The organism is Mycolicibacterium sp. XJ879, from assembly GCF_053483935.1.
This window is the reverse complement of record NZ_JBEFTH010000006.1, coordinates 109,697-167,367: the sequence shown is the minus strand read 5'-3', so window position 1 is coordinate 167,367 and position 57,671 is coordinate 109,697. Positions and strand designations below refer to the sequence as shown.

The 57,671-nt window shown below is 67.1% G+C and carries 51 protein-coding genes (2 of these 51 running past the window's edge); 19 read left to right on the top strand and 32 right to left on the bottom strand.

The annotated features are described in order from the left end of the window. The 7 genes in view from ABQF13_RS15995 to ABQF13_RS15965 are tightly spaced (at most 57 nt apart) and all read right to left on the bottom strand, a layout consistent with a single transcriptional unit that may run on beyond the window. A protein-coding gene (locus ABQF13_RS15995) for an acyl-CoA dehydrogenase family protein (RefSeq protein WP_448393836.1) crosses the window boundary here: on the bottom strand, nucleotides 1–122 show its start. 796 nt of this gene lie to the left of the window's left edge; only the first 122 of its 918 coding nucleotides appear in the window; its start codon is at nucleotides 120–122; its stop codon lies beyond the left edge, outside the window. 5 nt (nucleotides 123–127) lie between these two features. Then, entirely contained in the window at nucleotides 128–1,279 is a 1,152-nt protein-coding gene (locus ABQF13_RS15990; protein ID WP_448393743.1) for an acyl-CoA dehydrogenase family protein, read from the bottom strand. After that, the gene (locus ABQF13_RS15985; protein WP_448393742.1) at nucleotides 1,269–2,426 is read right to left on the bottom strand and encodes a CaiB/BaiF CoA transferase family protein; all 1,158 of its coding nucleotides are present in this window, start codon (nucleotides 2,424–2,426) and stop codon (nucleotides 1,269–1,271) included. The genes ABQF13_RS15990 and ABQF13_RS15985 overlap by 11 nt, the downstream gene beginning before the upstream one ends. Continuing rightward, nucleotides 2,419–3,333 (bottom strand): SDR family NAD(P)-dependent oxidoreductase, encoded by a 915-nt coding sequence (locus ABQF13_RS15980; RefSeq protein WP_448393741.1) that lies wholly within the window; start codon nucleotides 3,331–3,333, stop codon nucleotides 2,419–2,421. Before ABQF13_RS15980 ends, ABQF13_RS15985 begins: the two co-directional genes overlap by 8 nt. Before the next feature lie 57 nt (nucleotides 3,334–3,390). Further along, on the bottom strand, nucleotides 3,391–5,250 hold the full coding sequence (locus ABQF13_RS15975) for a flavin-containing monooxygenase (RefSeq protein WP_448393740.1): 1,860 nt from the start codon (nucleotides 5,248–5,250) through the stop codon (nucleotides 3,391–3,393). Nucleotides 5,251–5,252: 2 nt separating this feature from the next. After that, entirely contained in the window at nucleotides 5,253–6,629 is a 1,377-nt protein-coding gene (locus ABQF13_RS15970; RefSeq protein ID WP_448393739.1) for an aromatic ring-hydroxylating oxygenase subunit alpha, read from the bottom strand. Nucleotides 6,630–6,637: 8 nt separating this feature from the next. Then, nucleotides 6,638–7,483: an SDR family NAD(P)-dependent oxidoreductase gene (locus ABQF13_RS15965; protein WP_448393738.1), complete on the bottom strand. Its 846-nt coding sequence runs from the start codon at nucleotides 7,481–7,483 to the stop codon at nucleotides 6,638–6,640. A gap of 138 nt (nucleotides 7,484–7,621) precedes the next feature. Between ABQF13_RS15965 and ABQF13_RS15960 the strand changes: the two genes are divergently transcribed. Genes ABQF13_RS15960 through ABQF13_RS15930 form a run of 7 tightly spaced genes read left to right on the top strand, consistent with a single transcriptional unit; the run spans nucleotide 7,622 to nucleotide 15,017 of the window. After that, the gene (locus ABQF13_RS15960; protein ID WP_448393737.1) at nucleotides 7,622–9,235 is read left to right on the top strand and encodes an SMP-30/gluconolactonase/LRE family protein; all 1,614 of its coding nucleotides are present in this window, start codon (nucleotides 7,622–7,624) and stop codon (nucleotides 9,233–9,235) included. Next, nucleotides 9,232–9,981: a GntR family transcriptional regulator gene (locus tag ABQF13_RS15955; protein ID WP_448393736.1), complete on the top strand. Its 750-nt coding sequence runs from the start codon at nucleotides 9,232–9,234 to the stop codon at nucleotides 9,979–9,981. Before ABQF13_RS15960 ends, ABQF13_RS15955 begins: the two co-directional genes overlap by 4 nt. Further along, a complete protein-coding gene (locus ABQF13_RS15950) occupies nucleotides 9,978–11,552 on the top strand; it encodes an AMP-binding protein (RefSeq protein WP_448393735.1) in 1,575 nt (524 codons plus the stop codon). The genes ABQF13_RS15955 and ABQF13_RS15950 overlap by 4 nt, the downstream gene beginning before the upstream one ends. Beyond that, nucleotides 11,543–12,316, top strand: coding sequence for an SDR family NAD(P)-dependent oxidoreductase (locus ABQF13_RS15945; RefSeq protein ID WP_448393734.1), 774 nt, complete (start codon nucleotides 11,543–11,545; stop codon nucleotides 12,314–12,316). The genes ABQF13_RS15950 and ABQF13_RS15945 overlap by 10 nt, the downstream gene beginning before the upstream one ends. Beyond that, a complete protein-coding gene (locus ABQF13_RS15940; RefSeq protein ID WP_448393733.1) occupies nucleotides 12,313–13,764 on the top strand; it encodes an acyl-CoA synthetase in 1,452 nt (483 codons plus the stop codon). The genes ABQF13_RS15945 and ABQF13_RS15940 overlap by 4 nt, the downstream gene beginning before the upstream one ends. Nucleotides 13,765–13,773: 9 nt before the next feature. Then, the gene (locus tag ABQF13_RS15935; RefSeq protein ID WP_448393732.1) at nucleotides 13,774–14,442 is read left to right on the top strand and encodes an NAD(P)H-binding protein; all 669 of its coding nucleotides are present in this window, start codon (nucleotides 13,774–13,776) and stop codon (nucleotides 14,440–14,442) included. Continuing rightward, the gene (locus ABQF13_RS15930) at nucleotides 14,439–15,017 is read left to right on the top strand and encodes an isomerase (RefSeq protein ID WP_448393731.1); all 579 of its coding nucleotides are present in this window, start codon (nucleotides 14,439–14,441) and stop codon (nucleotides 15,015–15,017) included. The genes ABQF13_RS15935 and ABQF13_RS15930 overlap by 4 nt, the downstream gene beginning before the upstream one ends. Nucleotides 15,018–15,135: 118 nt before the next feature. On the opposite strand, the gene ABQF13_RS15925 is transcribed toward ABQF13_RS15930, so the two are convergent. The 6 genes from ABQF13_RS15925 to ABQF13_RS15900 form a co-directional block, all read right to left on the bottom strand. Then, nucleotides 15,136–15,585 carry a type II toxin-antitoxin system Rv0910 family toxin gene (locus ABQF13_RS15925; RefSeq protein WP_448393730.1) on the bottom strand — a complete coding sequence of 150 codons (450 nt, stop codon included), beginning with the start codon at nucleotides 15,583–15,585 and terminating at the stop codon, nucleotides 15,136–15,138. Nucleotides 15,586–15,588: 3 nt separating this feature from the next. Then, a complete protein-coding gene (locus ABQF13_RS15920) occupies nucleotides 15,589–15,777 on the bottom strand; it encodes an antitoxin (RefSeq protein WP_448393729.1) in 189 nt (62 codons plus the stop codon). A gap of 10 nt (nucleotides 15,778–15,787) precedes the next feature. Next, nucleotides 15,788–18,181 carry a cation-translocating P-type ATPase gene (locus ABQF13_RS15915; protein WP_448393728.1) on the bottom strand — a complete coding sequence of 798 codons (2,394 nt, stop codon included), beginning with the start codon at nucleotides 18,179–18,181 and terminating at the stop codon, nucleotides 15,788–15,790. Next, nucleotides 18,178–19,758, bottom strand: coding sequence for a serine hydrolase (locus ABQF13_RS15910; protein WP_448393727.1), 1,581 nt, complete (start codon nucleotides 19,756–19,758; stop codon nucleotides 18,178–18,180). Before ABQF13_RS15910 ends, ABQF13_RS15915 begins: the two co-directional genes overlap by 4 nt. Nucleotides 19,759–19,901: 143 nt before the next feature. Then, nucleotides 19,902–21,017: an MBL fold metallo-hydrolase gene (locus tag ABQF13_RS15905; RefSeq protein WP_448393726.1), complete on the bottom strand. Its 1,116-nt coding sequence runs from the start codon at nucleotides 21,015–21,017 to the stop codon at nucleotides 19,902–19,904. After that, the gene (locus ABQF13_RS15900; RefSeq protein ID WP_448393725.1) at nucleotides 21,018–21,752 is read right to left on the bottom strand and encodes an enoyl-CoA hydratase; all 735 of its coding nucleotides are present in this window, start codon (nucleotides 21,750–21,752) and stop codon (nucleotides 21,018–21,020) included. It abuts the gene before it with no gap. Between the two features lie 221 nt (nucleotides 21,753–21,973). Here ABQF13_RS15900 and ABQF13_RS15895 point away from each other — a divergent pair, with 221 nt between their 5' ends. Beyond that, nucleotides 21,974–22,612 carry a response regulator transcription factor gene (locus ABQF13_RS15895; RefSeq protein WP_448393724.1) on the top strand — a complete coding sequence of 213 codons (639 nt, stop codon included), beginning with the start codon at nucleotides 21,974–21,976 and terminating at the stop codon, nucleotides 22,610–22,612. Here the strand turns inward: ABQF13_RS15895 and ABQF13_RS15890 are convergent. From ABQF13_RS15890 to ABQF13_RS15860, 7 genes are read right to left on the bottom strand one after another with little or no spacing between them, the layout of a single operon-like run. Continuing rightward, nucleotides 22,601–23,806 carry a sensor histidine kinase gene (locus ABQF13_RS15890; RefSeq protein ID WP_448393723.1) on the bottom strand — a complete coding sequence of 402 codons (1,206 nt, stop codon included), beginning with the start codon at nucleotides 23,804–23,806 and terminating at the stop codon, nucleotides 22,601–22,603. The two genes, ABQF13_RS15895 and ABQF13_RS15890, sit on opposite strands and share 12 nt — an antisense overlap. A gap of 59 nt (nucleotides 23,807–23,865) precedes the next feature. Further along, complete coding sequence (locus tag ABQF13_RS15885) at nucleotides 23,866–25,119, bottom strand: hypothetical protein (RefSeq protein WP_448393722.1); 1,254 nt, start codon at nucleotides 25,117–25,119, stop codon at nucleotides 23,866–23,868. Next, nucleotides 25,116–26,393: an ATP-grasp domain-containing protein gene (locus tag ABQF13_RS15880; RefSeq protein WP_448393721.1), complete on the bottom strand. Its 1,278-nt coding sequence runs from the start codon at nucleotides 26,391–26,393 to the stop codon at nucleotides 25,116–25,118. Before ABQF13_RS15880 ends, ABQF13_RS15885 begins: the two co-directional genes overlap by 4 nt. 23 nt (nucleotides 26,394–26,416) lie before the next feature. Then, nucleotides 26,417–27,181 (bottom strand): SDR family NAD(P)-dependent oxidoreductase, encoded by a 765-nt coding sequence (locus ABQF13_RS15875; RefSeq protein WP_448393720.1) that lies wholly within the window; start codon nucleotides 27,179–27,181, stop codon nucleotides 26,417–26,419. Then, entirely contained in the window at nucleotides 27,178–28,197 is a 1,020-nt protein-coding gene (locus tag ABQF13_RS15870; RefSeq protein ID WP_448393719.1) for an alpha-ketoacid dehydrogenase subunit beta, read from the bottom strand. The genes ABQF13_RS15875 and ABQF13_RS15870 overlap by 4 nt, the downstream gene beginning before the upstream one ends. Then, complete coding sequence (locus tag ABQF13_RS15865) at nucleotides 28,194–29,189, bottom strand: thiamine pyrophosphate-dependent dehydrogenase E1 component subunit alpha (protein WP_448393718.1); 996 nt, start codon at nucleotides 29,187–29,189, stop codon at nucleotides 28,194–28,196. Before ABQF13_RS15865 ends, ABQF13_RS15870 begins: the two co-directional genes overlap by 4 nt. Then, nucleotides 29,186–30,376 (bottom strand): MFS transporter, encoded by a 1,191-nt coding sequence (locus tag ABQF13_RS15860; protein WP_448393835.1) that lies wholly within the window; start codon nucleotides 30,374–30,376, stop codon nucleotides 29,186–29,188. The genes ABQF13_RS15865 and ABQF13_RS15860 overlap by 4 nt, the downstream gene beginning before the upstream one ends. 168 nt (nucleotides 30,377–30,544) lie before the next feature. Here ABQF13_RS15860 and ABQF13_RS15855 point away from each other — a divergent pair, with 168 nt between their 5' ends. After that, entirely contained in the window at nucleotides 30,545–32,014 is a 1,470-nt protein-coding gene (locus ABQF13_RS15855) for a carboxyl transferase domain-containing protein (RefSeq protein WP_448393717.1), read from the top strand. Nucleotides 32,015–32,037: 23 nt separating this feature from the next. Here ABQF13_RS15855 and ABQF13_RS15850 read toward each other — a convergent pair whose 3' ends face one another. Continuing rightward, entirely contained in the window at nucleotides 32,038–32,286 is a 249-nt protein-coding gene (locus ABQF13_RS15850; protein WP_448393716.1) for a hypothetical protein, read from the bottom strand. Nucleotides 32,287–32,365: 79 nt separating this feature from the next. Here ABQF13_RS15850 and ABQF13_RS15845 point away from each other — a divergent pair, with 79 nt between their 5' ends. Further along, nucleotides 32,366–33,808 (top strand): Nramp family divalent metal transporter, encoded by a 1,443-nt coding sequence (locus tag ABQF13_RS15845; protein ID WP_448393715.1) that lies wholly within the window; start codon nucleotides 32,366–32,368, stop codon nucleotides 33,806–33,808. A gap of 68 nt (nucleotides 33,809–33,876) precedes the next feature. Further along, the gene (locus tag ABQF13_RS15840) at nucleotides 33,877–35,013 is read left to right on the top strand and encodes an epoxide hydrolase family protein (protein ID WP_448393714.1); all 1,137 of its coding nucleotides are present in this window, start codon (nucleotides 33,877–33,879) and stop codon (nucleotides 35,011–35,013) included. A gap of 10 nt (nucleotides 35,014–35,023) precedes the next feature. Here ABQF13_RS15840 and ABQF13_RS15835 read toward each other — a convergent pair whose 3' ends face one another. The 3 genes from ABQF13_RS15835 to ABQF13_RS15825 form a co-directional block, all read right to left on the bottom strand. Beyond that, complete coding sequence (locus ABQF13_RS15835; protein ID WP_448393713.1) at nucleotides 35,024–36,865, bottom strand: ABC transporter ATP-binding protein; 1,842 nt, start codon at nucleotides 36,863–36,865, stop codon at nucleotides 35,024–35,026. Further along, nucleotides 36,862–38,781, bottom strand: a complete 1,920-nt coding sequence (locus tag ABQF13_RS15830) for an ABC transporter ATP-binding protein (RefSeq protein ID WP_448393712.1) — start codon at nucleotides 38,779–38,781, stop codon at nucleotides 36,862–36,864. Before ABQF13_RS15830 ends, ABQF13_RS15835 begins: the two co-directional genes overlap by 4 nt. Nucleotides 38,782–38,883: 102 nt before the next feature. Continuing rightward, nucleotides 38,884–40,776, bottom strand: coding sequence for an ABC transporter ATP-binding protein (locus tag ABQF13_RS15825; RefSeq protein ID WP_448393711.1), 1,893 nt, complete (start codon nucleotides 40,774–40,776; stop codon nucleotides 38,884–38,886). A 131-nt stretch (nucleotides 40,777–40,907) separates the two neighbouring features. On the opposite strand from ABQF13_RS15825, the gene prrA reads away from it, so the two are divergent. After that, the gene (gene prrA, locus ABQF13_RS15820; RefSeq protein ID WP_448393710.1) at nucleotides 40,908–41,609 is read left to right on the top strand and encodes a two-component system response regulator PrrA; all 702 of its coding nucleotides are present in this window, start codon (nucleotides 40,908–40,910) and stop codon (nucleotides 41,607–41,609) included. A gap of 1 nt (nucleotide 41,610) precedes the next feature. After that, a complete protein-coding gene (locus ABQF13_RS15815; protein WP_448393709.1) occupies nucleotides 41,611–42,954 on the top strand; it encodes a HAMP domain-containing sensor histidine kinase in 1,344 nt (447 codons plus the stop codon). 4 nt (nucleotides 42,955–42,958) lie between these two features. On the opposite strand, the gene ABQF13_RS15810 is transcribed toward ABQF13_RS15815, so the two are convergent. Further along, the gene (locus ABQF13_RS15810) at nucleotides 42,959–43,384 is read right to left on the bottom strand and encodes an FKBP-type peptidyl-prolyl cis-trans isomerase (RefSeq protein WP_448393708.1); all 426 of its coding nucleotides are present in this window, start codon (nucleotides 43,382–43,384) and stop codon (nucleotides 42,959–42,961) included. On the opposite strand from ABQF13_RS15810, the gene ABQF13_RS15805 reads away from it, so the two are divergent. Beyond that, nucleotides 43,365–43,613 carry a DUF2630 family protein gene (locus tag ABQF13_RS15805; protein WP_448393707.1) on the top strand — a complete coding sequence of 83 codons (249 nt, stop codon included), beginning with the start codon at nucleotides 43,365–43,367 and terminating at the stop codon, nucleotides 43,611–43,613. The genes ABQF13_RS15810 and ABQF13_RS15805 overlap by 20 nt on opposite strands. 3 nt (nucleotides 43,614–43,616) lie before the next feature. Then, nucleotides 43,617–45,179 (top strand): phytoene desaturase family protein, encoded by a 1,563-nt coding sequence (locus ABQF13_RS15800; RefSeq protein WP_448393706.1) that lies wholly within the window; start codon nucleotides 43,617–43,619, stop codon nucleotides 45,177–45,179. A 31-nt stretch (nucleotides 45,180–45,210) separates the two neighbouring features. Here ABQF13_RS15800 and ABQF13_RS15795 read toward each other — a convergent pair whose 3' ends face one another. The 4 genes from ABQF13_RS15795 to pdxH form a co-directional block, all read right to left on the bottom strand. Next, entirely contained in the window at nucleotides 45,211–46,611 is a 1,401-nt protein-coding gene (locus tag ABQF13_RS15795) for a DHA2 family efflux MFS transporter permease subunit (protein WP_448393705.1), read from the bottom strand. A gap of 81 nt (nucleotides 46,612–46,692) precedes the next feature. Beyond that, nucleotides 46,693–48,000: a citrate synthase gene (locus tag ABQF13_RS15790; RefSeq protein ID WP_448393704.1), complete on the bottom strand. Its 1,308-nt coding sequence runs from the start codon at nucleotides 47,998–48,000 to the stop codon at nucleotides 46,693–46,695. A gap of 101 nt (nucleotides 48,001–48,101) precedes the next feature. After that, nucleotides 48,102–48,761 (bottom strand): TetR family transcriptional regulator, encoded by a 660-nt coding sequence (locus ABQF13_RS15785; protein WP_448393703.1) that lies wholly within the window; start codon nucleotides 48,759–48,761, stop codon nucleotides 48,102–48,104. 96 nt (nucleotides 48,762–48,857) lie between these two features. Further along, on the bottom strand, nucleotides 48,858–49,508 hold the full coding sequence (gene pdxH, locus ABQF13_RS15780) for a pyridoxamine 5'-phosphate oxidase (RefSeq protein WP_448393834.1): 651 nt from the start codon (nucleotides 49,506–49,508) through the stop codon (nucleotides 48,858–48,860). Nucleotides 49,509–49,624: 116 nt separating this feature from the next. On the opposite strand from pdxH, the gene ABQF13_RS15775 reads away from it, so the two are divergent. From ABQF13_RS15775 to ABQF13_RS15760, 4 genes are all read left to right on the top strand, one after another. Then, a complete protein-coding gene (locus tag ABQF13_RS15775) occupies nucleotides 49,625–50,755 on the top strand; it encodes a citrate synthase 2 (RefSeq protein WP_448393702.1) in 1,131 nt (376 codons plus the stop codon). Further along, nucleotides 50,752–51,360 (top strand): maleylpyruvate isomerase N-terminal domain-containing protein, encoded by a 609-nt coding sequence (locus tag ABQF13_RS15770; protein WP_448393701.1) that lies wholly within the window; start codon nucleotides 50,752–50,754, stop codon nucleotides 51,358–51,360. Before ABQF13_RS15775 ends, ABQF13_RS15770 begins: the two co-directional genes overlap by 4 nt. 75 nt (nucleotides 51,361–51,435) lie before the next feature. After that, complete coding sequence (locus ABQF13_RS15765) at nucleotides 51,436–52,251, top strand: glycoside hydrolase family 16 protein (protein ID WP_448393833.1); 816 nt, start codon at nucleotides 51,436–51,438, stop codon at nucleotides 52,249–52,251. A 122-nt stretch (nucleotides 52,252–52,373) separates the two neighbouring features. Continuing rightward, on the top strand, nucleotides 52,374–52,829 hold the full coding sequence (locus ABQF13_RS15760; RefSeq protein WP_448393700.1) for a VOC family protein: 456 nt from the start codon (nucleotides 52,374–52,376) through the stop codon (nucleotides 52,827–52,829). A gap of 6 nt (nucleotides 52,830–52,835) precedes the next feature. Here the strand turns inward: ABQF13_RS15760 and ABQF13_RS15755 are convergent, their stop codons facing one another. The 3 genes from ABQF13_RS15755 to ABQF13_RS15745 form a co-directional block, all read right to left on the bottom strand. Further along, the gene (locus ABQF13_RS15755; RefSeq protein ID WP_448393699.1) at nucleotides 52,836–55,541 is read right to left on the bottom strand and encodes a family 1 glycosylhydrolase; all 2,706 of its coding nucleotides are present in this window, start codon (nucleotides 55,539–55,541) and stop codon (nucleotides 52,836–52,838) included. Between the two features lie 137 nt (nucleotides 55,542–55,678). Next, the gene (locus tag ABQF13_RS15750) at nucleotides 55,679–57,358 is read right to left on the bottom strand and encodes a 4Fe-4S binding protein (RefSeq protein ID WP_448393698.1); all 1,680 of its coding nucleotides are present in this window, start codon (nucleotides 57,356–57,358) and stop codon (nucleotides 55,679–55,681) included. Nucleotides 57,359–57,380: 22 nt separating this feature from the next. Beyond that, nucleotides 57,381–57,671, bottom strand: the 3' end of a protein-coding gene (locus tag ABQF13_RS15745) for an AurF N-oxygenase family protein (protein ID WP_448393697.1). 738 nt of this gene lie beyond the right edge of the window; the window shows 291 of its 1,029 coding nt (coding positions 739–1,029); its start codon lies off the right edge, out of view — the gene reads right to left on this strand; it ends in the stop codon at nucleotides 57,381–57,383.

Sequence of the window (57,671 nt, the reverse complement as noted above, 5' to 3'; positions counted from 1 at the left end):
GGTTCGCGGCGGGCCGGATCGGCTTCGGCCTGCTGCACCAGCAGGTCACCACCTGCGGCCTCGAAGGCCCGCAGCGCTTGACGCCCGTACTCGGCGGCGTCGTCGGACAGATCCAGGATCATATCGCTCATTTGGCGGCCGCCAACAATGCGCGCGACAGCAGGATACGTTGCATCTCAATGCTTCCCGATGACACCGTGGATGCCTGCGAGTAATGCCAGTGGTCCTCGACCTCGCCGCGGAACCACCTCGCGCGGGGGGCGTCGCGGGGTACCTCGGCCGCGATGTCCATCAGTACCTCGGCGCTGTCCTGGTCGAGTCGGGTCACCGCGATCCGGTACGCCGCGGCGTCGCCGGGTTGGATGCGTCCGCTGCTCTGCAGCGACACCACGCGATAGGCCATCAGCCGTGCGCGCCGGCAGTGCGTCAGCATCCTGATCCATCGGCTCCGCAACTCCGCGGAGAGTTCGTCCCAACGCTCGCCGAGCACGGCCGGCGCGGCGGCCAGCAACCGTTCGCACCGTGCGTAGCGGGCGATGCCGACTCGTTCGAAAGCCATCACGTCCTGCACCACCGACCAGCCCTGGTCGACGGTGCCAAGTACCTCGGCGTCGGTGACCCGCAGATCGTCGAAGAACACCTCATTGAGGTGATGCGGACCCAGCATGGTGCGGATCGGCCGAACCTGAATCGCCGGATCGTCCATCGGCACCAGGAAGATCGTCAAACCCTGTTGCTTCTTTTCACCTTTGGCGGTCCGCGCGAGCAGAAAGCACCACTGCGCCATCGTGGCGTAGGACGTCCAGATCTTCTGCCCGTTGACCAGCCAGCCGTCACCGTCACGACGGGCGCTGGTGCGCAGCGACGCCAGATCCGAACCCGCCTCCGGCTCCGAAAAGCCCTGACACCAGATCACCTCGCCGCGTGCGATCGGCGGCAGATGCGTGCGCTGCTGCTGTTCGGTGCCGTGCCGCATGATGATGGGACCGACCCAGTTCACGCCCATGTACTGCGCCCCCCGGGGTTCGTGGTGTGCCCACATCTCCTCGCGCACCACGGTCTGCTCCCACACCGAGGCCGCACCACCGCCGAACTCCTTGGGCCAGGCCAGACACAGCAGTTCACGCTCGGCCAACACCTCGCAGAACCGCTGCGCGACCGCCAGATCCGCCGGGTCGTCGGTGAATGCGCCCAAGTAGTGTTCGGGCACGTTGTCCTTGACCAACGTCCGAAGTTCCGAGCGCAGCGCCGCCGCCTGCTCGCCCATGTCAAATCGCACGGTCGGCACCTGCCACACCCATTTCGCCGAGCACCTCCGCGGTGTCGGCGCCCAACTCCGGCGCCGGGCCTGCGACCCCCCCGGGTGTGCGCGAAAACCACGTTGGCACACCGGGAAACCGCACCGGCCCGTGCGGTGTGTCGACGGTCTCGAACAGACCCACCGCGTTGAGGTGCGGGTCGTCGAACAACGCGGCGGGCGAGTTCAACGGCGCAGCCGGGATCTCCAGCTCACCGAACAACGCCAGCCACTCCGCGGTGGTGCGTTCCTTCATCGTCTCGGCCAGCAACCCGTACACGCTGTCGATGTCACGGGCCCGCATCTCCAGGGTCGCGTGGGATTCGTTTACCCAGGCGGGTTTCACGGCGTTGACGAATGCGTTCCAATGCTTGTCGTTGTAGATCAGCGCGGCGATGTAGCCGTCGCTGGTGCGGTAGGGCCTGCGGTTGGGCGCCACGGTGCGCGGATACACCGCCGGCCCAAGGGGCGGGTCGAACATGGCGCCATTGGCATGTTCGACCAGCATGAAGGCCGCCATCGTCTCGAACATGGCGACCTCGACCTCCTGGCCCTCGCCGGTGCGTTCGCGGTGAAACAGCGCCATGGTCGTCGCGTAGAGCGCCGTCAGGCCGGCCACCTTGTCGGCCATGATGGTGCCGACATAGTCGGCCTCGCCGGTGAGTTGTTGCTGAACGAAGGGGATTCCGCACTCTGCCTGGATGGTGTCGTCGTAGGCGGGACGGTCACGTTCCGGGCCGCGCCTGCCGTATCCGTAGCAGTTGGTGTAGACGACGGCGGGGTTGATCGCGGCGACGTCCTGATACCCGAACCCCAGCTTGGCGATCGCCTTGGACCGCATGGAGTGGATGAACACGTCGGCGGTTTCGATGAGGGTACGCATCGCGGCCTGACCCGCGTCGGTCTGCAGGTCGATGACGACGCTGCGCTTGCCGCGGTTGACGTTGACGAACACCCCGCTCATTCCCGGCACTGGACCCACCGAGATGTAGCGGGTGTTATCGCCCTGTGGCGATTCGACTTTGATGACATCGGCGCCCATGTCGGCCATGATCTGGGTGCAGTAGGGGCCCATCACCATCGCGGTGAGGTCGACGACGCGAATGCCGTTGAGTGGACCGCTAGCCATGTAGCGCTCCCTGGTTGGCCATCGCGAAGCTGTACCGGATGTGATCGCCGTGCCCGTCGGGGACCACCGGGAAGACGACCGGATCCGAGGTGTCACGGATGGTCGCGATGTGCCCGGCCACCTCTTCCATCGACCACGACGGCCGATACACACCGGGCGTTTCGGCGACGAACGCTCTGGCCACCCGGCCGGCCAACGCGATAAAGGTTTCGCCAGTGACCGAACAGGTTTCGTGTGCGAGCCAGCCCACGGTCGGGGCCACCAGGTCCGCACCCATCGGCGGATAGGCCGATGTGTCAACGCCTTCGGCCATGCGGGTGACGGCGGCGGGCACGATCACGTTGCTGATGACGCCGTCGGCAGCGCCTTCCATCGCCGCGACGTTGGACAGCCCGATCACCCCGGCCTTGGCGACGGCGTAGTTGGCGACCTGGTGGTTGCCGTACAGGCCGCCGATCGAGGAGGTCAGCACGATCCGCCCGTAGCCGGCGTCGCACATGGCCGGAAACGCGGGCCGCACCACATGGAATGCGCCGCGCAGGTGCACGTCGACCACGGCGTCGAAGTCCTCGTAGCTCATCTCCTTCAACGAAGCGCGACGGACGTTTCCGGCGTTGTGGATCAGGATGTCGATGCGGCCGTACCGGTCGAGCGCGGTGCCGACGATGGCCTCACCGCCGGCCGCGGTGGCGACGGAGTCGGTGTTGGCCACGGCTTCGCCGCCGGCCGACACGATTTCACGCACCACCTCGTCGGCGGGCCCGGTGTCGGACCCGTCACCGGTGAGGGCGCCGCCGGCGTCGTTGACCACGACTTTTGCGCCGCGCGCCGCCAACAGCAATGCATACGCGCGCCCCAGCCCGCGTCCGGCCCCGGTGATGACGGCGACCCGGTCGTCGAATCTCAACTCAACCTCCGATTTGTGTGCGAAAAGGAGCGCTCACCGCGCCTGAACGCACACAAATCACTGGTTTCCGAGGACGAGGCCATCGAGGTCACCCTTGTCGCGCCATTCCTTGAGCAGGTCGCCGAAGGCGTAGAAGCCGGGACCGTACGGGTCGCCGAGGTGAGAGCGCAGCCCCTCGCCTTCCTCAACTCCTGGGCCACCGCCTTCGTTGTTGTAATAGCCCGGTGTGCAGGACGCGTCGAACGCCGAATTGTCCACGGCCGTCTCGCGCACGGTGGAACACCACTGGTCTTGGGCCTCCTGGGTCGGCTCCACCGTGGTGGCGCCGCGGTTCAACGCCTCGGCGATGACATAGGCGATGTGCTCACCCTGCAGTTCGTAGTTCGACGCGATATTGGCCGAGATGCCGACCTGGGTGAAGCCGGTGTAGAACTGGTTGGGAAAGCCGCGGCTGGTCATCCCGTGCAGGGTCTTGTAGCCGTCGCGCCAGTAGTCGTAGAGCGAACGCCCGTCGCGGCCCTCGATCGTGTCCATCGAGTAGCGCCTGCTGATGTCGGTGGTGATCTCGAAGCCGCTGGCGTAGATGATGCAGTCGACCTCGTACTCTTGCCCGCCCGCGACGACGCCCTTCTCGGTGATCCGTTCCACGCCTTTAGAATCCGACACATCGACCAGCGTGACATTGGGCCGGTTGAACGTCGGCAGGTACTCGTCGTTGGACAGCGGCCGCTTGCACAGGAAGCGGTAGTAGGGCTTGAGCGCCTCGGCGGTGTCCTGGTCCTCGACGATCTCGGCGATGCGGCGGCGCAGCCGCTCCATGATCTTGTAGTCCTCTTCCTCACGGATCGCCATGAACTGCTCCGACGTCAACGTCGAAGGATCGTCCAGCGCCATCACCCGGGCGGCGGTGTTGCGGCCCAGCTCGGTCCAGAAGTCACACACCAGATCCGGCTGGCCCAGCGCCATACCTTCGAATGTCCAGGAGTGGAAGTTGCGCTGACGTTCCTTCTGCCAGCCCGGTTTCAGCGTTTTCACCCAGTCGGGGTCGGTCGGCGCGTTGTTGCGTTCGTCGACCGTGGAGGGCGTGCGCTGGAACACATACAGGTGTTCGCAGTCCTTGGCGAGGAACGGGACGATCTGAATGGCGGTGGCGCCGGTGCCGATGACCGCAACCCGCTTGTCGGCCAGCTTGTACAGGTTGCCGGTGGCGTCGCCGCCGGTGTAGTTGTAGTCCCACCGCGACGAGTGGAAGCTGTGGCCTTTGAAGTCCTTGATCCCTGGGATGCCAGGCAGTTTCGGCCGGTGAAACGGACCCGAGGCCATCACGACGAACCGGGCACGGATGTCGTCGTCGCGGTTGGTACTGATCCGCCACCGGTGGATTTCGTCGTCCCAGCGCAGGTTGCGCACCTGGGTGGAGAAGATCGCCCCGTCGTAGAGCCCGAAGTGCTTGCCGATGTTTCGGCAATGCTCGTAGATCTCGGTGCCGTCGGCGAACTTCTTTGACGGCATGAAGTCAAGCTCTTCGAGCATCGGGATGTAGCAATAGGATTCGTTGTCGCATTGGATTCCTGGATACCGGTTCCAGTACCAGACCCCGCCGAAATCGCCGCCGAGTTCGATGATGCGGACATCGTCGACACCGGCCTTCTTCAGGTACGCCGCCGACAGCAGACCGCCGAAGCCGCCACCGAGCACCGCGACGTCGATGTCCTCGGTGATCGGATCACGGGGTGCAACAGGGGTATACGGGTCGGTTTCGTAATAGCCGGCGAAGTCGTCGGTCAGCTCGACGTACTGCTTGGAGCCTTCGGGTCGCAGCCGCTTGGCGCGCTCTTGGGCGTACTTTTCGCGCAGCGCGTCGATATCGATGTCGTCGGGGGTCTGCGTCGGCCCGCAGGTGTCGGACAGTGTCATGCCTAGAGCTCCTGTGGTTCGCCGGTGCCCATGTATCGGGACAGTTGGTAGTGGAGGTTGACGGTGCTGCGTTCGCGGTACGGGTTGGGTCTGGTGCCGGGGAAGCCGAGCGATTTCATGCCCTGCTGCACCGCGGCCATATTGGAGAAGTCCTGGGGCAGCACCGACAGCCAGTTCGGGCTGTCCTTGGGGGTGTACTCCCACTGCGTCTGTGGCTCTTGGTTTTTTGGGAACAGCTCCAGCGTCGCCACTTCGAAGATGCACTTGTTCGGGTCGTAGCTGGGGTGCGGTCGTGCGCTGTAGCACAGCGCGGTCGTCAGGCCCTGTCCGACCTGGAAGTTCGGGAAGACCTGCCAGGCCGTGCCCGCCTGCCCGAGAATGTCGGCCGGGATGGTCGGCCAGATCACGCCGCGGGCTTCGTCGTCACGTCTGGCCGACGCCAGCCAGTGCTCGAGGACCTTATCGGGAGGGGTGCCTTCTGGCAGTTCGTCGACCAGCCTCTTGGCCGCGTTCACCAGCGTCTCGGTGGTGGTGGCGTTGGTCTGCTCCCACGTGTACATCTGCATCTCGGCGGTGGATACGCGCGGGTCGTCGCCGGTACCCAGCCGGATCTTGGACTTGGTGGCCTCCATGTCCTTTGGCGCGTCGTAGCCGATGTTGCTGTGCTTGCCCTGCGCCTTGGCCCAGCCCTTGAACTCGCCGAACTTGTTGAACTCCGGGTGGGTGGTGAACACGTGGTAGGTCTCGTTGAAGGCCTCCAGCGCGACCTTCCAGTTGCAGTCGAAGTACAGCCATTTGCGCCACTTGTAGCGCATGTTCTCCAAGCCGAACGGATCGAGGATCTTGGCCGCGGGGAACAGGTAGTCGGCGAGCGGTTCGCAGTCGGGGTCCATGTTGATGAACAGCCAGCCGCCCCAGGTGTCGACGTGGACGGGCGCCAGGTGGGTGTTCTCGGGCGTGAGCACGCCCTTCCAGTCGTCCTGTTCGCGGAGGTGGGTGCACGTGCCGTCGAGACCGTATGTCCAGCCGTGGAATCCGCACACAAACGACTTGTGGGCTCGGCCGCAGGCACTCTTGGCGCCCTCTGGGGTGTCGACGAGCCGGCGACCGCGGTGCATGCACACGTTGTGGTGCGCGGCAAAATCACCGCCCGAGTTGCCGGTCCCCGTGCGCACGATGAGGATCGAGTCGTCGAGGATGTCATAGGTGAGGTAGCTGCCCACTTCGGCGAGGTCCTCGACCCGGCCGACCTGCTGCCACACCTTGCGCCACAGCTTGTCACGCTCGGCGCGGGCGTACTCCTCGGAGACGTAGGCCTCGACGCCGATGGTCATCGGCTCGGAGAGTTCTTCGGCGACTTGGGCTTCCAGATCGGTCATTGGTTCTCCTAAAACCGCTTGATCTCGGTGCGGAAGGTTTCATCCTTGAGGAACAGCGACGTGTTGTCGGCGTCCAGGTGCGTCCACTTGAGGTTGAGCCCGCCATCGACTAGCAACGTCTGCCCGGTGATGTAGCTGGACAGATCGGAAAGCAGGAACAGGACCGCGCCGGCCTGTTCCTCCGGCCGGCCGCGGCGGCCCATCGCGATCGCGCGGCGGTCGCGGTCGGGGTCGTCGTCGACATAGGTGCGCGACGCTGCGGTCTCGGTCACCCCCGGTGCCACCGCGTTGACGCGGATGCCGTCCAGCGCCAACTCGACGGCCATCGTGCGCGTCATCGCGGCGACCGCGGCTTTGGCGGTGCCGTAGGCGATGTGAAACGGCGCGGTGTTCACGCCGCTGATCGACGACAACGACACGATCGACCCCGGGTTGCCTTGCTGTCGGATTTCGGCCGCGACGGCCTGGCTCATGAAGAACGCCGTCTCGAGGTTCGCGGCGAACAGCTCGCGCCAGTCGTCGCGGGTCACCCGGGTGGCCGGCATCCAGGTGGCCGGTGCGGCACCGCCCGCGATGTTCACCAGGCCGTACAGGTCGCCCTCGACGGAACGCACCTGTGCCATGACCGTGCTGATCCCGTCGTCGGTGGAGGCATCGGCGGCCACCGGCAGCACCGGCAGGCCTTGGGCGGCCAGCGGTGCGACGTGCTCGTCGAGGTTTTCCTTGGACCGGCTGACCGCCACCACGGTGGCGCCGGCCTGCGCGGCCATGCGCGTCACGGTGGTGCCGATACCGCCGCCGCCGGCCCCCGACACCACGACAACGCGGCCGTCCAGCCTCAGAAGCTCGCTCACACTAATTGTCCGGACAACATATGATGCTCTGCATATTGCAGAACACTATTCCGCAGCGCTAATCGGTCCGTCAAGGGTCGGTGGGCAGCTGGTCCCGCCTATTGTCTGGACCAATTGAGCTTGATACGGTGCGATTTCATGACGCAATCCGCGACGGGATCACCTCCGCAGGCCCGCTACACCGGGCCCAACCCCACCGTCGCGGAGGGCTGGCGACTGCAGCGCCTCACCGCGCCGAGCCGGCTGTTCGGCGCCAACGGTCTGCGCACCGGACCCGACGGACGCGTATACGTCGCTCAGGTCACCGGGAGCCAGATCAGCGCACTGGATCTGGGCACCGGCCAGATATCCACCGTGAGCGCCAAGGGCGGTGACATCGTCGCGCCCGACGATGTCGCGTTCGACGCGAGCGGGAACCTGTACGCCACCGAGGTGATGGACGGACGCGTCAGCGTGCGCGATCCGCGCGGCCAGACCCGGGTGTTGCGCGACGACCTGCCCAGCGCGAACGGCATCACCGTGCATCAGGACCGGCTGTTCATCAACGAATGCCGCGACGGCGGACGGTTGATGGAGCTCGACCGCGGCACCGGTGAGGCGCGGGTTCTGCTGGAAGGCCTTCCCTCCCCCAACGCCATGGAGGTCGGCCCCGACGGCCTGCTGTACTACCCGCTGATGACGGCCAATGAGATCTGGCGTATCGACCCCAACGGTGGTGAGCAGCAACGCGTTACCGCTGACCTCGGGGTTCCCGACGCGGTGAAGTTCGACCCACAGGGTCATATCGTTTCCACCCAGGTGGCCAGCGGGCAGGTGCTGCGCATCGACCCGCGCACGGGTGACAAGACGCTGATGACACAGCTCACGCCCGGCCTGGACAACCTCACGCTTATCGGTGACCGGATCCTGGTCTCCAACTTCACCGGTGAGATCACCGAGGTCCTCGGCTCCGGGGAGACCCGCGCGGTGCTGCCCGGTGGCCTGAACTGGCCGCTAGATCTGGCGGTCGGCGCCGACGGCACCCTCTATGTCGCCGACGGCACCTATTTCTATGCGGTCGGTGCCGACGGCTCGGTGCGCACCGTCGGAATGCTGTTCAGCCCAGGCTATCCAGGCTTCCTACGCGGGTTGGCGCCCGCGGGTCCGGATGCGTTCGTGGTCGCCACGTCGGGCGGGCAGATCGGACGGTACCGGCCCGGCGACGGCGAAACCGATTATCTGGCCGACGGATTCGATCAGCTCTACGGGGTGGCAATCGGACCCGACGATGCGATCGTCTTCGCCGAACTGGGCACCGGCCGGGTGCACGCGTTGCGGTCGGGCGGCACCGAGGTGTTGGCGTCGGGTCTGCTGGATCCGGTGGGCGTGGCGTTCGACGTCGACGGCCACCCGCTGGTCGCCGAATCCGGTGCCGGCCGGGTGGTGCGGCTGAGCGGTTCGACCGAGACCGTTGTGGACGGGCTGCAACGACCGCAGGGCATCCACGTGGCCGACAGCACCCTCTATGTCGTCGACGCCGGGGCCAAAGAGGTCCTCGCGTTCGACCTCGCCACCAAGGCACGCACCACGATCGCGTCGGGGCTGCCGGTCGGTCCGCCCCCGGGCGTCGAGCCCAAGCCACTCAAGGGCATGCCGCCGTTCTCCGGCCCACAGGGGCCGTTCGCCGGAATCACAATGGGATCCGACGGCACGTTGTACGTCTCGGCCGACGGTGATGGCAGCGTGTTGGCGTTGCGCCGGAACGGGACATGACGGTCAATTCGACCGACCACCGGTACCTTCAGGTGGCGCGCACCCTGCGAAAGGAAATCGTCGACGGGGTGTATCCGGTGGGGTCGCAACTGCCCACCGAACAACAGCTGTGCGAACGGTTCGAGGTCAGCCGCTACACAGTTCGTGAGGCGTTGCGCCGACTGCGTGACGACAACCTGGTCGCCTCCCGGCCCCGCGCCGGCACACTCGTCGTACCGCGGCCCGCGGCGAATTCCTACGCCCAGGACGTGATGTCGATCAACGACCTGCTGGCGTTCGCCGCGGGCGCGCAGCTGGTCATCGAGTCCAACGCGTTGGTCACCGTCGACGACGACCTGGCAGCCAAAACGGGTCTGGTGTCTGGTTCGCAGTGGCTGGCCGTACGGGGATACCGGCAGGCCGACGAGGGCGGCGCACCGGTCTGTGTTGCCGAGTACTACGTCAACCGCGCGTTCGCCGCGATCGGCCGGCTGCTGCGACGCCATTCCGACCCGATCTTCCCGCTGATCGAAGACCTCTTCGGGGTGAGCATCGTCGAGGTGCACCAAGAGATCTCGGCGATCGTGGCCGGCCAGGACATGGCCGACGCGCTGCGGATCGAGCAGGGCAGCGCCGCGCTGCAGATGCGCCGCGAATACAAGACGTCGGACGGTGAGGTCGCCCAGGTGACCATCAACACCCATCCGTCGTCGCGCTACCGGCACACGATGACCATGCGCCGCATCAAGGGCCAGGCCGCGCCGTGAGACTCGAGGAGGCCCGCGCGGCCGACGCCTACCGGCGTGGGCTGTGGGTGCACGAGACGCTGGCCGACTCACTTCGCGACGCCGCCCGGACCACGCCGCACCGAACGGTGTTGGTGGACCGCGCTGTTCGGCTCGACTGCGAAACCCTGCACGCGCAGGCCACCGCGCTGGCGCACGCGCTCACCACGCGCATGCCCGCGGGCAGCGTGGTGTCGTTCATGCTGCCGAACTGGCATGAGGCAGCCGTCGTCTACCTCGGCGCGACGTTGGCCGGCATGGTGGTGAACCCGATCCTGCCCTCGCTGCGCGACCGGGAACTGCAGTTCATTCTGTCCGACGCCGACACCCGCGCCGTGTTCGTGCCGTCCGTCTTCGGCAGCCATGACTACGGCGCCATGCTCGAACGTGTCACCGCCGCGATGTCGGCCCCGCCGGAGGTGGTGGTGCTGCGGTCCACGGGTGCCGTCCGCGGGCACACGCCCTACGAGTTGCTGCTGGCCGAACCGGGCACGGCGGTGTTACCGGTGCTCAACCCCGACACCGTGCGCATGATCCTCTACACCTCCGGCACCACCGGCCGACCCAAAGGGGTGCTGCACACCCACAACTCGATCCACGCTCTGATCCGCCAGATCGGCGAGCACTGGGACGTCGAGGCCGGCGACAGATTCCTGGTGCCGTCCCCGATCGCGCACATCGGCGGGTCGATTTACGCGTTCGAGTGCCCGCTGCTGCTCGGCAGCACGGCGGTGCTGATGGACCGGTGGAACCCCGACGAGGCCGTGTCGTTGATGCGTGACGAGCGCATCACCCACATGGCCGGCGCCACGCCCTTCCTAGACGGGCTGCTCACCGCCGCCGAACGGGCGGACACGCACCTGCCTGACCTGAAGGTGTTCATCTGCGGAGGCGCGTCGGTGCCGCCGTCGTTGATCCATCGGGCCACCGACTCCTTCGAAACCGCTGCCGTATCACGGGTTTACGGATCCACCGAGGTGCCGGTCACCACGGTCGGCTCGTTGCAAAGCGTGGGGCACGCAGCAGACACCGACGGCCGCGCCGGCATCGCCGACATCAAGCTGGTGGACGGAGAAATCCGGGCGCGCGGCCCGCAGATGCTCGTGGGCTACCTGCATTCCGACGATGAGGTCACCGCCTTCGACGACGAAGGTTACTTCCGCACAGGCGATCTGGGCCGCTGGGTCGACGACGACTATCTGCTGGTCACCGGCCGAGCCAAGGACATCATCATCCGCAACGGGGAGAACATCTCCCCCAAGGAAGTCGAGGATCTGCTCGCCACCCATCCCGGCATCGCCGAGATCGCCGTTGTCGGCCTGCCCGACGAGCGCACCGGCGAGCGGGCGTGCGCGGTGATCGTCGCTTCCGAGCAGCAACCACCCGACCTCGGCGCGATACGCGACTTGCTGCTGGGCGAAGGGCTCGCCAAGTTCAAAGTTCCGGAACAGGTTGTCGTTTGGGGCAGCCTGCCCAAGAACGACGCAGGCAAGATTCTCAAACATCAGATTCAGGCGACGCTGACGAGCGAAGGTGAACCGAAATGCAGGTAGCGATCGTGACGGGCGCAAGTAGCGGCATCGGCTTCGGGTGCGCGACCAAACTCGCCGAGGCTGGTATGGCGGTGGTCGGGGCCGGACGCGACGAGTCCAGACTCGCCGAACTGGAGACGGCGATCGGCGATCCCGACCGGGTGGCCACCGTCGCCGTCGATTTGACCGCCGACGACGGCCCGCAACGGATCGTGCAGACCGCCTTGGACCGGTGGGGCCGTATCGACTTCCTGGTCAACAACGCCGGGGTGGGCAGCCCCAAGCCGCTGCACGAAACCGACGACGAAACACTGGACTATTTCCTGGGTTTGATGCTGCGTGCTCCGTTCCGGTTGGCCCGCGATGTGGTCGTGCACATGCAGGCGGGTTCGGCGATCGTCAACGTGACGTCGACGTTCGCCGTCGTCGGCGGCCTGCGCGGCGGCGCGTATTCGGCGGCCAAGGGCGGACTGACGGCGTTGACCACCCACATCGCCTGCCAGTACGGGCCCCAAGGCATCCGGTGCAACGCCGTCGCGCCCGGTGTGACGCTGACGCCGATGGTGGCCAGCCGCCTCGAGGACGACCGGTTCCGCAAGATCAACACCGAGATGACCCCGTTCCCGCGCCTGGGAGAGGTCGACGACGTGGCTAGCACCGTGGCGTTCCTGTGTTCGGACGGTGCGGGTTTCATCAACGGGCAGACGATCGTGGTGGACGGCGGCTGGAGTTCGACCAAGTACCTGTCGGACTTCGCGTTGAACTCCGAATGGGTGCCCCGGTGAACCTGTTCGCGCTGCTGGACCAGGCCGCTAGCCGGCTTGGCGCGCGTGGTGCGGTGTATTGCGGTGAGCGCCGGCTACATACGTGGGCCGAGTTGCGGGATCGCGCGCTGCGTCTTGCCGCAACCCTTGGCCCCCCGGGCACCCGCATCGCAGTCGCGGCCGAGAACCGGCCGGAGATCATCGAGCTGATGTTCGCCGTCTGGGCGGCGCAATGTGTGTATGTGCCGCTGAACTACAAGCTGCACCCGCGCGAGATGCAACAGATCCTCGACGACTCAGGTGCAGCGCTGGCTTTCGCGTCCCCGACGATCGCCGAGGGCCTTGCCGGCACCGAGATCATCGGCAGCCCGGCATATTCGGAGCGGCTCGCCGCGGCACCCGTCGTCGCCCCAGCTGATACCGACCCTGAGGCGCTGGCGTGGTTGTTCTACACCAGCGGAACTACCGGCCGGTCCAAGGGTGCCATGCTCTCGCACCGCAACCTGATGGCGATGACCGTCTCTCACCTGGCCGACTTCGACTCCCCCGATGAGAACTGCAGCCTGGTGCACGGTGCGCCGATGTCGCACGGGTCGGGGCTGTACATCCCGCCGTACGTGCTGCGCGGTGCCCGGCAGGTGCTGCCCGAATCCGCCTCGTTCGAACCGCAAGAGTTCCTCGACCTGTGTGAGCACCATCCCGGCTGCAGCGCGTTTCTCGCGCCCACCATGGTGCAGCGAGTGGTGCAGACCGGCCGCGCCTGCCCGCACAACCTGTGCACGGTGGTCTACGGCGGCGGCCCGATGTACGTCGACAGCCTCAAGAAGGCGATGGCCGCGTTCGGCCCGGTCTTCGTCCAGCTCTACGGCCAGGGTGAGGCGCCGATGACGATCACCGGCCTGCGCCGCGCCGACCACATCGGCGCCGACGACGCGATCCTGGGCTCGGTCGGCTACGCGCGCTCCGGCGTCGACGTCGCGGTGCTGCGCAGCGACGGCAGCCCGGCCACCACCGGCGAGATCGGCGAAATCGTCTGCCGCGGAGACGTGGTCATGTCGGGCTACTGGAACAACCCCGACGCCACCGCGGCCGCCCTGCACAACGGTTGGCTGCGCACCGGGGACATGGGCTCGTTCGACGAACGGGGCTACCTCACGCTGCGGGACCGCTCCAAGGACGTCGTGATCAGCGGAGGCAGCAACATCTATCCGCGCGAGGTGGAGGAGGCGCTGCTCGAGCATCCGGGAGTCACCGAAGCCGGCGTCGTCGGAGCACCTGACGAGGAATGGGGCGAGGTCGTGGTCGCGTTCATCGTCGGGTCGGTGTCGAGCGCTGAGCTCGACGCGCATCTGCTCGAGCGCATCGCCCGGTTCAAGCGGCCCAAACGCTACGAGTTCATCGACGAGTTGCCGAAGAACAGCTACGGCAAGGTGCTCAAGCGGGAGCTGCGGGCCCGGCTGGCCACCTAGGATCGACGTATGCGTGTCATCATCGCGGGCGGCCACGGCAAGATCGCCAGGATCCTGGAACAGATGCTGGCGCGTCGCGGCGACTCGGTCGCCGGCATCATCCGCAACCCGGACCACACCGGGGCCCTGGAGGAGGTCGGCGCCCAACCGGTGGTACTGGACCTGGAGCAGGCGTCCGTCGATGACGTCGCAGCGCATCTCGACGGCGCCGACGCGGTGGTCTTCGCCGCGGGCGCAGGTCCCGGCAGCGGAGCGGCCCGTAAGGACACCGTCGACCGGGCCGCTGCGGTCCTGTTGGCGGACGCCGCCGAAGCTGCCAAAGTTCGTCGCTACGTGATGATTTCGGCGATGGGCGCCGATGTCGAGGCACCCGACGAGGCCGGTGATCCGGTGTTCGTGGCCTACCTGCGCGCCAAGGGTGCGGCCGACGACGATGTGCGCGGACGCGCGGGCCTGGACGCCACGATCGTGCGGCCCGGTCTGCTGACCGACGACCCCGGCACCGCTACGGTGACGGCCGCCGAGAAGACCGGGCGTGACAGCGTTCCGCGCGAGGATGTCGCCGCGGTGCTGTTGGCGGTGCTCGATACCCCGGGTACAGCCGGCCGGACTTTCGAAGTGATCTCGGGTGATACCCCGATCCGCGACGCCGTCGAGCGCATCGCGGAGGGCCGGTGAGCGCGGTGGCCGACTACCGGATCGACCCGCAAATACTCGCGCGGATCGCCAAGGAGGTCGTCGGGCTGCCGCTGGAAAGCGGTGAGCTGATCACCCGTGCCACCGAGTTGCTGGCCGCCGAGTATCCGGATCTGATCGACCCGACGCCGGGCCGCTGGGTGGGAAGCCGGGCGGGCGGGATCCTCGGCAAGGTCCGCTTCCTCTACTTCAGCCCGCGCGAATACATCGTCATCTTCGGCTCCCCCACTGGCACACAAGGCTTTTCGGGCCGCTACAAGCGGGTGCAGATCCACAAGTTCCTGCTGGCGGGCCAGATCGACTCCTACGATCTGGAGTCCGACGACCTCACTGGCATGACGCTACGTCCCGGCGAGCACGCGTGTCTGGAGAAGGGGCACGCCCGCGGGCTGACCATTCATCCCGGCTCCTGGCACATCGAGTACGGCCGCGGGGCGGTGGCGACCACGCTGCCGTTCGCGATGGTCGACACGCTGCTGGTGTCGTTGGAGGTCGAGTCGGTCCGCCGGTCCACGGTTGAGTTCGCCAAGTTGGTGCGCCGCCGGTTGCGCCGCTGAGCTCGCGCGAGACCCCTCCCCTCTCACGCGAGCACTTACCCTACCAGCGCGAGCAGACATGTAATCGCCCAAAATCCGGGGTTTCAGGGGGAATTTGCGTCTGCTCGGCGGAAAAAGACTAGCCCGCGGCGAACACCGTTTTGAAGCGTTCCAGCGATTCGCGGATGTCGCCGCGCAGCGCGCCGGCCACCACCATGCCGATCGGACCGAACAGCGCGGGACCGCCGAGATGTACGTCGAACGAAACCGTCGACCCCGCGGTCGGATCGGTCGGCGAGGGTTTGACCTTGCCGATGAGCTTGACCTTCACCCCGCCCTTGCCGTCCCCGTTGAGCGTCATCGCCTCCGGCGGCCTGAAGTGGACGATGGTCCACTTGATCCGGTTGGGCATGCCCTTGACCTCGACGATGGACTCCAGGGTGGTGCCCTTCTCCAACGTGTTGGGCAGCTTGCTGCGCCACACCCGGTGGATGCTCAACCACTCCCGGTAGCGGGACAGGTCAGACGCGCACTCCCAGGCCTTCTCCGGCGGTAGCGGAACATCGACGGAGACAGACAATTTCGCCATGCGTCAATTCTGCGGGTTCTCTGGATTGCTCTTGTTGACGTACTTCTTGGCTGCGTCCTGCGCCTTGTCGACGTGCTGAGCGTATTTGCCCTGCGTCTTCTGGTCGACGACGTCACCGGCCTTATCGATGGCGGTGTCCACCTTGTCGGCGTTGCGGGCCACGAGATTCTTCACCTTGTCGAGAAATGCCATGGTGGCCACCCTACTCCGAGCGCCACAACCTGCGTCGTTCTCCCAGAACCGCGCCCTGCACCCACCAGATTGCCTCGATCGCGGCCGCCGCGATCAGCCCGATACCCAGCGCCATCGACGTCGTCCGCACGTTCGAGGGATCCAGCATGAACAGCTCGCGCGCCAACGGGATGGAGAAGATCACCACATAGGCCGCACCCGAGACCACGACCAGGGCAACCCGCCACCACTGGTAGGGCCGGGCGACCACCGCCAGCACCCACACCCCCGAAACCAGCAGTGTGATCAGCGCCGCCGTCGACGCCTGCATCTGTTCGGCCGGGGTGGCCTCGCGGCCCTGGTAGGCCGCCAGATAGGAGCTGAACGTCGCGATACCGATCACCAGCCCCGACGGCAACGCCGCCGTCATCACCCGGCGCACGAACCCGGGATGTGCGCGCTCATTGTTGGGCGCCAACGACAGGATGAACGCCGGGATGCCGATGGTGAACCACGCCGCGATCGTGACGTGGATCGGCTGGAACGGGTAGAGCAGCGGGTCGGAGCCGAAGAACCGCGACGCCAACCCCGCAAGGCCCACCAGGATCGCCAGCAGCACCGCGTACACCGTCTTGGTCAAGAACAGGTTCGAGACCCGCTCGATGTTGCCGATCACCCGCCTGCCCTCACCGACGACGTACGGCAGCGTGGCGAACTTGTTGTCCAGCAACACGATCTGCGCTACGGCCCGGGCCGCCGAGCTGCCCGAGCCCATCGCCACCCCAATGTCGGCGTCCTTGAGCGCCAGCACGTCGTTCACCCCGTCGCCGGTCATCGCCACGGTGTGACCACGCGACTGCAACGCATGCACCATCGCGCGTTTCTGCTCGGGCCGCACCCGCCCGAACGTTGTGCACCCCTCGAGGGTGTGCGCCAGCCGGTCGGGTTCTTCGGGTAACTCGCGGGCGTCCATGGTCTGGCCGCGCAGGCCCAGCGTCCCCGCCACCGCACCGACCGACACCGCGTTGTCGCCGGAGATGATCTTCACCGAAACCTTCTGCGAGCCAAAGTAATCGAGGGTTTCGCGGGCGTCGGGCCGGATGCGCTGTTCGAGCACCACCAACGCCGCGGCCGCGACGCATCCCGGGGCGTCCGGGTGGTCGACGGGCAGGTCGCTGGAGCCCAGCAGCAGCACCCGCAGGCCGTGCGCGCCGATCCCCTCGGCCTGAGCCGCCACCGGTGACTCCGGTTCGAGCAGCACATCAGGTGCACCGATCACCCAGTTGCCGTGTGCGCCATAGGATGCGCCGCTCCATTTGGTGGACGATTTGAACGGTGCGGTCGCGGTGGCGGTCCAACCGGGCGGCATCGGATATGCCTCGGCGATCGCTTGCATGCTGGCGTTGGGTCTAGGGTCATCCGCGGCGAGTTGGGCCAGGATCTCGGCGACAACACATTCGTTGAGCTGCTTGAGGTCCGCGACGCGCATCCCGTTTTCGGTCAGGGTGCCGGTCTTGTCGGCGCACACCACGTCGACGCGCGCCAACCCCTCGATGGCCGGCAGCTCGTTGACCAGGCATTGGCGTCGGCCCAGCCTAATCACGCCCACGGCGAACGCGATCGAGGTCATCAGCACCAGGCCCTCTGGCACCATCGGCACCAGGGCGCCGACCATCCGCAACACCGACTCGTTCCATCCCGCATCGGTGGTGAACAGCTGGGTGTAGATGATCAGCAGCCCAGCGGGGATCAGCAGGTAGGTGATGAACTGCAGAATCTTGTTTATCCCGGTCCGCAGTTCGGAGTTCACCAGCGTGAACTTGCTGGCCTCCTCGGCGAGCTTGGCGGCGTAGGCCTCCCGGCCGACCTTGGTGGCCCGGTACGCTCCGCTGCCCGCGACCACGAAGCTGCCCGACATCACCGAATCGCCAGCGTCTTTGGCGATCGGGTCGGCTTCGCCGGTGAGCAGGGACTCGTCGACTTCGAGGTTCGACTCCTCGACGATTTCGCCGTCGACGACGATCTGGTCACCCGGACCGAGTTCGATGATGTCGTCGAGCACCACTTCGTTCGGCGGCAACGGCTGCGATGCCGTGACACCACCGGATCGCCTGCGTACCAACGGCTTGGCCTGCCCGACGATGGCCAGCTTGTCCAGCGTCTGTTTGGCCCGCAGCTCCTGGATCATGCCGATCGCGCTGTTGGCGATGATCAACAACCCGAAGGCGCCGTTGATCACCGAACCGGTGGACAGCACGATGATCAGCAGCACGCCCAGGATCGCGTTGATGCGGGTGAACACGTTGGCGCGCACAATGTCGGACACCGAGCGCGCGGCCCTGGTCGGGACGTCGTTGGACTTACCCTCCGAAATACGCTGGGTGACCTCGTCTTCGGTGAGGCCCGCCGCGAGCACGGTGGTCACCTCGCGAACACTCCGTTGCCGGACTCGTCGTAATCCTCGATGGTGAGCTTGTCGCCGCCGAAGGTGACCGTGCTGACCGATCCCGGCGGCGAGTTCTCCGACACCCAGCTGTAGGTGAACCTGTCGCCGTCCCAATGCGACAGCGGCACATTCAGCTTCGTCCCGAGGGTGAGCCGCAGTTGACCGTCGACTTCGGTGATTCGGGCCGGTCCCCAGTAGTCGTTGTGGTAGGTGCCGACGTACGACGGCAGCGGCGCGGCGGGGGCTGGGTTCGGGGGCCGCTGCTCACCAACCAACGAGCCCTGCGGCTCGCTCATTTCGGCGAAGGCCTCGCTGTAGAGCTCGTACCAGTCCTCGCGCACCTCGCCGAACTGCACGAGGTCGGCGAACTCGGCGGTCAGCGCCTCAGGCACACCGGACGGTGAACCGTTGGTGAGCACGACGATTCCGACGTCGGCCGACGGCAGGATCACGAAGTTGGTGCCCGCGCCGAGGAGGAACGCCCCGGAGTGGCTCAGCTCCATCCGCGCCGCCGATGTCGAGCTGACGTTGAAGCCGTACCCGTAGAAGCTCGACCGCATCGCCGGCTCGGTCGCCCGACTCGACACGCTCTGCGGTGTCAGCGCCGGAAGCAGCGCCTTGGCGTCGATGATCTGCTTGTCGTCGTGGGTTCCATTGGCCAGCACCATCGCCAGCCAGCGAGTCATGTCATTGGCCGAAGCGCTGGCCCCGCCTGCCGGCGCTTCGGGGTCGGCGTCGCGGACGTAGGTGGGCTGATAGCGGCCGTCGACGTGGATGTGGCCGAGTGCGCGGTTCGCGCGGGCCTGGTAGTCGGCGAACCGGTAACTGGTCGACGACATGCCCAACGGGGTGAACAGCGCCTCGTCGGCAAGCTGCTCCCACGGCTTGCCGGCATTGGCCGCCACGGCTTCGGCGCCGGCGGTGAACCCAAAATTAGTGTAGGCGTAGGAGATCCGGAACGGGTCCAGCGGCAGCCGTACCAGCCGCTCGAGCACCTGTCTGCGGTCGTAGCCGAGGTCTTCGAGCTTGTCACCGGCGTGGTCGGGCAGCCCGGAGCGGTGCGCGAGCATATCGCCGACGGTGAGCATGCGGGTGACGGCGGGATCGGAGAGGGCAAACCACGGCAGCTCGGTGACGACGGGGGTATTCCAGTCGATCGCGCCGACGCCGACTTGGTGCGCCACCACCGTGGCCGCCAGCGGTTTGGACAGCGAGGCCAGCTGGAACACCGTGTCGGCGTCGACCCGGTTCTCGTCGGTCGTCCCGCCGGCGTCTTTGACGCCGAAACCCTTCGCGTACACGGTGTTTCCCTGGTGCACCACGGCCACCGACATTCCCGGGATGCCGGACTTGGTCATCAGGTCCTCGGCGATGCCGTCGAGCTTTGCGACGGCGTTGTCGACGCCGTTCTGCGGTAGCGGCATGGCCGGTACCAGCGGCGGCGGCACGTCGGTCTGCGCGGCAGACGGTGCGGCGGATTGGGCCGATTCGGATTCGCAGCCGACAACCAGCGTCAACAGCAACATCGCGACCACTGCCCTGACCAGTGCACTCATGACGTGAACGGTAGCCGGTGCGACCCGCCTCGGCCCGTCATACGCGCCAGCTACCCTGTCCGCCCATTTCTGCGCCACGGTCGTAGATCGGCGCGGAGCGCAGCCCTGCGGTAGAAATCTCCGAGGTACGGCGGGGAACGCCGTCAGAGCCGCCACCACGGGTCGAACGTCGATGTGCCGGGCTCGACACGTTGACCTGGCTTGGGCACCGCGATCTGGACGCGCTCGGCGTCGGCGGCTTTGAACAGCCGTTCGACGGGCTCGGCCCAGGGGTGGGGCGCCAGCCGGAACGTCGCCCAGTGGATCGGCACCAACAGGCCAGAGCCGGCCTCGGCGACGTCGAGGTGGGCGCGGACGGCCTCTTCGGGGTTCATGTGAATGTCCGGCCACGCCGGGTGGTACGCGCCGATCGGCAGCAGCGTCAGGTCGAAGGGTCCGTGGTCCACCCCGATTTCGGCGAAGCTCTTGCTGTATCCGGTGTCGCCGCCGAAGAACGCCCGGTGCCGCGGGCCGGTGATCACCCACGACGCCCACAGCGTGGTGTTGCGGGTGAACAGTCGGCCCGAGAAGTGCCGCGCGGGTGTGCACACCAGCCGCAGTTCGCCGATCTGATGGCTCTCATACCAGTCCAATTCGACGATGCGGTTGTCCGGTATCCCCCATCTGCGCAGGTGAGCGCCGACCCCCAGCGGCACGACGAACGGTGACCGCTGGGCGCGGGCGAGCCCGACGATCGTCTGGGTGTCGAGGTGGTCGTAGTGGTCGTGGCTGATCAGCACCGCGTCGACGGCGGGCAGTGCTTCCAGCGGGGCCGGCACCTCGTGCATCCGCTGCGGCCCGACGGTGTGCGATGGCGAACAGCGTTGGCTCCATACCGGGTCGGCGAGCACCCGGTAGCCGTCGATGTCGATCAGCGCCGAGGAGTGCCCGAACCAGCGCACCGCCAGCGGCGGCGCAGCGAGGTCGACGGTGGCCGGTTCGACAACCGGGATGGGGCCGCTGGGCCTGCCGGTGTCGCGAGACCCGAGGAGTTCGCGCAGCAGCAGTTGTTGCTGCTCACGGTCGAGGTTGATCGGCGAGGCGGGGTCGAGGTTGACGAACACGCCGTCGCGGTAGTTCGGGGACCGTCGGGCCACGGCTTCGATCTCGGCGGGTGAGGCGCCCAGCGCGGCGGGTGCACCGTTCAGTGCGCGCAGCACCCAGCTACCGGCCAGCAGCGAAGCCGTGCCGAAGCCGAAGCGCAGCGCCGTGCGGATCACTTAGGCTCCCTGGAACCTCGGTGGGCGTTTCTCGATGCGCGCGACCTGAGCCTCGATGACGTCCTGGCTGGCCCATGCCCGGTCGAACAGGTCCTGGTGCTCGGGCCAGGGGTCCTCGTATGCACCATCGTCGTTGAGTACCCGCTTGGCGTGCTGCAACGCCAGCGGCGCGTAGCCGGCGATCTCGGCTGCCCACTCCTGCGCATCGGCCAGCGTGCCAATGCGATTGGCCATCCCGGTGTGCAACGCGACGTCGGCGGTGAGCCGCTCGGCGCCCAGCAGCATCCCCCGCGCCCGGCCGGCGCCGACCAGCGAGGTCAACCGTCGAATACTCCAGTTGTCCAGCGCCAGACCGTATTTCGCGACCGGAAACTGGAAGTACGCCTCGGGTGCGACGACCCGCAGATCGCAGATCATCGAAAGGATCACGCCGGCGCCGATCGCGGGTCCGTTGATCGCGCCGATGACCGGGAACGGGGTCTTGTCGATGGCGAGGTTGAGCGCCTTGGCCTTGTCGGGCAGTTCATCGGCGACCCCCGATGGGTCCGACAGGTCGGCACCCGCGCTGAACACCGCACCCTGCCCGGTCAGCACGATCGCCCGGACGTCTTCGGTAGCGGCTTTCTCGATTGCTTCACGCAGGCCGTCGACGAGCTCGCCGTTCAGCGCGTTGCGGCGCTCGGCACGCCGCATCTCCAGAGTCAACACCTGGCCGTCGCGGGTAACACCAATCATGGGGCAAGCGTAGCGACCCGGCGCTGCCGCTCTCGAAGCCGACGCAATGGTCGATTCGACGGCCGACAACCAGCCAATACGTCGGTCTCGGTGCCTCGCCTGCCCCCATGCGGCCGCGGTGTCAAGATCGCGGCTGATCAGCACCGTCAGCTGGCCGGCCAAATAGCACGCAATCTGTGCAAATGCAATAAAGTCGCCGTCGCGGTGCCAAAATTGCCCTCATGAGCGGGCAGATCACCGTCGTCGTCGCCGATGACCACCCGGTGTATCGGACCGGCGTCGTGCGCGCATTGAAGGAGAGCGGCCGGGTACAGGTCCTTGCCGAGGTCAGCGACGGGCGTGGCGCGCTAGCCGCCATCCGAGAGCACCGCCCGGCGGTCGCGCTGCTCGACTACCGGATGCCGGAGCTCGACGGCCTCGACGTGGTGAATGCGGTGGCCCGTGACGATCTGCCGACCCAAGTCATCCTGCTCAGCGCATTCGATGACGCCCCACTGGTGTACAAGGCCCTGTCCGCCGGCGCCAGCGGCTACCTCACCAAGGAGTCGGACAGCGACGAAATCGTTGCGGCGATCGTCAGCTGCGCGAAGGGCGACGGATATGTTCCGACGCAGTTGGCCAGCGGGCTCGCCAACGAACTCAAGCAGCGGGCTAAGGGTGATTCGGCCTTGCTGTCGCCCCGAGAACTCGAAACTGTCCGGATGATGGCGGACGGGTTATCGGTGCCTCAGATCGCCGCCGAATTGCACCTCGCACCGACGACGGTCCGTACCCACGTGCAGAACCTATACGAGAAGTTGGGAGTGTCGGACCGCGCTGCCGCCGTCGCAGAGGCGATGCGGCGCCGACTACTGGAGTAACGGCACTTCGACCCGGACGTGGGTTCCCACGGCTGTCGGCATGAATGTCATTCTGCCGCCTGCGGCTTCGACGCGGGTGCGGTGCGATGCGAGGCCGATGTGCCCGTCGGCCAGCCGGCGGCTCAACGTCTCCGGCAAGATTCCCACCCCGTCGTCCACCACATCGAGGCGACACATGCCGTCGACAGCGCGGAGCTCGATGCGGGCCCGGGCCGCACCAGAATGTCGCTCCACGTTGGAGACCAGCTCGCGCATCACGGCGAAGACGAGTGGGTCGATCGAGGTGCGGACCGGGTAGTCAACCACCGTTGAGATGTCAATCCCGGAACGGTTCTCGGTGATCGACGCCAGTTTCTGAGTGGCTTCGGCGAGGCCGGCCTGATCGAGCACCGCCGGATGGAGCAGAAACGTCGCCTCGCGCATGCGGCCGATGACCTCACGCAGGCTGCTCAACGCGCGGTGTAAGCGGTCGTCGGTGGATGCTTTCGCCGCTTCATTGATGTCGAACCGCGCGGCCATCACCAGCTGCAGCGGTCCGTCGTGCAGGGTCTCCGAGAGCTGCCGGCGCTCACTGTCAAAGGCCGTCATGGTGTCCGCGAGCAGCGCCCGTCGTGACGCGCTGAGCCGCTCGATCTCACCCAGGTGCCGCTGCTGGGTGGCGACGACGGCAAGAACGGTACAGCACAGGAACGCGAACAGCGCGCAGACGAAAATTGTTTTGGCCCAACCGAGATCCGGCAACATCACCGGGTCGAAGACCACGACGGCGGTGAAAGCCACCACGCTGACGGCGAGGATAGCTGCGGCCCGGCGTGCCGACACCTCCAGCACCACCAGCAGCGCCAGCAAGACCATCACCGCCAAGGGCGTGTATCCACCGTCCGACAGCAGCTCGAAGATGCAGATCGCGGCGACGTCGACGACCGCGACGACCGTCCGGGTCGTGCGACGTGCTGCCGAAGCCGCCTGCCGGAACGCCAGAACCGCCACCCAGATGGCGCCGGCGCCGTAGGTGGCCAGCAGGACCGATTGCGCAAACCATTCGTGCGTGTGGGTGCCGAGCACCATGGCGCCGACCATGAGCCCGACCACCGCAAGCCGAAGCAACGCGGCGGCGCGCACCGACAGCAATTGATGATTTTTCCGGATTTCGCGCACGTCACCGCCATCGACGTCAGCGCTGATACCCGTCATGGCGTCACCCTCGCAGAACTCAACCGCGTCCACCGTGAGTTCTACGGTATCGCCTGCCCTCACGCCGCGGGGTCGACTGCGATGGGGCAGGCCCGTTGGGCATGTTTGGCGAAGTCTTCGGCCTCCTGTGCGTTGTCGCCGACGCAGAAGACGTAGGCGGCGTGATACATCGACCCGGCGGGCAGGCCCTTGGTGGAATCCCCCCGCCGCATGACGATTTCGGCGTCGATGACTCCCGGCAGGCCGAGCAGCTGTGCCTCATCGGGCATGTCGGTGATCAAACCGGATTCGACGGGTATGGCGAGCCATGCGATCGCGCCGGGAATACGCCGTGGCGGTGACTGTCTGCGGGGCATGCGCCCGGAAAGCTGGTCGGCCAGCAGCGCCAGGTTGTCTATGCCGTAACTCAGCTTCAGCGAGCGGGGAATCATCAATCCGCCGGGGCGAGACGCGAACTCACCGACAAACCACCGGCCGGTTCGGTCGCGGAAGACTTCGCAGTGCCCGAAACCGTGTGTCATGCCCAATGCGGACGCGGCCGCGCGGGTGAGTTTGCGGACCTCGACGGCCTCGGCCGATTGGTGATGCAGCCACACCGATCCGACCGCATGGTCCGCCAGGACAGGGTTGGCGTAGCGGGCTGCCAGGCAGTGCACTTCAGCGCCCTCGTGAAGCAACAGCTCGCAGTGATATTCGGCGACCACGTCGACGTAACGCTCGACCAGGTAGCTGACGCGGCCGAGTTCTGACGTCATGGACGTGGACCAGAAGTACTCCGGCAGGTCTGGCGGCGGCGCAAACGCGCCCGCTGCGGCCAGGTCGTCGAAATCGTGCCGGCCGACCCGGTGAGTGTTGATCGTGCCGAAACCACTCCGGGGTTTGACGACGATGGCGTCGCCGATCTCGTCGAGGAATTGACCGATCTCGGCGACGCTGTGCACGATGCGGTGCTCGGCGACCGGGAGACCGGCGGCGGCCAGGCGCCGTTTCATCACCGACTTGTCGGTGCACGCGACCGCGCTTTCGTGGTCCTGACCGGGCAGCCCCAACAGGTCTCTCAGGAAGGCGGCTGCGCGGATGCACGGCTCGTCGATAGTGGCGACGGCCGTCACCCCGAGGCTTTCGAATTCGTCCGCGAGGCAGACGAGTTCGTTGTAGTCATCCCATCGGTCGATAGTTCTGACGGGATACCCCGGGTCGCTGGCCTCGCGCACGGGGCGCATACTCTCCGGAATCAGGGCGAGGATCTTTTCGCCCTGCGCGGCGAGAAAATCTTCCAAGCGCGGACGGTACAGGGACAGCACGACGATCATGATGCGTTTCCTTTCAGTTCGTAGAAGTGCTCACCGTCGAGGTAGCGCAGCGTCCAGAGGTCACGAAGCAGGATGTCGTCCACCCCGTGCATCAGCGTCACCGTGACGGGGTATGTGCTGTCGTCGACGGTTCGCTGCAATCGCTGTCCGGGGTGCACCTGGAACTGGATGTCGCGGAAGCTCTCCAGCTCCTTGATGGCCTGCAGACCGCGGTAGGAGACCAACGTTCCACCGGTCGGGGCGACCATCTTGGCCCAGGCGAAGCTCCGCTGCAGCCGGTACGGGACTCCGCAGCGTTGCCTGAAGCGCTGTGGTCGCACATAGGCGTCCACCATCCAGTCGACTTGCGACTCACCGATCGCAAGCCCCGCGAACCCCGGGATGTCTTGACCGGCCATCCGCGCCCCCACTTCGACAAGAGACGGACCGGCGGGTGTGGTCTTGATCTCGACGTGTCCAGCGCCATGGCGGATCTCGAGCGCGTCGAGTACGTCGAACGCATACGGGACGAGCTTGTCCTGCACGTCGCCGGTGGCGGGCATGATCTGGCAGGCCACCATGAGGTCGGACACGCAGTTAGCACTGATGCGATGCGTTTTCCAGATATCGGTCACGTGGTGTTGGCCGTCGCGGCTGACCGTGTTGACCAGGTATTCAGCGCCGACCAGGTACTCCTGTGCGACGACACCGTCGGCGGCCTCCGAGTTGATGTTCTCCCGGCCGTAGAGCCGGCGAAACGCCCGTACGGAGTCGTCCGGGGTGGCGCACCAGGTGACGCCGTCATTGGACGAGCTGCGCAACGGTTTGAGGATCGCCATGCCGTCGAGCTGGGTGTGCCATTCGCGCAACTGTTCCTCGCTCTCGACGAGGATCTGGCGAGCTCCTTGCAGCCCTTGAGATTTGATACGCTCGATCATCTCGAACTTGTTGCGCCGCGCCGAGCTGAGTGCCGTGCCGTTGGTCGGCGCGCCGGTGCGCGGGTTCAGCGCCTCGCTCAGCGCATCGGCCAATTCCACGCCCGGTTCGCAGCCGGGTAGGACGGCGACGGGAGCGAACGGCAACAATGCGTTCACCGTTTCGGCGAGGTTGCCGTGGTGGACGATGTCGGCGACGAACCGGAATCGGTCGGGCCGACCGCGGTATACCGCGGGGACCTCGACAGTGCTCTGCACGCGAATGGGGATGTACCCCACGGCCTGAAAGGCCGGCGCAAGGCGCTCCGCCGCCCCATAGGTGTCGACCAGCACGATGTAGCGAGACTGATTGTTGTTCATCGGATTTGCTGTGTTCGGTGTCTTCACTGCGCTGTCCATCCTCCGTCTACGGCCAATGCCTGTCCGGTTACATAAGCTGCTTCGGTTGAAGCGAGCCACACCACTGCATGGGCGACCTCTTCCGGCCGGCCAAGTCGTCCCATCGGAATGTGGGATTGGTAGAAGTCATCGGCCGCCGGTCCGCGCGCGGCCTTGGCTTCGATCAGCATCGGGGTCAAGATCGGCCCCGGGCACACGGCATTCACGCGGATCCCCTCCGTTGCGTGATCGATTGCCGCCGCCCGGCTGAGCCCCACCACGCCGTGCTTGCTGGCGGTATAGGGCGCCGAATGGTAATAGCCGACGATGCCGGCAATGGAAGCCACGTTGACGATAGCTCCTCCGGAATTAGCGCGCATATGGGCGATTTCGTGCTTCATCGACAACCAGACGCCATGCAGATTGGTGTCCACGATGTGCCGCCAGTGGTCCAGGTCGTAGCCGTCGGAGGGCTTCCCCGATCCCGGTACTCCAGCGTTGTTGCAGGCGGCATCTAACCCGCCGTTGCGGATGGCGATCGTGTCGATGAGCCGGGCGACATCGTCTTCGCGGGTGACGTCGACCTGGAAGGCCTGCGCCTTTCCGCCGTCAGATTCGATGAGCGACACCGTTTCCCGCAGAGGCTCGAGCCGTCGGCCGGCGACGACCACCGTCGCGCCCTCTTTCGCGAAGCGACATGCGGTGGCCCGCCCTATCCCGCTGCCAGCACCGGTGACCAGGACGACTTTGTCTGCAAAGCGGCCGGTCATGCGCTGCGCCTCAATTCGCCTCGGTGGGTGTGCATCATGCGAGTCGTCAAGAGCGTCTGGGCCGCGTGCACGATGTCGTCGGCGCCGCCGAGCACGGCGGGCTCGAGGGCGGGGCTGGCCGGGTAGGGCACCGCTGCCGCACCGACTCGGGCGACGGGTGCGCGCAGTTCCTCGAACGCCTCCGCCATGATGACCGCGGCGATCTCCGCGGTGGGCCCGTACCGCAGCCAGGTCTCGGCGGCCACCACGACATGGCCGGTCTTGCGCGCCGAGGCGACCAGCGTGGCGGTGTCAAGAGGCCGCAGCGAGCGGACATCCACCACCTCAGCGCTCACGCCGCGCGTCGACAGTTCGGCCGCCGCGTCCAGCGCATGCCGCACCATGCCGGAGACCGCGACGATGGTGACGTCTGTGCCCTCCTGCACAACGGCCGCCGTCCCCAGGGGCGTGACGTGCTCCCCTTCGGGGACCAAACCCTCAGTGCCATACAACTTCTTGTGTTCGAACACGATGACCGGGTCCGGCGACCGCAGCGCCGAGGTCAGCAGGCCTTTGGCATCGGCGGGACTACTGGGCAGCACGGTGTGAATTCCCGGCAGGTGCGCCGTCCACTGCTCGAGGGACTTCGAGTGCTGTGGTCCCGCGTTCCCGCCGGGGCCGCCCTGCGTGCGCACCACGAGCGGCACGGTGACGCGACCCTGGGTGACGAAGGGGAAGACCGACGCACCGTTGGCGAGGCTGTCCATGGCCAGGCAGAGGAAATCGCTGTACATGATTTCGACGACCGGTCGCAGGCCCGACATCGCCATGCCGATCGCGGCGCCGACGATGCCGTTCTCGGAAATCGGGGTGTCCACCACGCGGGTGGAGCCGAACTCGTCGAGCAGACCCTGTGTGGCGCCGAAGATCCCTCCGTAAACCGCCACATCCTGGCCGAGCACGATGACACGCTCGTCGCGTCGCATCTCTTGGCGCAGCGCGTCGTTCAGCGCTTCCGCGTATGTCATGCGGTTCATGACCGGGGCTCCCTTCCGTCCCATTTCGTTGCGATGTCGGTGAGTTCTGCGGGGTCTGGCCACGGGCTGGCCTTGGCGAACGCGACGGCGTCGTCGACCTCTCGGCGGGCCGCACGTTCGATGGCGTCGACCTGATCGGGTCCGGTCCCCGCGTCGACGAGTCGGCCGCGCGCCAGGATCAGCGGATCGGTGAACCCGGCCCCCTCGGCGGGGCTCCGGTACCCGCCACGGTCGGCCCCGGAGAACACCGCAGCGCGGTAGGTGACGGCTTCCACCAGCGTGGGTCCTTTACCGTCGCGAGCGCGTGCCACGGCCCTGGCCACGCAACGGTGAACGGCTTCGACGTCGTTGCCGTTGACCCGAACCCCGGGTATGCCGTATCCCCAACCGCGGCGGTATAACTCGGTCTCCCGCACGTGCCGGTCGAGGCGCACGCTCAACGCGTACTGGTTGTTCTCGACGAAGATCACGACGGGCAGCTGCCAGAGCGCGGCCATGTTCGCCGCCTCGTTGAAGGCGCCGGAGTTCACTGCCCCATCCCCGGTGACGCAAAGCGTGACGCGGCCGTCGCCGGCCAGCCGCTGGGCGTAGCCATGACCGACCGCCAGCAGCAGCGAGTGGCCGATGATCCCTGAGGGAGCGAGCAGCCCGTGGTCCGGATCGGCGATGAGCATGTGTCCGCCGCGACCGCCGCACTGGCCGTCGGCGCGGCCCATCATCTCGGCGAGCGTCGGACCGAGCGGAAGGCCGAGGCCGACATACTGGGCGTGGGGTCGATGCGTCGCTGTGGTGATGTCGCCGTCACGCAGCGCGGCGGTGGCGCCGATGCCCGCGGCCTCCTGGCCGAATCCCACGTGCATCGGCCCCTTGACCAGGCCCTCGACGCGCAGTTCCTCGAGCACGATGTCGAGCTCGCGCAGGACGCACATGCGGCGGTATAGCTCGAGCAGGTCGGTTTTCTCACCGATGAATGGCGTTGCGGTGCCGATCATTTCGCGTGACTCCTCAATTCCAGTGCTTGGGCGAGCGGCGCACACAGTGCCGCTCCGGTCAACCCGACGACCAAGGTGGTGATCGCCAAGAGCATGGGCCCGCCGTGGCCCAGGCTGTAGGACGCCAGGATCGGTGCGGTGACCGCCGCGACGGCGAGCACCATTCCCCAGAGGCCGTGGTAGCGCCCGCGCGCCGCCGGCGGGGCGATGCGGTGCACGATGCCGGCGCCGACGACGAACCAGGCGATCTCCCCGGGGGCGCAGGCCGCCGCGGCCACGCTGAACTCGGCGGTCGTGTGGGCGAAGCTGGCCACGGCCATGCACACGGTCACCCACAGCGCCGCGGTGGCGAAGATGTCCAGTCGAGGACGCATCGCCACACGCGCACTCAGCCACGGCGTGATGAGCGGGGTGAGCACGACGACGGCCAGCGCGTTGGCCAGTTGGGTTAGGCCGTAGGAGCCGACGTCGAGCCCGGCGGCGGTCATCAGCATCGGCATCGCGGCGTACAGGCCCATGAGCGCGGTCAGCGTCCCCACACTGGACACCAGCAGCAGCAGCAGTCGCGAGTCGGAAAGCGCGTCCCGGTACGTCGACGTCATCAGCGGCCCGGGCCGGCGCACATCGGGCGCGATGTGAGCCAGCGCCACCAGAGCAAATGCCGCGCACGCGGCCGCGTTGATCAGATAGAGCGCCGGGGTGCCGATCCGGTCGGCCAGCAGCCCCCCAAGCGCGCCGGTGATGGCGGCTGCGGCATTCATCACGCAGCCGTACCGCAGGGCGTCGATCTTCGCCCGTTTCTCGGGATCGGCGATCAACTCGGTGATCGCGGCGGAGACGACCGGACGGGGTGCGTCGTACACCACCCCGGCGAGCGCGGCTGCGATCAGCAGAGCGGGCACGCTGTGGGCGCCCGCCAGTAGCGTCAGCAGGACCGCCGCGAACAGCATGGCGGCGATGAGGGTGGTGCGTCCGCCGATGCGATCAACGAGCGAGCCGCACACGAGCTGCCCGACCATCCAGCCCACGCCGAAGGCCGCCAGGACCGCGCCGACCGCGGTGGTCCCGTGTCCGCGATGAGCGACGTGGTAAGCCATGAACGGGTAGGCGAACCCCAGGGCTCGCACCAGGAAATTGCCCCCCAGCAGCACCCAGATCGCCGGCGGATAGCCGCCGTCCGCCGTGATCTCCGGCGTCTGGTCCCGGTTCGGGGTGGTGAGGGTTGCGGTCACACAATGACCGTAAAAAGCGCTCACCTGCGCGAACATCCTGCGATCGCGCCCAGTACGTGATGAGGCGCCCTCCTACAATCGGAGGACGGCTAGCCCGGGGGCGGCCCGCGTTAGCCTCATCGGGTGAGCCGTATCGGTGCCCTCGAGCTGCGTGACGCCGTTCTCGATGACGGCTCGTTCCGCAGCTGGGACGCCCCGCCGCTGCCCATCGCGACCACCGACTCGTACCGTCGCGAGCTGGCCGCAGCGGCCGCCAAGACCGGCCTGGACGAGTCGGTGGTGACCGGTGAAGGCAGGGTGCACGGACGGCGGGTCGCGTTGGTGTTGTGCGAGTTCGATTTCCTGGCCGGCTCGATCGGGGTGGCCGCGGCCGAACGGATCACCATGGCGGTGCAACGGGCCACGGCCGAACGGTTGCCGTTGCTGGCCTCGCCGAGTTCGGGTGGCACCCGCATGCAGGAAGGCACGGTCGCGTTTCTGCAGATGGTCAAGATCGCGGCCGCCGTCGAGCTGCACAAGAAAGCGCACCTGCCGTACCTGGTGTACCTTCGCAACCCGACGACCGGCGGCGTGTTCGCATCGTGGGGCTCGCTGGGCCACGTCACCGCCGCCGAACCTGACGCGCTCGTCGGGTTCCTCGGCCCGCGCGTCTACGAGCACCTCTACGGTGAACCGTTCCCACCGGGCATCCAGACCGCGGAGAACCTGCAGCGCCACGGCGTCATCGACGGCGTCGTCCCGCTGGAGGCGGTGCGCTCGACGCTGGACCGCACCCTGCGCGTCGTCGCCGATACCCCCGGGGCGCCGCCGCCGGCGCCCGAACCCCAACCGCTGCCCGACGTGCCCGCATGGGAGTCGGTCGAAGCCTCACGGCGGCCCGACCGCCCCGGCGTCGGCTTTCTCCTGCGGCACGGAACGACCGACCGCGTGCTGCTGTCGGGAACCGGACAGGGTGAGGCGGCGACGACGCTGCTGGCGCTGGCCAGGTTCGGCGGTCAACCCGCCGTCGTGCTCGGCCAGCAGCGGGTGGTGGGCGGCATGGTCGGACCGGCCGCGCTGCGTGAAGCGCGCCGCGGCATGGCGTTGGCCGCGGGCCTGAAGCTACCCCTGGTGCTGGTCATCGACACCGCCGGGCCCGCGCTCACCGTCGAAGCCGAACAGGGCGGGCTGGCGGGCGAAATCGCAAGGTGTCTGGCCGAACTCGTCACGCTGGAGACGCCCACGGTGTCGGTGCTGCTGGGTCAGGGCAGCGGCGGACCGGCGCTGGCGATGGTGCCCGCCGACCGGGTGCTGGCCGCGTTGCACGGCTGGCTGGCGCCGCTGCCGCCGGAAGGAGCAAGCGCGATCGTGTTCCGCGACCTCGACCATGCACCGGAACTGGCTGCGGCACAAGGTATTCGCTCGACCGACCTGCTGCGGCACGGGATCGTCGACGCGATCGTGCCCGAGCACCCGGATGCGGCCGACGAGCCGGTGGAGTTCACCCAGCGGCTGTCGGCCACCATCGCCAACGAACTGCACGCGCTGCGGTCGGTCCCCGACGGTCAACGGCTGTCGGCGCGGTTGGCGCGGTATCGCCGCATCGGGCTGTAGCGGGCGCGACACCGGATCGAAGCCTAGCCGCCCAGCTCGGACACCGCCGAGTCGAGGATGGTCGCCTGCTCGGTCAACTCGCGTTCGGACGGATCCGCGCCGAGCCGGCCCAGCAGATCCTCGTGCGAGATCACCTCTAGCGCGCCCCGATATTGCTCAGACGCCAGCTGTCCCGCACCGATGACCTCGGTGCGGCCCTCCACCAGAACCAGCGTGGCGTCCTTCTCCTCGGCCTGCAGCAGCCGGCGCACATCGTCAGTCGAGATCGTCATGGTTCCAGCTATACCCGGTTTGTGCGTCGAGGTACCGCTGAACTCGGCCAGCCGGCGGTGGTCTCTATGGTGAACGCGTATGGCCGTTGAACGCTCGTCCAAACCCGTCGTTCTTCGGCAGCGGGTCCCCGAGCCACCCACAGGCCTGAGCCGCATTCGGTGGTGGGTCCCCGGCCTGCTGTGGGCCATGTCGGCGGTCGGATCCGGATCGGTGCTGTTTACCCCACGGGTCGGCTCCGAGTACCGGTACGAACTGCTGTGGTTGCTATGGGGAACGGCGTTTCTGATGTGGGTGATGATCCGAGAGGCGGGCCGGTTCGCCGTGGTCACCGGGCGCACGCTGTTGGACGGCTTCTCCACCCTGCCTGGACCCCGCAACTGGGCCCTGTGGGTGGTCCTGTTGCCGCAGCTTGTCGCTGCGGTCGCGGGCATCGCCGGCCTCAGCGGCCTGGTGGGCAGCGCTTTCGCCGAGGAGTTGCCCGGCGGGCTGGTGTTGTGGTCGCTGATCCCGCTGGCGATCACCGCGGCGGTGGTCACCAGTGGTGGTTACCGGGCCGTCTCTCGGGTGGCCATGGTCCTGGCGCTGTTTCTGGTGGCCATCATGGTGGTCGCTGCGGCATGGGTCTTCACGCCAGACGGGGACGCGGCGGCGGGCGTAGTGCCCGGCGTTCCGGCGGACCTCAGCCTGCCGTTCATCCTCCCGTGGGTCGGCACCATCCTGGCTGGGTCGATGGGAATCGTGTGGTTCTCATACTGGACCGCGCGGGGCGGGTACGGAGGAGGAACGGTCGAGCCTTCGTCAGATGGCGACGACGAGCCCGATCCGAACGTGCCGCCGGAACAGCGCACCGAGCGGTTGCAGTCGTGGTTCAGAACCCTGTCGCATACCGCAGCGGTCGGCGTGCTGACTGGCACAGTCATCATCACCGGGTTTCTGGTGCTCGGAGCCGAACTGCTGGCGCCAGCCGGCATCGTGCCCTCGGGCACCGATGTTGCCAGCGAGCTGATGCAGCTACTGGCACAGGTGTGGGGCACCCTCGGTCATTGGGTGATGTTCGCAGCCATCGTGGTGACGCTCGGCGGCAGCGTGCTGGCCAACCAGGACGGGTGGTCACGCTCTTTCGCCGATATCACCGTGCTGCTGTCCCGGGGATCAGTTCATGCCCGCGGAAGCACCAACGATAAATCGGGCGGCGGATGGCCCGAGCGCCTCACCCGCTGGCGCCCAAAATCGATGGGGACACGTCGAGCGCTGAAGATCATGTTCGTGGTGACGTTCACGTGTACCTTCCCGGCCATCGTCGTCGTTGTCGTGCAGGATCCCGTCCAGATCATGTCGGCGTCGGGCATCGTGGCCGCGCTCCACACCCCATTCATCGTGCTGGCCACGCTGGCCGTCAACCGCGCCATTCCCGATCCGCTGCGCCCCAACCGCGTGTCGATGGGTCTGCTCGGATTCGCCGGACTGTTCTACACCGCGTTCGCGCTTCTCTATTTCGCGAACATGCTGGGACTCATCTGATCCTAAGGGCGCTGGGGTCGAGCGCCGGTCCCTCGCACCCGGGCTCAGCAGCCGTGGGAATATGCAGCATGGCTGCGATCACCCCCTTCCACATCGCCGTTGCCGACCCCGACCTCGACGACCTGCGCGAGCGGCTGACCCGCACCCGGTGGCCGGAGGCCGAATGCGTCGACGACTGGAGCCAAGGCATCCCATTGGCCTACACGCGTGAGTTGGCCGACTACTGGGCCAACACCTACGACTGGCGCGCCCGCGAAGCAGCGCTCAACCGATTCGACCACTTCACCACCGAGATCGACGGGCTCGACATCCACTTCATCCACCAGCGCTGCGGCCGCGACGACGCGTTTCCGTTGCTGATCACCCACGGCTGGCCCGGGTCAGTGGTCGAGTTCTCCAAGGTGATTGAACCGCTCAACGAGCGCGGCTTCGACGTGGTGTGCCCGTCGCTGCCCGGTTACGGCTTTTCCGGTAAGCCGAACCAAACCGGTTGGGGCATCGAGAAGATCGCGACGGCGTGGGACACGCTCATGGACCGGCTGGGCTATCAGCGCTACGGCGCCCAGGGCGGCGACTGGGGTTCGGCGGTCACCACCCAGATCGGCCGCAACGGGGGTCGCCGGAGCCGCTCCGGCGGCGACATCAGCCGATGCGTGGCCATCCACACGAACATGCCGCTGGGCTTTCCCCCGGGCAATCTAAAGAATCCGACAGAGGAGGAGAAGCAGGCCCTTGAGCGGGCCGACTACTACCAGAAGTGGGATTCGGGCTACTCCAAACAGCAGTCGACGCGGCCGCAGACCCTGGGCTACGGGCTTGTCGATTCGCCGGTGGGGCAGCTGGCGTGGATCGTCGAGAAGTTCTGGTCGTGGATGGACTGCGACGGCCATCCGGAGAACGTGTTGAGCCGCGATGAGCTGCTCGACAACGTGATGCTGTACTGGCTCACCGCGTCCGGGGCATCGTCGGGGCGGCTGTACTGGGAGAGCTTTCACGCGTTCGGCGGGTTCGACCGCGTCGAATTGCCCACCGGCGTGGCGGCTTTCCCCAAGGAGATCCTCAAGGCGCCGCGCAGTTGGTGCGAGGCCGGATACAACATCACGCACTGGACGACGATGCCGCGCGGCGGGCATTTCGCCGCGTTCGAGCAGCCGGAGTTGTTCGTCGACGACGTCAGCACGTTCTTCAACGGTTTCTCTGGTTGAACGCGCCGGGCTAGGCCAACGACTGCACCCACGCGCGGTGCAGCGCGGCGTAGTGGCCGTCGTCGCGGGTGATCAGGTCCGCCGGCGCACCGTCCTCGACGATGCGGCCGTGTTCGAGCACCAGCACCCGGTCGGCGATCTGCACGGTGGAGAGCCGGTGCGCGATGACCAGCGCGGTGCGGTCGGCCAGCACGGTTTCCAGCGCCCGCTGCACCAACCGCTCGCTGGGGATGTCCAGCGACGACGTCGCCTCGTCGAGGATCAGCACCGCGGGGTCGGCCAGAAACGCCCGCGCAAACGCGACCAGTTGCCGCTGACCCGCCGACAGCCTGCCGCCGCGTTTGGCGACGTCGGTGTCGTAGCCGTCGGGCAGCGAATCGATGAAGTTGTCGACGCCCACCGCCGCGGCAGCGGCCGCCACTTCCTCGTCGCTGGCGTCGGGCCTACCGAACCGGATGTTGTCGGCGATGGTGCCGTCGAACATGAAGTTCTCCTGGGTGACCATCACCACGTGGCGGCGCAGCTGCGACTGCGAGAAGTCGCGCAGGTCAACACCATCGAGGGTGATCGACCCCGACGTCGGGTCGTAGAAGCGGGCGATCAGCTTGGCGATCGTCGTCTTGCCCGCTCCGGTGGTGCCGACCAGCGCCACGGTCTGCCCGGCCGGCACCTCCAGGGTCAGGCTCGGCAGCACCGGGCGGCCGGGCACATATTCGAATCGCACGTCGCGGAAGGCGATTTCGCCGCGAACGCGGTCCACGGCGACGGGGTGCTCGGGGTCCTTGATGCCGGGCCGATGGGCGAGCACACCGGCCAGTTTCTCCAGTGCGGAGGCGGCGGACTGGAACGTGTTGAAGAACTGGCTGATCTCCTGCATGGGTTCGAAGAACATCCGCAGATACAGCAGGAACGCGGTCAGCGTGCCGATCGTCATCTGGTCGTTGAGCACCCGGTAACCGCCGTAGAGCAGCACCACGCCGGTGGTGACGTTGCCGACGAGTTTGACGCCGGGCATGAAGATCGCCAGCAGCCGGAAGGTTTTCTCGTTGTCGTCCTTGTAGCGATCGGCGAGGTCTTCGAAGATCTGCTGGTTACGCGGCTCGCGGCGGTAGGCCTGCACCGCCTTTATCCCAGTCATGGTCTCGACGAACTGCACGATGACCAGCGCGGCGCTCTCGCGCACCTTGCGATACGTCCGCGACGACTCCTCGCGGAACCACCACACCAACCCGACCAGCACGGGGAAGGCGCCCAGACACATCAGGCCCAGCCGCCAGTCCAGCATGATCAGCAGGACCGCGGTGCCGAAGAGCGTGAGCACGGCGGTGACCAGGCTGTCGAACCCGGTTTCCAGCATGTCCTGGATGGCCTCGACGTCATTGGTGGAGCGGCTGACCACCCGCCCTGAGGTGTAGCGGTCGTGGAAGGCGATGTCGAGACGCTGGAAATGGCGAAAAACCCGGCGCCGCAGTTCCAGCAGCACCTTCTGCCCGATGCGCCCGGAGCGTCGCAAAAAGAACATCCGGCTGATGGCCTGGATCAGCACCACCGCGCCGAGCGTCGCGACGATCATCAACAGGGCGTGGGCCGTACCGCCCTCGACGATCGGCGGGATGCCGAGATCGATGCCGCGTTGCACCAGAAGCGGAACCGAAAGGCGCGCAGCGTTTTCCACCACAACCACCAGCGCGAGCAGCGCCACCGTCAAGCGGTAGGGCCGCAGCAGGCGCCACAGCAGCAGCCGCGCCTCCCGCCGGCGCGGCACGCTCTCGTCGATGGGCAGGTCGTCGGGTTGTTCCTCGTCGAACTTGCCGCGCCATTCGGGTTCGGTTCGCGTTGTGACGGTGGTCATCGGCCCTCGGACTCAGTGGTGACAAAGCGTTGTGCGACGCGGTCGCGGTCCAGCGCCTCCTGCTCCTCGTAGGCCAGGTTCAGCCGGCGACGTTCCTTGTCGTCCTCCCACGCGCACGCGCGTTCGGCGCCGTCGTCGAGTTCGTCATCGGCGGCCAGCAGGTAGCGGTACTCCGGCACGGTGGCGAGCAGTTGGGCGTGGGTGCCGATGTGGGTGATGGTGCCCATCTGGAGCAGCGCGACCTTGTCGGCGAGCATCACCGTCGACGCGCGGTGTGCGACGACGACGGCGGTCACGTCATGCAGCACGCGGCGCAGCGCCTCTTCGACGACGGCCTCGGTGTGCACGTCGAGCGCTGAGAGCGTGTCGTCGAGCACGAGCATCTTGGGCTTGGCGAGGATCGCCCGGGCCAGCGAAAGCCGTTGGCGCTGCCCGCCGGACAGGCTCATCCCCTGCTCGCCGATGCGGGTGTCCAGGCCGAACGGCAGCTCGTAGACGAACTGCGCGGCGGCGACCTCGACGGCCTCTTTGAGTTCCTCGTCGCTGGCCTGCGGTCGGCCGAGGCGTAGGTTCTCCGCGACCGACATCGAGAACAGCGTCGGGTCCTCGAATGCGGTGGCCACCGTCCGGCGCAGCGCGGACAGCGAGAACTCGCGGATGTCTCGGCCATCGATGCGGATCTGGCCCTCGGTGACGTCGTAGAGCCGCGATAGCAGCGCGGTCAGCACCGACTTGCCCGAGCCGGTGGCGCCGACCAGCGCCATCGTCTCCCCCGGTTCGACGACGGCGTTGACGTGGCGAAGCGCCCACTCATCAGAGGCCGGAAACCGGAAGCCCACGTCGATCAGCTCCAGGCGCCCGTCACGGGGCGGCTCGTCGTGCGGACCGTCGACGATCTCGTTTGGCGCGTCGAAAATTTCCGCGATCCGGTTGGCCGCGGTGAACGCCTCCTGCGTCATCGACAACAGAAAGCCCAGCGATGCGATTGGCCACACCAGCGACAGCATCATCGTGATGAACGCGACCAGCGTGCCCATCGTGACGTGGCCGTTGCCCGCGGCGTACGCACCGACGCCGAGCACGATGATCAGCGTCAGGTTCGGGATGATCTCGAGCAGCGTCCAGAACTTCGCCGATACCGCCACCCGGTTGACCTGGGTGTCGTAGAGGTCGGTGAGCTCCTCGTCGAATCGGTCGTAGACGTAGTCCTCGCGACCGAACGACTTGACCACCCGCAGCCCGAGCGCGGACTCCTCGACATGGGTTGCGACGTGGCCGGACTGGTCCTGGGCCAGCCGCGACAACCGGGTGTATTCGCGTTGGAAGTGCAGCACGGTGCCCGCGATCGGCACGATCGACACCATCACGACCACGCCCAGCGGCCAGTACATCGCCAGCAGGATCGCGGTGATGACGGTGATCTGCAGCATGTTGAGCAGCAGGAACAGCATGCCGAACGACATGAAGCGGCGAATTGTGCCGAGGTCGTTCATGATTCGCGACAGCAGCTGTCCGGACTGCCAGTTGCCGTGGAAGCTCATCGGCAGGATCTGCAGCCGGGCGTAGAGGTCCTTGCGGATGTCGGCTTCCACCCCCATCGTGGCGCGGGCCGCCAACCAGCGGCGGATGAACCACAGCACCGCCTCGCAGATGCCGATACCCATGGCCGCGCTGCCCAGCAGCCACAGCCCCTGCTGGTCCTGTTCACGCACCGGCCCGTCGATGACGGCCTTGGTCATCAGCGGAATCGCGATGGTGGCCCCGAGGCTGACGATGGCGACCGTGACCATCGCGATCCAGCGCACCCGGTAGGGCAGCAGGTACGGCAGCAGCCGCCACAGGTCCGAGCTGGTACGTCGGCGCTGGGGTGGCGGGGCGATGGCCGGCGCAGAGCGCAGGGTTACGGGGTCAACCACTTAGTAAATCTTCCCATGGTCGGCAAGCGGTTAACGCCTCCACGAGATGCACGTTAACGAGACAAAGTGCGAGTAGGCCCCTCGCTAACGTACGTTTCGCGGTCATGCGGCGGACCTCTCGCGGGCGGCCTGGTCACCGAACTGGGTCTCGTACAGCTCGGCGTAGCGCCCGTCGCCGGCCAGCAGTTGCTCGTGGGTGCCCCGCTCCACGATGCGGCCGTCCTCGACGACGAGGATCATGTCGGCCGCGCGCACCGTGGACAGCCGGTGGGCGATCACGATCGATGTCCGTCCGGCCAGCGCCTCGTTGAGCGCTTGCTGCACGGCCGCCTCCGACGACGAGTCCAGCGATGCGGTGGCCTCGTCGAGCACCACCACCCGCGAGGTGCCCAGCAGCAGACGCGCGATGGTGAGCCGCTGCCGCTGCCCGCCCGACAGCCGATAGCCACGCTCGCCCACCACGGTGTCGAGCCCGTCGGGCATCGCGGCGACGACGTCGGCCAGCCGGGCGCGTTGCAGCGCCTCCCACAGCTGCTCGTCGGTGGCGCCGGGTGCGGCGAGCCGCAGGTTGGACCGAATCGAGTCGTGGAACAGGTGCCCGTCCTGGGTGACCACCCCGACGGTGTCCTTCAACGACGCGAACGTCACATCGCGCACATCGACACCGCTGAGCGTGATCGCGCCGGCGTCGACGTCGTAGAGCCGCGCGATCAGCGATGCGATCGTCGACTTGCCCGCGCCTGAGGAGCCGACCAGCGCCACCACCTCGCCCGGTTGCGCGGTGAACGAAATCCCGTGCAGCACTTCTTCGCCGCCGCGCGAGTCCAGCACCGCAACCTCCTCCAGCGAGGCCAGCGATACCTTGTCGGCCGACGGGTAGGAGAATCGTACGTCACGGAACTCCACGGCGACCGGGCCGTCGGCCACGTCGACGGCGTCGTCGCGCTCGCGGATCAGCGGTTCCAGGTCGAGCACCTCGAAGACCCGCTCGAAGGACACCAGCGCGCTGGCGATCTCGACGTGCGCGTTGGCCAGCGCGGTCAGCGGCGCGTACAGCCGAGTCAACAGCAGCGCCAACGCCACGATCGCGCCCGCCTGCAGGTGCCCGCCGATCGCCAGCCAGCCGCCGAGCCCGTACACCAGCGCGAGCGCCAACGCCGACATCAGCGTCAGCGAGTTCATGAAAACCGACTGCAGCATCGAGGTTTTCACCCCGATGTCGCGCACCCGCCCGGCCCGCACGGCGAACTCGTGCGATTCGGTCGCCGGGCTGCCGAACAACTTCACCAACGTCGCACCGGGTGCGGAAAACCGTTCTGTCATCTGAGTATTCATCGTCGCGTTGTGGATGGTCGTTTCACGCGACAGGTCGGCCATCTTGGCGCCGATACGCCGGGCGGGCACGATGAACAACGGGGTGAGCAACAGCGACAGCACGGTGACCTGCCACGAGATGGTCAGCATCACCGCCAGCGTCAACGTCAGCGTCACCACGTTGGACACCACGCCGGACAGCGTGTCGGAGAACGCCCGCTGCGCACCGATCACGTCATTGCCCAACCGGCTGACCAAGGCGCCGGTACGAGTGCGGGTGAAGAACGCGACCGGCATCTTCTGCACGTGGTCGAACACCGCGGTGCGCAGATCGAAGATCAGCCCCTCCCCGATGTTCGACGACAGCCACCGCGTCATCAGTGTCACCGCCGCTTCGGCCACGGCGACCAGGGCGATCACGGCCGCGAGCAGCACCACGATGCGCGGGGCGCCACCGTCGACGATCGCGTCGATGACCTTGCCGGCCAGCAGCGGCGTCGCCACGGTGAGCAACGCGCTGACGACACTGACCGCGACGAACGCCCACAGTTTGCGGTGGTGCCGCGCCGCGAACCGCCAGATGCGGCTCAGCAGGGCCCGGTTTGCCAGCGAGCGCAGGTCGCCGCCGCGGGCACGCGTCTGCCGGTACAGCGTTTGCCGGGCGACCGTTTCGATACTCATGAATTCACCGTAGAACCTCAACAAAAGATGAGGTCAATTGTTCCGGTGTGCCGCGCCGCGGCTGTTGATCGCGCCGGGCCAAGTCCGCAGCTTCCCGCGGTTGGCCCCTGGTTTCAGGCAAGATTGTGCATATGGACAGTGCTGCTGCATCGCCCCGGGTGCTCGTAGTCGACGACGACCCCGACGTGCTGGCCTCGCTCGAGCGCGGCCTGCGGCTGTCCGGGTTCGACGTGGCCACCGCCGTCGACGGCGCCGAAGCGCTCCGCAGCGCGACCGAAACGCGGCCCGACGCGATCGTCCTGGATATCAACATGCCGGTGCTCGACGGCGTCAGCGTGGTCACCGCGCTGCGTGCGATGGACAACGACGTGCCGGTCTGCGTGCTCTCGGCGCGCAGTTCGGTCGACGACCGCGTCGCCGGTCTGGAGGCCGGCGCCGACGACTACCTGGTCAAACCGTTCGTGTTGCAGGAACTGGTCGCGCGGGTCAAGGCGCTGCTGCGCCGGCGCGGCTCGACCGCGACGTTCTCGTCGGAAACCATCCAGGTCGGCCCGCTGGAGGTCGACATCCCGGGCCGGCGCGCCCGCGTCAACGGCGTCGACGTCGACCTGACGAAACGTGAATTCGACCTGCTGGCCGTGCTGGCCGAGCACAAGACCGCGGTGCTGTCGCGCGCGCAGCTGCTCGAACTGGTCTGGGGCTACGACTTCGCCGCCGACACCAACGTCGTCGACGTGTTCATCGGTTACCTGCGCCGCAAACTGGAGGCCGGCGGCGCACCTCGGCTTCTGCATACCGTGCGCGGCGTGGGGTTTGTACTGCGGACGCAGTGAGATGAGCCTGCTGTCGCGGATTTTCCGCCGTACTCCCTCGCTGCGGCAGCGGGTGGCGTTCACCAGCGCGATCGCGGGCGCCATCGTCGTCGTCATCGCCGGGACGGTGGTGTGGGTCGGCATCACCGACGCCTGGAACGAGCGGCTGGACCGCCGCCTGGATGAGGCCGCCGGGTTCGTGATCCCCTTGCTTCCGCAGGGTCTGGACGAAATCCCCAAGTCACCGAACAACCGGGACGTCGTCATCACGGTGCGCCGCGGCAACCAGGTGGCGTCCAATTCCGACGTCGTGCTGCCGGAGCTGGAGTCCGGTTACGCCGACACCAACGTCGATGGGGAGCGCTACCGGGTAAGAACGGTCGACATCCCCTACTTCCCCGGCCCGATGTCGGTGGCCGTCGGCGCCACCTACGACGCGACCATCGCCGACATCAACAACCTGCACCGCCGGGTGATCATCATCTGCACGCTGGCGATCGGTGCGGCGACGCTCGGCGGGTGGGTGCTGGCCGCGTTCGCGGTGCGCCCGTTCAAACGGTTGGCGCAGCAGACCCAGGCCATCGACGCCGGGGACGCCGATCCCGACATCGACGTACGCGGCGCCACCGAGGCCGTCGAGATCGCCGACGCTATGAAGGGCATGCTGCAGCGCATCTGGAACGAGCAGGACCGGACCAAGGCCGCGCTGACGTCGGCGCGCGATTTCGCGTCGGTGTCCGCGCATGAACTGCGCACCCCGCTCACGGCGATGCGCACCAACCTCGAGGTGCTCGCCACGCTGGATCTGCCCGAGGAGCAACGCAAAGAGGTCGTCAACGACGTCATCCGCACGCAGTCGCGCATCGAGGCCACCCTCGCCGCGCTGGAGCGGCTGGCCCAGGGCGAGCTGTCCACCGCCGACGACCACGTCCCCGTCGACATCACCGAACTGCTCGACCGCGCCGCCCACGATGCGATGCGGGTGTTCCCCGACCTCGACGTGTCGTTGGTGCCCGCGCCGACGGTGATCATCATCGGTCTGCCCGCCGGGCTGCGGCTTGCGGTGGACAACGCGATCGCCAACGCCGTCAAACACGGCGGCGCGACAAGGGTTCAGCTGTCGGCGGTCAGCTCGCGCGCCGGGGTGGAGATCGCCATCGACGACGACGGCGTCGGCATTCCCGAAGAAGAGCGCAAAGTCGTGTTCGACCGGTTCTCCCGCGGGTCGACGGCGTCGCACTCCGGATCCGGGCTGGGCCTCGCGTTGGTCGCCCAGCAGGCCGAATTGCACGGTGGCACAGCGACGTTGATGGACAGCCCGCTCGGCGGAGCCCGGCTGCTGCTGCAGCTACCCGGCGTGCGCTAGTAGTTCAGCGGGTGGCCAGCAGGTCGATGACAAAAATCAGAGTCTTGCCGGACAGGCGATGCCCACCGCCGGCCGGACCGTAGGCCTGCTCGGGCGGGATCACCAGCTGGCGCCGGCCGCCGACCTTCATGCCGGGGATGCCATCCTGCCAACCCTGGATCAGCCCGCGCAGCGGAAACTCGATCGACTCGCCGCGGTTCCACGAGCTGTCGAACTCCTCGCCCGTGTCGTACTCGACGCCGACGTAGTGCACTTCGACGCTGGCGCCGGGCACCGCTTCGGCGCCGTCGCCGACGACCAGGTCGGTGATGGACAGCTGCGCGGGCGGAGGTCCGTCGGGAAACTCGATCTCGGGCTTTTGCCCTGAAGTTGCGCTCACCGGTTTCACGGTAGTCGGGCAGACTGGGTGAATGGCTACCGACCAAGACATTCTCGCTCAGGTCAACAAGCTGGTCGCCGAAGAGCAAGAGCTGCGCGCCAAGGTGCAACAGCACGAGATCGACGAGTCCGAGGAGCATCGCAGGCTGCGTGCGGTGGAGGTCGCGCTCGACCAGTGCTGGGATCTGCTGCGGCAGCGACGGGCGTTGCGCGACGCGGGCGGTGATCCCCGCGAGGCCCAGGTGCGCCCGCCCGACGAGGTCGAGGGCTACCTTGGCTGAGCCGTGACGCCAGACGGCGGAGCCGCTCCGGCGGCGACATACGACGCAGTCATCGTCGGAGGCGGGCACAACGGCCTGGTCGCGGCGGCTTATCTGGCGCGTGCCGGTCGACGGGTGCAGGTGCTCGAACGCCTCGACCACGTCGGCGGCGCGGCGGTGTCCGCCCACGCCTTCGACGGCGTCGATGCGCGCATGTCGCGCTACTCGTATCTGGTGAGTTTGCTGCCCCGCCGCATCATCGACGACCTCGACGCCCGGGTGCGGATGGCGCGTCGGCGCTATTCGTCCTACACCCCCGACCCGGCCACCGGCGGGCGCACGGGCCTGCTGATCGGGCCGACGTCGACGTTCGGCGCCGTCGGGGCGTTGTCCGACGAGGCGGGCTTCGCGGAGTTCTACCGCCGCTGCGGTGCCGTCACGTCACGGTTGTGGCCGACGCTGCTGCAGCCGCTGACAACGCGGCGCGAAGCGCGCCACCTTGTCGGCGACGACGCGGCCTGGCAGATGATGGTCGACGAACCGATCGGGCACGCGATCAGCGACGCGGTGTCGTCTGACCTGGTGCGCGGCGTGATCGCCACCGATGCGTTGATCGGCACGTTCGCGCGCATCGACGACCCGTCGTTGATTCAGAACGTCTGCTTTCTGTACCACCTGTTCGGTGATTGGGATGTGCCGATCGGCGGGATGGGCGCGGTCAGCGGTGCGCTGGCCGCTGCCGCCGCCAGCCATGGTGCCGAGATCATCTGTGGCGCAGAGGTTTACGGTATCGATCCGGGCGGGGAGGTGCGTTACCGGCGCGGCGGCGACGAGTATCGGGTGCATGGTCGCCATGTGCTGGCCAACGTGACGCCGGCCGTGTTGGCGCGGCTGCTGGGCGATCCCGAGCCGGAGGTGACCCCCGGCTCCCAGGTGAAGGTCAACCTGATGTTGCGCCGACTCCCCCGCCTGCGCGACGACAGCGTCACACCCGAGCAGGCGTTCGGCGGCACATTTCACATCAACGAGACATACAGCCAGCTGGACCGCGCCTATGCGCAGGCAGACCACGGCGTGGTGCCGGATCCGTTGCCGTGTGAGATCTACTGTCACTCGCTGACCGATCCGACGATTCTGTCCGATGAGTTGCGTTATTCGGGTGCACACACTTTGACGGTTTTCGGGCTGCATACACCACATCAGCTGGTGACCTCGGGTGAGACCGATCGGATGCGGGATGCGTTGACATCGGCGGCGCTGAAGTCGTTGAATTCGGTTCTGGCCGAGCCTATTCAAGATGTGTTGATGGAGGAGTCGGCAGGCCGGTTGTGCATCGAAACCAAGACCACCGTCGATCTGGAGCGTTCGCTGGGCATGACGGCGGGCCACATCTTTCACGGCGCGCTGTCGTGGCCGTTCGCCGAGGACGACGAACCGCTGGACACCCCAGCGCGACGGTGGGGCGTGGCGACGGCGCACGAGCGAATTCTGTTGTGCGGATCGGGCTCTCGTCGCGGCGGCGCCGTGTCGGGAATCGGTGGCCACAACGCGGCGATGGCGGTGCTGGAGGCGATTTCGGCGCGCTAACGGACGCTCAGGGTGCATGAGCGCGCCGAAATCACCCCACCAGCGGAGCGAGGTTCTCGGCTGAGCGCAACGCGCGCCCCGACGTCGAGTAGATGCCGAGCGCCACGATCACCACACCGAGCGCCGCGCAGATCAGCCACAGCGGTCGGGCGGCGACGGCGAAGTCCGCGTCCGTCGGCGCCAGCGCCGCGCCGGCCACCGAACCGCACAGCGCCACACCGATACTCACCCCCACCTGCCGGCTCGTCGTCGCGATCGCCGATGCCGCGCCCGCCCGGTCGATCGGCATGCCGCTGACCGCCGCGTTGGTGATCGGCGCGTTCACCATCGAGAACCCGATGCCGAACACGGTGAAGACGATGAGCAGCTGCCAGACCGGTGTCGTCGCGCTGAGCCCGGCCAGCATCAGCGTCGCCACGGTGATCAACCCGCCCGAGATCAGCAGCGACGGCCGGCTTCCGAACCGACCCACCCACCGGCCCGACAGCGGTGAAAACGCCAGGGCGCCAACGGCGATCGGCAGATAGGTCAACCCGGTGTCCATGGCGGAGAAGCCACGTTCGTCTTGCAGGTAGATCGACATCATGAACAGGAACGCGCCCCAGGCGGCGAATGAGCAGACCGCGATCACAGTGGCAGACGCGAGCGGGATACTGCGGAAGAAGCGCAGGTCGATGAACGGGTCGCGGTGGCGCGACTCGTGGACGAGGAAGAGCACGAGCGCCGATGCCGCGAGCACCAGGATCGCAATCGTGCGCGGATCGGTCCACCCCATGACCGGCCCTTCGATGAGCACGTACACGATGCCGAACAAGAAGGCCATGCCCAACCCCTGGCCGACCGGGTCGAACGCGCGCCGCGTCGGCGACTTCGATTCCGGCACAAACAAAGCCGTCAACGCGATGGCGAGCGCACAGATCGGCAGGTTGATCCAGAACACCGAACGCCAGCTGACGTACTCGATCAGCGCACCACCGACGATCGGGCCCAGCGCCATCGAGATGCCGACGACGCCGCCCCAGATGCCGATCGCACGGGCCCGTTCGACGCGGCCGATGAAGACCTGCGTGATGATCGACATCGCTACCGGGTTCAACATCGAACCGCCGATGGCCTGCAGCAGGCGTGCGGCGATCAGCGTCTCCATGTTCGGGGCGATGCTGCACAGCAGCGATGCCGACGCGAAGATGGTCAGGCCCAGCTGAAAGATGCGTCGGCGGCCGAACCGGTCGGCTGCGGCGCCGGCGAGCAGCAGCAGCGACGCCAGCACCAGCGTGTAGATGTCGATGACCCACTGCAGCTGGGACGCGGAGGCGTTGAGGTCGGCGCGGATGCTAGGGATGGCGACGTTGACGATCGTCGCGTCCATCGACACGATCAGCAGGCTCAGGCAGCAGGTCACCAGGATGATGGCCTTGCGCCGAGAGCTCATCTCAGGCGAGCGCACAGCTAGGTACGCCTCTCTCGGCGATTTGCGTACCGGAGTGCGGGCTCGCCGAACAGAAGGCGGGGGCTAGCGCTTGTCGAGGCCGACGTAGTCGCGTTCGGTGTAGCCGGTGTAGATCTGGCGTGGACGGCCGATCTTGCCGCTGCCCTCGTCGTGCATCTCCCGCCAGTGCGCGATCCACCCGGGCAACCGGCCCAGCGCGAACAGCACCGTGAACATCCGCGTCGGGAAGCCCATCGCGCGGTAGATCACCCCGGTGTAGAAGTCGACGTTCGGGTAGAGCTTGCGCTCGACGAAGAAGTCGTCGGTGAGCGCGACCTCCTCCAGCGACTTGGCGATGTGCAGCAGTTCGTCGTCGCCGCCGATCTTGCCCAGGATCTTGTCGGCCTGCTCCTTGACGATGCGCGCCCGCGGGTCGTAGTTCTTGTACACCCGGTGCCCGAAGCCCATCAGCTTCACGCCGTCTTCGCGGTCCTTGACCTTCTTGACGAAGTCGTGCACGTCGCCGTCGGCCTGACGGATCTTCTCCAGCATCTCCAGCACGGCCTGGTTCGCGCCGCCGTGCAGCGGGCCCCACAGCGCGTTGATGCCGCCGGAGATCGAGGTGAACAGGTTGGCCTGCGAGGAGCCCACCAACCGCACCGTCGACGTCGAACAGTTCTGCTCATGGTCGGCGTGCAGGATGAACAGCATGTCCAGCGCCCGCACCAGCTCCGGATCGACCTCGTAGGGCTCGGCGGGCAACCCGAACGTCATCCGCAGGAAGTTCTCGACCAGGCTCATCGAGTTGTCCGGGTACAGGAACGGCTGCCCGACCGACTTCTTGTACGCATAGGCCGCAATCGTCGGCAGCTTGGCCAGCAGCCGGATCGTCGACAGCTGGACCTGCTCGTCGTCGAACGGGTCCAGCGAATCCTGGTAGTACGCGCTCAGCGCGTTGACCGCGCTGGAGACCACCGGCATCGGGTGCGCGTTGCGCGGGAAACCGTCGAAGAACCGCTTGAGGTCCTCGTGCAGCAGGGTGTGCCGCTGGATCTGGCCGGTGAACTTGTCGAGCTGCTCGGGGGTGGGCAGCTCGCCGTAGATCAACAGGTAGCTGACCTCGATGAAGTTCGATTTCTCCGCGAGCTGATCGATCGGGTATCCGCGGTACCGCAGGATCCCGGCTTCACCGTCGATGTAGGTGATGGCGCTCTTGGTGGACGCGGTGTTGACGAAGCCCTCGTCGAACGTGGTGTAGCCCGTTTTTGCCAGCAGCGAACCCAGCGCGATGCCATCGGCCCCTTCGGTCGCGGAAACGATGTCGAGGTCAATCTCGCCGCCGGGGTAGGAGAGGGCGGCTTGCTTGCCTCCACTACTTGGGTTATCGGCCACGGGGATCCCTTCTTCGCTGCGGGGGATGAACGACAGACAGTATGTCCTACCCAAAAGTAGTCCCATCCAAGCCGTCATGCCCGGGCGGGGGCGACATTAGTTCAGACCAGTTGCACAACCTCAGACATCAACCCGGTGAACTCGGCGTAGGTGTCTTGGAGGCGGGTGACGATGTCGTCGACGCCGACCTGCTCCCAGTCCAGCCCGTGGTCGGTGAGGTCGGCAAGCGCGGTCATGGTGATCACCCCCCACACCGAGGACACCAGCTGCAACGCCCGGTCGCCGGTGCCGACGCCCATGCGTTTGGCCAGTTCCACGGTGAGGGAATTGGAGCGGTACTCGGTGGCGGCCTGACGCAGGGTGGGCGACGTCATGATGATCCGCACGCTGAGGACCAGGCGGTGCGCGGACAAAGCCCCCGGCCCGGTGCTCTTGACGCTTCGGTACATCCCCACGTATGCCCGGCGCACCGCCTCGAGGTGGCTGATGTCTGCGGGCTGGGCGGCCAGTTCGACGGCGACGACTTCGATCGCCTCGTCGATCAACGCGAACGCGATGGCGTCCTTGGTCGCGAAGTACCGGCTGAAGGTCCGCGGTGAGACGTCGGCGAGCGCGGCGATCTGGTCCACGGTCGTGCGCTCGAAGCCCTGCCGTTGGAACAACTCGACGGCGGCGTCCAACAGCATCGCGCGGGTCCGTTGTTTCTTGCGCTCACGCAGACCGAGCTCCGGACCCCCCTTTCCACCAGCCACAAAGGGCATGCTAACCGGCAAACATATGAACACCCTTAGAAAGTTGTCCACATCCGACAGTTGGCGCTCGCCTTCGTTTGGCAGCCTCGGCCATCTGAGTGCATGTCACGGTTGCAGCCGCTCGACGCGCCCGTCGGCACCCAGGGTCACGCGAATCCTGTTATGCAGCCGGTCTTCCCGCCCCTGCCAGAACTCGACGACCTCGGGTGCGATCAGATACCCGCCCCAGTGCGGCGGAACCGGGATGGTGACCTCGTCCGCGAACCTCTCGATGACCTCCGCCATCTGATCCAGCAACGCCGCGCGCGACGTGATCGGCTGGGACTGCTGGGATGCCCACGCGCCCAACTGCGAACCGCGCGGCCGCATGGCCCAGTAGTCGGCCGTCTGTTCGGCGGACACCTTGCTCACCGGGCCGCGGATGTGTACCTGGCGGCCCAGCAGGTACCACGGGAAGGTTGCCGATGCGTACGGGGTGGCCGCCAGGTGAGCCCCTTTGGCGGAGTCGTAGTTGGTGAAGAACGTGATGCCGGCCTCGTCGATGCTCTTGCACAGCACGGACCGGGTGACGGGTGCGCCCCGGTCGTCGACGGTGCCGACCACCATGGCGTTCGGTTCCACCACACCCGCGCGTTCGGCGTCGGCTAACCAATTGCGCAGCAGCGCAACCCACCCCGTCGTCGGGTCGGGGCCGAGCCAGTCGACGTCCAGATCCGGGCTGCCGTCCTTTTCCACCGAGCCGTATTCCACCCGCATCCTCGCCAAGTGCTCGTCGTGCTGCTGTACCACGCGATCACGCTACGCTTCGCACACCGGCCGAGGTGCCGCGAACCGGTAGACGGCGGGACCAGCGCGGGTGCGAGAATCGGCCCATGGCTAGCCCGTCCCCTCTGGTCCCCGAGGACTTCGTACCCGGACTCGAAGGCGTCGTGGCCTTCACCACCGAGATCGCCGAACCCGACAAGGACGGCGGTGCGCTGCGGTATCGGGGGGTCGACATCGAGGATCTGGTCGGCCAGCGGGTGACGTTCGGCGACGTGTGGGGTCTGCTGGTCGACGGCAGGTTCGGTGCCGGCCTGCCGCCCGCGGAGCCGTTTCCGCTGCCGATCCACAGCGGCGACGTGCGCGTCGACGTGCAGGCCGGCCTGGCCATGCTGGCCCCGATCTGGGGCTACGCCCCGATTCTGGACATCGACGACACGACCGCGCGCGACCAACTGGCCCGTGCGTCGGTGATGGCGCTGTCCTACGTCGCGCAGTCGGCCCGCGGCATTTACCAGCCCGCCGTGCCGCAGCGCCGGATCGACGAATGTGCCACCGTGACAGAGCGATTCATGACGCGTTGGCAGGGCGAACCCGACCCCAGACACGTCGAGGCCATCGACGCCTACTGGGTGTCGGCGGCCGAACACGGGATGAACGCATCGACGTTCACCGCTCGGGTGATCGCGTCGACCGGCGCCGACGTGGCGGCGGCGCTGTCCGGGGCGATCGGGGCGATGAGCGGCCCGCTGCACGGCGGCGCGCCGGCCCGGGTGATTCCCATGATCGAGGAAGCCGAGCAGACCGGTGACGCCGCGGCGGTGGTCAAGGGCATCCTGGACCGCAACGAGAAACTGATGGGCTTCGGCCACCGCGTGTACCGCGCCGAGGACCCCCGCGCGCGGGTGCTGCGGGCCACGGCCAAACGGCTGGGCGCGCCCCGCTACGAGGTCGCCGCCGCGGTGGAGCAGGCCGCGCTGGCTGAACTGCGGGATCGCCGACCGGACCGGGCCATCGAAACCAACGTCGAGTTCTGGGCGGCGGTGATGCTGGACTTCGCGCAGGTGCCGACGCGGATGATGCCCGCGATGTTCACCTGCGGACGTACCGCGGGCTGGTGTGCCCACATTCTCGAGCAGAAGCGCCTCGGCAAGTTGGTGCGCCCGTCGGCGATCTACGTCGGGCCAGAACCGCGCCCGTTGCAGTCGGTCGACGGCTGGGACCAAATCGCCAAATCGTGACCAGAGCTGTCTTCGCCTCTGCGGCAAGGTGTTTCGTCGACCTTGTGCGCGACATCCCGACGGGGGCGTGGGACATGCCGGGCCTGGGTGACTGGGACGTCCGCTCGCTGGTCGGTCACACGTCGCGGTCGCTGACCACCGTCAGCAGCTACCTGAAGACCGCCGCGGAACGCGAAGACATCACCACCCCGCAGGAGTACTACGTGCGCGTCACCCCGTCGGCGCTGGGCATCGACCCGGCGGCGGTCGCCGAACGGGGACGGCAGGCGGGCCGCGCACTCGGCGAGGATCCGGCAAGCGCGGTCGAGGCGTTGAGGTCGCAGGCGCTGCGCGACCTGGAAACCGTCGACGACCCGCTGATCGAGGTGATCGGCGGACTCGGCATCCGATTGCACACCTATCTGCCGACGCGCACCTTCGAGCTGGCTGTGCACGGCATGGACATCGCACGCGCCGTCGGCCTTTCCTTCTCGTTGCCGACCGACGTGTTGGCCGAGGCGGTGGAGCTGGCGACCAGGGTGGCGGTCACGACCGGAGCGGGCGAGACGGTGCTGTCGGCGCTGACGGGGCGCGCGGGCCTGCCGCCGTCGTTCTCGGTGGTATGACGCGCCGACACTTGCGGTACGCCGAAATGCAGCAAAAACTCCCGCCGCGGATTCTATGGTGGTCGAGTGCGCCACATTGACCGACGCAACATGATGTTGATGACCGGGTTCGGCCTCTTGGCGGCCGCGGTCCCGCTGCCCAAAGTCCACGCGCAGCCCGCCCCAGCGGGCCAGGCGCAAACGTTCTTGTTCGCCGATGAGTTTGACGGGCCCGCGGGCTCGGCGCCCGATCCGTCGAAGTGGTCGGTCGCCAAGGCCCGCGAGACGATTAAGAACCCGGTGTTCTGGGACCGCCCGGAGAACATGGGCCAGTACCGCGACAGCCGCGAGCACGTGTTCCTCGACGGCAACTCCAACCTGGTCATCCGCGCGACGCGCAACCCCGACGGCAAGTACGTCAGCGGCAAGATCCAGGGCAATTGGTGGGGTCCGATCAACACCACCTGGGAAGCCCGCATCAAGTTCAACTGCCTGACCAACGGGTGTTGGCCGGCGTGGTGGGTGATGAACGACCATCCCGAGGTCGGCGGTGAGGTGGATTTGGTCGAGTGGTACGGCAACCAGGACTGGCCGTCGGGCTCCACGGTGCACGCGCTGCTGGACGGCACGTCGTTTGCGACCCAGCCCTATCCGGTGGACAGCGCCTGGCACACCTGGCGCATGACCTGGACCGATGCCGGGATGTACTTCTGGCAGGACTACGTGCCCGGCAAAGAGCCCTACTTCGAGGTGCCCGCGTACTCGATCGAGCACTGGCCGTTCAACCATCCCGGCTACTCGATGTTCCCGGTGCTCAACCTTGCGGTCGCCGGGTCGGGCGGCGGTGATCCCGCCGGCGGTGATTACCCGGCCGAGATGCTCGTCGACTGGGTGCGTGTCTTCTCCGGCTGACCGAGGCTCCATTTTTGTCGGTGCCCGCTGATTTCATGGGCGTCGTACCGATGAATTGCGGGCACTGGCCCGGTCGGTACGGATAACCCCGTGCGGGGCCGCCAGATAACGAGAGGACGCCCATGGCCATTGAAGTTCAGCCCGCCGTATCCCCGATGCTCACGGTCAGCGACGGCGCGGCAGCCATCGACTTTTACGTCAAAGCGTTCGATGCCGAGGAACTGGGCCGAGTGCCCGCGCCCGACGGTAAGCGGCTGTTTCACGCCGCGCTGCGCATCAACGGGACGCTGGTGATGCTCAACGACGACTTCCCCGACATGAACGACGGCAAGTCGGTGACGCCGGAAGCGTTGGGCGGTTCGCCGGTCACCATCCACCTCACCGTCACGGATGTGGACGCCAAGTTCCAGCAGGCCGTCGACGCCGGCGCCACCGTCGTCATGCCGCTCGAGGACATGTTCTGGGGCGACCGGTACGGCGAGGTGCGCGACCCGTTCGGGCACATGTGGTCGTTGGGTCAGCCGGTGCGCGAGGTCAGCCAGGAGGAGATCGACCAAGCGGTCAAGCAGATGCAGTAGGCGAGGTCAGGCGCCGCCGGGAACGTAGTTCTGCAGCACGTCGATGGGCAGCGCGTTGGCGCCGGTGATGGCGCTGATGGCCGCGATGCTGTCCGGCTTCGGGGTGCGTTCGAGCTCGGGGGTTGTGGGGTCCGATCCGTAGAGGCCGAAGTGCAGGTCGTAGCCGTGCGCCCATTCGAGGTTGTCGACAAACGACCAGTAGATGTAGCCGCGGATGTCCACGCCGTGAGCGACGAGGTCCTGCACGACCGCGATGTGGTTGGTCAGGTACGACGGTCGTTTCGAGTCGCCGGCGTCGGCGATGCCGTTCTCGGTGATCCAGATCGGCTTGCCGTAGGAGGCCGCGACTTCGAGCACCTCGCGGAAGCCGCCCGGGTCGGTGGGCTGGTTGAAGTCGCTGCACGTGGGCGAGCTGGCCGAGCAGCGCACGGGCAGGCCCTGCAGGAACGGGATGCCGGGCACCGGGGCCAGCCCGAAACCCTGCATCGGCTGCGAGCCGTAGTACTGCACGCCCAAAAAGTCGACCTTGTCCATGAAGTCGGGGTGGATCTCGTCGAGCGTTTTGATGCCGTCGAAGTTGGCGTCCACCCAGCCGTCGATCACGGCGTTGGGGAACCAGTGGTTGTAGTACTTGTTCCAGGCTTCGGCGGCCTGCACGTCGAGCGGGTTGTTCGGGTTGGCCGGTCGCGCGGGGATCATGTTGTTGCTGAAGCCGACGGACGCGGCGGGCTGACCGTCGGTCGCCGCCGTGGTGTCCCAGGTGTGGATCGCGTCGTAGGCGGCGACGTGGCCCTTGGCCTGGTTGACCAGGAAGGTGGCGGCCAGGTCGGGGCGCACGATCCCCGGCGGCCAGTGCGGGATCGGGCTGCCGGGGATCGGCGGTGACAGGTATTGGGTCAGGATCGGTGGGAACGGCTCGTTGAGCGTCACCCAGTGGTCGACCTGATCGCCGTACTTCCAGGCCAGATACGCCGCGTACTTCTCGTATTCGACGGGCGTGGACGACGACAACCAGCCCGCCGAGTGGGCGGGCAGCCCGAACTGGACCAGCAGCCGCGTCTTGGCCGGGTCGTGCACCCACACCGGCAGGGTGAAGTGCGTGACGGTGACCATCGGCTCCAGGCCGTGCGCACGCAGCGAGGCCAACACGTCACGGTAGTGCTCGACCTCCTGCTGGTTGGCCAGCGCATCGAGCGCCTGCAGGTCGGCCAGGCTGACACCGCCACCTTCATCCGAGATGTCCACCGACGCCGTCGATTCCGGGAAGATGCGGCTCCACTCGATGCCCATCCGGAAGGTGTTCATGCCCAAGTCGTCGCGAGCCAGCGCCGCGTCGGCGTCGTAGTTGAGGTAGGCGCCCGGCCCGTCCTCAGGCACCCCTCTGGTCAACCCGAGCAGCTGGTTGAACGGGTCGTGGGTCCAGCGGTACCAGTCGGAGTTGGTGTCCATGGGCACCCCGGGACCGCCTTCGGCCTGAAAGCCCGAATGCGCGACGCCCCAACCAAATCCGTCGGGGAATGACAGGTCGACGCCGTCGACCGGGGTGACGTTGACGGTGATGGTGCGGGTGGCCCGGTGACCTCCGCCGGGATAGACCAGGTTGCCGACGATCGGCACGAACTGCAACAGCCCCCGGGGTCCGTGAATGTGCAGTCCGGCGGCCGAGTCGTCGGCCACCACGGTGAACGAGTCCCACCCGCCGACCGCCGCCATGGCGTTCATCGGCCGGTAGGTGAAGTTGCCGTCGGCGTCGAGCTCGACCACACCGCCGTTGAGCGGACGACCGACGACGGTGTAGGTCAGCGGATCTCCGTCGCGGTCGGTGATGCCTACGTTGCCGGTGATGATCACCTCGCCGTCGACGAGGCTCTGCGTGTAGGGCAACAGCTCGGCCGACACCCTGGGTGTGGAGTTGAACAGCTCGCGTCGCACCCACGCCAGCAGCGTCCACACGGTCGGCGGGCCGCTCGGCGGCGCAGGCAGGCCCGCGGCGAACGGCGCCAGGACCGCGTTGACGACGCTGAACACGATGCCCGTCACGTAGGTGATGGCGGTGCTCGGGTCGAACGCGGTGGGCCACGGTCGCAGCGACGGGAACGCCGGCGCGTTCCACGTGGTGACCGTCGCAGCGGTCGGTGAGGAGGTTTGTGCGGCAAGCGAAGTGATGGCCACCTCGGCGGTGTCGGGTGGCGACGCGTCGATGGTTTCGTCGTCGTCCGCGTCGTTGTCGACGTCATCGTCGAATCGGGTGGCGTTGATCGTGGCGGTGGGCGAGGCGGCGACGGGCTCTTCGGCGGCGGACCCGTCAGTACTATCGGGTTGCTCGGCCTCGGCTTCAAGTTCAACTTCGACTTCCGGTTCGGGCTCCGGCTCAGCTTCGGGCTGCGACTCGGGCTCGGCGTCGAGCTCGAGTTCAGCTTCCGGCTCGGGCTCGACTTCCAACTCGGCTTCGGCTTCGGCTTCGGCTTCCGGCTCAGGCTCGGCTTCCGGGTCAAGCTCGGAGTCTGATTCGGCGTCGACGCTGCTCTCATCAGCCTGCGGCGACTCCGCGGTGCGGAGACTCGAGGATTCCGACGACGGTGCGCTCGGCGACTCGCCACCGGACCCGTCTGCCCACGCCATTCCCGAGCCATAGCCGGTGGCCACCGCGATTCCGACTCCCAAGGCGACAGCAAGACTTCCGACCCGACCGACGTATGCCGCAGCGTTCATGCTGTTGCTATACCGTCGAAGGCGCGGTTTATCAGGCGATTCGGCGGATTCGTCGGCGGCTAAGTTCGCAAACTGCGTTTCTGCAGAGGAAGTTCGAGTAGCGGCCAGCTAAACCGCAGTCTCGCGGGTACGGAGGGTCAGCGGCGCAAACCGGCGAGCACGCGTTCGTGCAACGGCGGCTTGGGCGCCTCCGCCGCGGCGGCAAGCATGTCGGCGACCGCGGTGAACTTGTTGCGCGGACGATCACCGCCACCGCGGGCGACTTCCGCGGCGTCGATCGTGCGCCATCCAGCCGCATCGACTACGTCCGGACACCTGCGTCGCACCAGCTTGTCCAGCGCGCCCGGCTTGTCCGCCGGATCGACCAGCAGGCCGTCGTTGTAGTCGGCGACCAGGTTGTGCACGGTCTGCGCGGCGCAGGACTTGTTGGTGCCGATGAACCCCGTCGGCCCGCGTTTGATCCACCCGGCCACGTAGCTGCCGCGCACCGGCGCAGCCGTGTGGTCGAGGACCCGGCCGCCGTCGTTCGGCACCAAGGCCTTGGTCTCGTCGAATGGCAGGTCGCGAACGGGCTTGCCGCGGTAGCCGATTGAGGTCAGCACCAACCCTGCGTCGAGCCGGCGAACATCGTCGTCGCTACCGGTCACGGTGAACTCCACACCGTCGGCGCGCCGCGTACCGCACACCTGCTTGGGTGTCAGGTGATAAGCCAACCGGATCCGGGGCCGGGTCGCCGGGGCTGCGGCGTCACCAAGCCGGCTGAGAATCCGCAATTTGTTGCGCGACAACGGGTCTGTGGCGGCAGCCAGATCCCGGGCCACACGTTCGTGATCGGCGGCGTCGAGCACCACATCGCAAGCGGCCGACAGCCCGATCAACTCCGGCAACGTGAACGCCGAATCCGCGGGACCGCGCCGGGCGGCGATCACCACCTCGCGGACCTTCGAGGCGCGCAGCGCGTCCAGCGCATGGTCGGCGATGTCGGTACGCGCCAGCACATCGGGATCGGTGGTGAGGATGCGGGCGACATCCAGCGCGACGTTGCCGTTGCCGATAAGGACCACGCGCTCGTGCCCGAGATCGACTGGCAGCGAGGTGAATTCAGGATGACCGTTGTACCAGGCGACGAATTCGGTGGCGGTGCCGGTGCCCGGCATCGCCATGCCGTCGATGTCGAGGCGACGGTCGTTGGGCGCGCCGACGGCGTAGAGCACGGCGTGGTGGTGGGCCAGCAGATCGGCGTGCGTGAGGTCGGTTCCCACCTCGACGTTGAGATAGAACGCGAACCCAGGCTGGTCGGCGATCTTGTCGAAGAGCCGCGTCACCTGCTTGGTGCTCTGGTGGTCGGGTGCGACACCTGCGCGCACCAGTCCGTAAGGGGCGGGCAACCGCTCGAAGACGTTGACCCGCACACCGCGCTGGGTGAGTAGTTCGTCGGCGGCGTACATCGCCGCGGGACCGGAGCCGACGATCGCGACGGTCAGCGGCCCACCGGGGCGCGGATCGATTTTCGGCGCATCGGGCACCGGCGCCAGCTTCGACGTCGGCGGCAGCTTACCTTCGCGCTCAGGGTAAAAGGCAGCGTTGAGTTCGACGAACGGCTGCTGCTCGGGCGTCAGCTGGGTATCGGGCGCGATCGCCCCCACCGGGCAGGCCGATACACACGCACCGCAGTCAACACACGCCGCGGGGTCGATGTAGAGCATCTCGGCGGTGGTGAAGCCGGGTTCGTCCGGCGTCGGGTGGATGCAGTTCACCGGGCAGGCGAAGACACAAGACCCGTCGCCGCAACACGACTGGGTGATCACATGGGGCACGAAGCCTCACGCCTCCTTGGGGTTACGCGGCGGCAGCGACGACGTGCTGGCGGGCCGGTTCGCTGCGGTAGCGGCTGGGCGGACCGTCGATCTTGCAGATCCGCCACACCAGCTTCGCGATCGGGTTCATCAAACCGGTGTTATGGCACAGCATCCGGACATCACCGAACATGTCGCGCAGCATCTGCCGCGACTCCGGCGAGCGGAAGAACACTTCCTTGCGCACCGAACGCGGGATGTCGAATTCCTTCCAGAACGCACGCGGCGGAACGATGATCGCCGAGCACAGGATCCGCATGACCAACGGCACATA

Coding starts and splice junctions, on each gene's coding strand:
- prrA (WP_448393710.1), top strand. CDS start 40,908: ATGGACAGTGCTGCTGCATCGCCCCGGGTGCTCGTAGTCGACGACGAC.
- ABQF13_RS15925 (WP_448393730.1), bottom strand. CDS start 15,585: ATGGCGAAATTGTCTGTCTCCGTCGATGTTCCGCTACCGCCGGAGAAG.
- ABQF13_RS15900 (WP_448393725.1), bottom strand. CDS start 21,752: ATGATTGGTGTTACCCGCGACGGCCAGGTGTTGACTCTGGAGATGCGG.
- ABQF13_RS15970 (WP_448393739.1), bottom strand. CDS start 6,629: ATGACCGATCTGGAAGCCCAAGTCGCCGAAGAACTCTCCGAGCCGATG.
- ABQF13_RS15885 (WP_448393722.1), bottom strand. CDS start 25,119: ATGATCGTCGTGCTGTCCCTGTACCGTCCGCGCTTGGAAGATTTTCTC.
- ABQF13_RS15805 (WP_448393707.1), top strand. CDS start 43,365: ATGGCTACCGACCAAGACATTCTCGCTCAGGTCAACAAGCTGGTCGCC.
- ABQF13_RS15810 (WP_448393708.1), bottom strand. CDS start 43,384: ATGTCTTGGTCGGTAGCCATTCACCCAGTCTGCCCGACTACCGTGAAA.
- ABQF13_RS15890 (WP_448393723.1), bottom strand. CDS start 23,806: ATGACGGGTATCAGCGCTGACGTCGATGGCGGTGACGTGCGCGAAATC.
- ABQF13_RS15955 (WP_448393736.1), top strand. CDS start 9,232: ATGACGGTCAATTCGACCGACCACCGGTACCTTCAGGTGGCGCGCACC.
- ABQF13_RS15875 (WP_448393720.1), bottom strand. CDS start 27,181: ATGACCGGCCGCTTTGCAGACAAAGTCGTCCTGGTCACCGGTGCTGGC.
- ABQF13_RS15985 (WP_448393742.1), bottom strand. CDS start 2,426: ATGGCTAGCGGTCCACTCAACGGCATTCGCGTCGTCGACCTCACCGCG.
- ABQF13_RS15775 (WP_448393702.1), top strand. CDS start 49,625: ATGGCTAGCCCGTCCCCTCTGGTCCCCGAGGACTTCGTACCCGGACTC.
- ABQF13_RS15910 (WP_448393727.1), bottom strand. CDS start 19,758: ATGAGTGCACTGGTCAGGGCAGTGGTCGCGATGTTGCTGTTGACGCTG.
- ABQF13_RS15865 (WP_448393718.1), bottom strand. CDS start 29,189: ATGATCGGCACCGCAACGCCATTCATCGGTGAGAAAACCGACCTGCTC.
- ABQF13_RS15920 (WP_448393729.1), bottom strand. CDS start 15,777: ATGGCATTTCTCGACAAGGTGAAGAATCTCGTGGCCCGCAACGCCGAC.
- ABQF13_RS15760 (WP_448393700.1), top strand. CDS start 52,374: ATGGCCATTGAAGTTCAGCCCGCCGTATCCCCGATGCTCACGGTCAGC.
- ABQF13_RS15815 (WP_448393709.1), top strand. CDS start 41,611: ATGAGCCTGCTGTCGCGGATTTTCCGCCGTACTCCCTCGCTGCGGCAG.
- ABQF13_RS15835 (WP_448393713.1), bottom strand. CDS start 36,865: ATGACCACCGTCACAACGCGAACCGAACCCGAATGGCGCGGCAAGTTC.
- pdxH (WP_448393834.1), bottom strand. CDS start 49,508: ATGCGGGTGGAATACGGCTCGGTGGAAAAGGACGGCAGCCCGGATCTG.
- ABQF13_RS15755 (WP_448393699.1), bottom strand. CDS start 55,541: ATGAACGCTGCGGCATACGTCGGTCGGGTCGGAAGTCTTGCTGTCGCC.
- ABQF13_RS15960 (WP_448393737.1), top strand. CDS start 7,622: ATGACGCAATCCGCGACGGGATCACCTCCGCAGGCCCGCTACACCGGG.
- ABQF13_RS15895 (WP_448393724.1), top strand. CDS start 21,974: ATGAGCGGGCAGATCACCGTCGTCGTCGCCGATGACCACCCGGTGTAT.
- ABQF13_RS15825 (WP_448393711.1), bottom strand. CDS start 40,776: ATGAGTATCGAAACGGTCGCCCGGCAAACGCTGTACCGGCAGACGCGT.
- ABQF13_RS15850 (WP_448393716.1), bottom strand. CDS start 32,286: ATGACGATCTCGACTGACGATGTGCGCCGGCTGCTGCAGGCCGAGGAG.
- ABQF13_RS15785 (WP_448393703.1), bottom strand. CDS start 48,761: ATGCCCTTTGTGGCTGGTGGAAAGGGGGGTCCGGAGCTCGGTCTGCGT.
- ABQF13_RS15840 (WP_448393714.1), top strand. CDS start 33,877: ATGGCTGCGATCACCCCCTTCCACATCGCCGTTGCCGACCCCGACCTC.
- ABQF13_RS15870 (WP_448393719.1), bottom strand. CDS start 28,197: ATGAACCGCATGACATACGCGGAAGCGCTGAACGACGCGCTGCGCCAA.
- ABQF13_RS15945 (WP_448393734.1), top strand. CDS start 11,543: ATGCAGGTAGCGATCGTGACGGGCGCAAGTAGCGGCATCGGCTTCGGG.
- ABQF13_RS15975 (WP_448393740.1), bottom strand. CDS start 5,250: ATGACACTGTCCGACACCTGCGGGCCGACGCAGACCCCCGACGACATC.
- ABQF13_RS15845 (WP_448393715.1), top strand. CDS start 32,366: ATGGCCGTTGAACGCTCGTCCAAACCCGTCGTTCTTCGGCAGCGGGTC.
- ABQF13_RS15935 (WP_448393732.1), top strand. CDS start 13,774: ATGCGTGTCATCATCGCGGGCGGCCACGGCAAGATCGCCAGGATCCTG.
- ABQF13_RS15795 (WP_448393705.1), bottom strand. CDS start 46,611: ATGAGCTCTCGGCGCAAGGCCATCATCCTGGTGACCTGCTGCCTGAGC.
- ABQF13_RS15880 (WP_448393721.1), bottom strand. CDS start 26,393: ATGAACAACAATCAGTCTCGCTACATCGTGCTGGTCGACACCTATGGG.